This is a genomic window from Novosphingobium sp. PC22D (assembly GCF_002556635.1).
Classification (GTDB): Bacteria; Pseudomonadota; Alphaproteobacteria; order Sphingomonadales; family Sphingomonadaceae; genus Novosphingobium.
The window spans coordinates 171,696-229,366 of sequence record NZ_MWMO01000005.1; the positions used below are offsets into that span (position 1 = coordinate 171,696).

General features: G+C 67.4%; 48 protein-coding genes (2 of these 48 cut by a window edge). 23 read left to right on the plus strand and 25 right to left on the minus strand.

What is annotated here, in order from left to right:
• From B2G71_RS24085 to B2G71_RS10495, 5 genes are all read left to right on the plus strand, one after another.
• On the plus strand, positions 1 to 216 hold the 3' portion of the coding sequence (locus tag B2G71_RS24085) for an alpha/beta hydrolase (protein ID WP_168176331.1). 417 nt of this gene lie to the left of the window's left edge; the window shows 216 of its 633 coding nt (coding positions 418–633); its start codon lies off the left edge, out of view; it ends in the stop codon at positions 214 to 216.
• A complete protein-coding gene (locus tag B2G71_RS24500; protein WP_240530100.1) occupies positions 216 to 998 on the plus strand; it encodes a methyltransferase domain-containing protein in 783 nt (260 codons plus the stop codon). The genes B2G71_RS24085 and B2G71_RS24500 overlap by 1 nt, the downstream gene beginning before the upstream one ends.
• Positions 995 to 1,636, plus strand: a complete 642-nt coding sequence (gene bioD / locus B2G71_RS10485; RefSeq protein ID WP_240530101.1) for a dethiobiotin synthase — start codon at positions 995 to 997, stop codon at positions 1,634 to 1,636. The genes B2G71_RS24500 and bioD overlap by 4 nt, the downstream gene beginning before the upstream one ends.
• The gene (locus B2G71_RS10490; RefSeq protein WP_098105709.1) at positions 1,633 to 2,883 is read left to right on the plus strand and encodes an adenosylmethionine--8-amino-7-oxononanoate transaminase; all 1,251 of its coding nucleotides are present in this window, start codon (positions 1,633 to 1,635) and stop codon (positions 2,881 to 2,883) included. The genes bioD and B2G71_RS10490 overlap by 4 nt, the downstream gene beginning before the upstream one ends.
• 154 nt (positions 2,884 to 3,037) lie before the next feature.
• Positions 3,038 to 3,328, plus strand: a complete 291-nt coding sequence (locus B2G71_RS10495; RefSeq protein ID WP_098105710.1) for a GIY-YIG nuclease family protein — start codon at positions 3,038 to 3,040, stop codon at positions 3,326 to 3,328.
• Between the two features lie 241 nt (positions 3,329 to 3,569).
• Here B2G71_RS10495 and B2G71_RS10500 read toward each other — a convergent pair whose 3' ends face one another.
• A complete protein-coding gene (locus tag B2G71_RS10500) occupies positions 3,570 to 4,619 on the minus strand; it encodes a hypothetical protein (protein ID WP_098105711.1) in 1,050 nt (349 codons plus the stop codon).
• A 170-nt stretch (positions 4,620 to 4,789) separates the two neighbouring features.
• Between B2G71_RS10500 and B2G71_RS10505 the strand changes: the two genes are divergently transcribed.
• The 5 genes from B2G71_RS10505 (at position 4,790) to B2G71_RS10525 (ending at position 8,752) form a co-directional block, all read left to right on the plus strand.
• Complete coding sequence (locus B2G71_RS10505; protein ID WP_098105712.1) at positions 4,790 to 5,932, plus strand: sulfotransferase; 1,143 nt, start codon at positions 4,790 to 4,792, stop codon at positions 5,930 to 5,932.
• Positions 5,933 to 5,974: 42 nt separating this feature from the next.
• A complete protein-coding gene (locus B2G71_RS10510) occupies positions 5,975 to 6,598 on the plus strand; it encodes a carboxymuconolactone decarboxylase family protein (RefSeq protein ID WP_098105713.1) in 624 nt (207 codons plus the stop codon).
• Positions 6,599 to 6,749: 151 nt separating this feature from the next.
• Entirely contained in the window at positions 6,750 to 7,442 is a 693-nt protein-coding gene (gene gntA / locus B2G71_RS10515; protein WP_098105714.1) for a guanitoxin biosynthesis heme-dependent pre-guanitoxin N-hydroxylase GntA, read from the plus strand.
• On the plus strand, positions 7,439 to 8,023 hold the full coding sequence (locus B2G71_RS10520; protein ID WP_098105715.1) for an urea carboxylase-associated family protein: 585 nt from the start codon (positions 7,439 to 7,441) through the stop codon (positions 8,021 to 8,023). Before gntA ends, B2G71_RS10520 begins: the two co-directional genes overlap by 4 nt.
• 282 nt (positions 8,024 to 8,305) lie before the next feature.
• Positions 8,306 to 8,752 (plus strand): hypothetical protein, encoded by a 447-nt coding sequence (locus B2G71_RS10525; protein ID WP_098105716.1) that lies wholly within the window; start codon positions 8,306 to 8,308, stop codon positions 8,750 to 8,752.
• A 35-nt stretch (positions 8,753 to 8,787) separates the two neighbouring features.
• On the opposite strand, the gene B2G71_RS10530 is transcribed toward B2G71_RS10525, so the two are convergent.
• The 3 genes from B2G71_RS10530 to B2G71_RS10540 are packed head-to-tail and all read right to left on the minus strand — an operon-like array spanning position 8,788 to position 15,555.
• Positions 8,788 to 9,669: a transglutaminase family protein gene (locus tag B2G71_RS10530; RefSeq protein WP_098105717.1), complete on the minus strand. Its 882-nt coding sequence runs from the start codon at positions 9,667 to 9,669 to the stop codon at positions 8,788 to 8,790.
• Complete coding sequence (locus B2G71_RS10535) at positions 9,666 to 12,155, minus strand: circularly permuted type 2 ATP-grasp protein (RefSeq protein WP_206049368.1); 2,490 nt, start codon at positions 12,153 to 12,155, stop codon at positions 9,666 to 9,668. Before B2G71_RS10535 ends, B2G71_RS10530 begins: the two co-directional genes overlap by 4 nt.
• Complete coding sequence (locus B2G71_RS10540) at positions 12,145 to 15,555, minus strand: transglutaminase family protein (protein WP_098105719.1); 3,411 nt, start codon at positions 15,553 to 15,555, stop codon at positions 12,145 to 12,147. Before B2G71_RS10540 ends, B2G71_RS10535 begins: the two co-directional genes overlap by 11 nt.
• A 156-nt stretch (positions 15,556 to 15,711) precedes the next feature.
• On the opposite strand from B2G71_RS10540, the gene B2G71_RS10545 reads away from it, so the two are divergent.
• Both B2G71_RS10545 and B2G71_RS10550 read left to right on the plus strand, forming a co-directional pair.
• On the plus strand, positions 15,712 to 17,862 hold the full coding sequence (locus B2G71_RS10545) for an RNA degradosome polyphosphate kinase (protein ID WP_240530112.1): 2,151 nt from the start codon (positions 15,712 to 15,714) through the stop codon (positions 17,860 to 17,862).
• A gap of 39 nt (positions 17,863 to 17,901) precedes the next feature.
• Positions 17,902 to 19,389: a Ppx/GppA family phosphatase gene (locus B2G71_RS10550; protein ID WP_240530102.1), complete on the plus strand. Its 1,488-nt coding sequence runs from the start codon at positions 17,902 to 17,904 to the stop codon at positions 19,387 to 19,389.
• Positions 19,390 to 19,396: 7 nt separating this feature from the next.
• Here B2G71_RS10550 and virB11 read toward each other — a convergent pair whose 3' ends face one another.
• The 8 genes from virB11 to B2G71_RS10590 all read right to left on the minus strand — a co-directional run bounded on the left by virB11 (position 19,397) and on the right by B2G71_RS10590 (position 27,300).
• Positions 19,397 to 20,392 (minus strand): P-type DNA transfer ATPase VirB11, encoded by a 996-nt coding sequence (virB11, locus tag B2G71_RS10555; RefSeq protein WP_240530103.1) that lies wholly within the window; start codon positions 20,390 to 20,392, stop codon positions 19,397 to 19,399.
• A 49-nt stretch (positions 20,393 to 20,441) separates the two neighbouring features.
• Positions 20,442 to 21,533 (minus strand): TrbI/VirB10 family protein, encoded by a 1,092-nt coding sequence (locus B2G71_RS10560; RefSeq protein ID WP_098105722.1) that lies wholly within the window; start codon positions 21,531 to 21,533, stop codon positions 20,442 to 20,444.
• A 2-nt stretch (positions 21,534 to 21,535) separates the two neighbouring features.
• Entirely contained in the window at positions 21,536 to 22,384 is an 849-nt protein-coding gene (locus B2G71_RS10565; RefSeq protein WP_098105723.1) for a TrbG/VirB9 family P-type conjugative transfer protein, read from the minus strand.
• Positions 22,381 to 23,610 carry a type IV secretion system protein gene (locus B2G71_RS10570; protein ID WP_098105724.1) on the minus strand — a complete coding sequence of 410 codons (1,230 nt, stop codon included), beginning with the start codon at positions 23,608 to 23,610 and terminating at the stop codon, positions 22,381 to 22,383. Before B2G71_RS10570 ends, B2G71_RS10565 begins: the two co-directional genes overlap by 4 nt.
• On the minus strand, positions 23,607 to 26,024 hold the full coding sequence (locus tag B2G71_RS10575) for a VirB4 family type IV secretion/conjugal transfer ATPase (RefSeq protein WP_098105725.1): 2,418 nt from the start codon (positions 26,022 to 26,024) through the stop codon (positions 23,607 to 23,609). Before B2G71_RS10575 ends, B2G71_RS10570 begins: the two co-directional genes overlap by 4 nt.
• Positions 26,025 to 26,041: 17 nt before the next feature.
• Positions 26,042 to 26,323 carry a VirB3 family type IV secretion system protein gene (locus B2G71_RS10580; protein ID WP_098105726.1) on the minus strand — a complete coding sequence of 94 codons (282 nt, stop codon included), beginning with the start codon at positions 26,321 to 26,323 and terminating at the stop codon, positions 26,042 to 26,044.
• Complete coding sequence (locus B2G71_RS10585) at positions 26,323 to 26,655, minus strand: TrbC/VirB2 family protein (protein WP_098105727.1); 333 nt, start codon at positions 26,653 to 26,655, stop codon at positions 26,323 to 26,325. The genes B2G71_RS10580 and B2G71_RS10585 overlap by 1 nt, the downstream gene beginning before the upstream one ends.
• Positions 26,656 to 26,922: 267 nt before the next feature.
• Entirely contained in the window at positions 26,923 to 27,300 is a 378-nt protein-coding gene (locus tag B2G71_RS10590) for a tetratricopeptide repeat protein (RefSeq protein ID WP_098105728.1), read from the minus strand.
• Positions 27,301 to 27,591: 291 nt separating this feature from the next.
• Here B2G71_RS10590 and B2G71_RS10595 point away from each other — a divergent pair, with 291 nt between their 5' ends.
• Both B2G71_RS10595 and B2G71_RS10600 read left to right on the plus strand, forming a co-directional pair.
• Positions 27,592 to 29,172 carry a hypothetical protein gene (locus B2G71_RS10595; protein WP_098105729.1) on the plus strand — a complete coding sequence of 527 codons (1,581 nt, stop codon included), beginning with the start codon at positions 27,592 to 27,594 and terminating at the stop codon, positions 29,170 to 29,172.
• A gap of 117 nt (positions 29,173 to 29,289) precedes the next feature.
• Positions 29,290 to 32,037 carry a TonB-dependent receptor gene (locus B2G71_RS10600; protein ID WP_098105730.1) on the plus strand — a complete coding sequence of 916 codons (2,748 nt, stop codon included), beginning with the start codon at positions 29,290 to 29,292 and terminating at the stop codon, positions 32,035 to 32,037.
• A 131-nt stretch (positions 32,038 to 32,168) separates the two neighbouring features.
• Here the strand turns inward: B2G71_RS10600 and B2G71_RS10605 are convergent, their stop codons facing one another.
• The 3 genes from B2G71_RS10605 to B2G71_RS10615 all read right to left on the minus strand — a co-directional run bounded on the left by B2G71_RS10605 (position 32,169) and on the right by B2G71_RS10615 (position 34,177).
• Complete coding sequence (locus B2G71_RS10605) at positions 32,169 to 33,020, minus strand: sulfurtransferase (RefSeq protein ID WP_098105731.1); 852 nt, start codon at positions 33,018 to 33,020, stop codon at positions 32,169 to 32,171.
• The gene (locus tag B2G71_RS10610) at positions 33,020 to 33,430 is read right to left on the minus strand and encodes a UrcA family protein (protein WP_098105824.1); all 411 of its coding nucleotides are present in this window, start codon (positions 33,428 to 33,430) and stop codon (positions 33,020 to 33,022) included. The genes B2G71_RS10605 and B2G71_RS10610 overlap by 1 nt, the downstream gene beginning before the upstream one ends.
• Positions 33,431 to 33,502: 72 nt before the next feature.
• Complete coding sequence (locus B2G71_RS10615; protein ID WP_098105732.1) at positions 33,503 to 34,177, minus strand: response regulator transcription factor; 675 nt, start codon at positions 34,175 to 34,177, stop codon at positions 33,503 to 33,505.
• A gap of 218 nt (positions 34,178 to 34,395) precedes the next feature.
• Between B2G71_RS10615 and B2G71_RS10620 the strand changes: the two genes are divergently transcribed.
• The 4 genes from B2G71_RS10620 (at position 34,396) to B2G71_RS10635 (ending at position 39,724) form a co-directional block, all read left to right on the plus strand.
• Positions 34,396 to 35,325: a UDP-2,3-diacylglucosamine diphosphatase gene (locus B2G71_RS10620; protein WP_206049370.1), complete on the plus strand. Its 930-nt coding sequence runs from the start codon at positions 34,396 to 34,398 to the stop codon at positions 35,323 to 35,325.
• Positions 35,322 to 36,395, plus strand: coding sequence for a glycosyltransferase family 1 protein (locus tag B2G71_RS10625; RefSeq protein WP_098105733.1), 1,074 nt, complete (start codon positions 35,322 to 35,324; stop codon positions 36,393 to 36,395). Before B2G71_RS10620 ends, B2G71_RS10625 begins: the two co-directional genes overlap by 4 nt.
• Before the next feature lie 105 nt (positions 36,396 to 36,500).
• Positions 36,501 to 38,408 carry a PQQ-binding-like beta-propeller repeat protein gene (locus tag B2G71_RS10630; protein WP_240530104.1) on the plus strand — a complete coding sequence of 636 codons (1,908 nt, stop codon included), beginning with the start codon at positions 36,501 to 36,503 and terminating at the stop codon, positions 38,406 to 38,408.
• On the plus strand, positions 38,405 to 39,724 hold the full coding sequence (locus tag B2G71_RS10635; RefSeq protein WP_098105734.1) for a hypothetical protein: 1,320 nt from the start codon (positions 38,405 to 38,407) through the stop codon (positions 39,722 to 39,724). The genes B2G71_RS10630 and B2G71_RS10635 overlap by 4 nt, the downstream gene beginning before the upstream one ends.
• On the opposite strand, the gene B2G71_RS10640 is transcribed toward B2G71_RS10635, so the two are convergent.
• From B2G71_RS10640 to B2G71_RS10685, 10 genes are all read right to left on the minus strand, one after another.
• Positions 39,706 to 40,497 (minus strand): IclR family transcriptional regulator, encoded by a 792-nt coding sequence (locus B2G71_RS10640; RefSeq protein WP_098105735.1) that lies wholly within the window; start codon positions 40,495 to 40,497, stop codon positions 39,706 to 39,708. The two genes, B2G71_RS10635 and B2G71_RS10640, sit on opposite strands and share 19 nt — an antisense overlap.
• Positions 40,494 to 41,522 (minus strand): LLM class flavin-dependent oxidoreductase, encoded by a 1,029-nt coding sequence (locus tag B2G71_RS10645; protein ID WP_098105736.1) that lies wholly within the window; start codon positions 41,520 to 41,522, stop codon positions 40,494 to 40,496. The genes B2G71_RS10640 and B2G71_RS10645 overlap by 4 nt, the downstream gene beginning before the upstream one ends.
• Positions 41,523 to 41,593: 71 nt before the next feature.
• Positions 41,594 to 42,280, minus strand: coding sequence for a phosphate regulon transcriptional regulator PhoB (phoB, locus tag B2G71_RS10650; protein WP_098105737.1), 687 nt, complete (start codon positions 42,278 to 42,280; stop codon positions 41,594 to 41,596).
• A gap of 4 nt (positions 42,281 to 42,284) precedes the next feature.
• Positions 42,285 to 42,971, minus strand: a complete 687-nt coding sequence (gene phoU, locus B2G71_RS10655) for a phosphate signaling complex protein PhoU (RefSeq protein WP_098105738.1) — start codon at positions 42,969 to 42,971, stop codon at positions 42,285 to 42,287.
• A gap of 13 nt (positions 42,972 to 42,984) precedes the next feature.
• Positions 42,985 to 43,749, minus strand: a complete 765-nt coding sequence (gene pstB / locus B2G71_RS10660; protein WP_098105739.1) for a phosphate ABC transporter ATP-binding protein PstB — start codon at positions 43,747 to 43,749, stop codon at positions 42,985 to 42,987.
• Between the two features lie 5 nt (positions 43,750 to 43,754).
• A complete protein-coding gene (gene pstA, locus B2G71_RS10665) occupies positions 43,755 to 44,639 on the minus strand; it encodes a phosphate ABC transporter permease PstA (protein WP_098105740.1) in 885 nt (294 codons plus the stop codon).
• Positions 44,632 to 46,005, minus strand: a complete 1,374-nt coding sequence (gene pstC / locus B2G71_RS10670) for a phosphate ABC transporter permease subunit PstC (RefSeq protein ID WP_098105741.1) — start codon at positions 46,003 to 46,005, stop codon at positions 44,632 to 44,634. The genes pstA and pstC overlap by 8 nt, the downstream gene beginning before the upstream one ends.
• Positions 46,006 to 46,021: 16 nt before the next feature.
• Positions 46,022 to 47,065, minus strand: coding sequence for a substrate-binding domain-containing protein (locus B2G71_RS10675; protein WP_098105742.1), 1,044 nt, complete (start codon positions 47,063 to 47,065; stop codon positions 46,022 to 46,024).
• Between the two features lie 285 nt (positions 47,066 to 47,350).
• Positions 47,351 to 48,778, minus strand: coding sequence for a porin (locus B2G71_RS10680; RefSeq protein WP_098105743.1), 1,428 nt, complete (start codon positions 48,776 to 48,778; stop codon positions 47,351 to 47,353).
• Positions 48,779 to 48,914: 136 nt separating this feature from the next.
• Entirely contained in the window at positions 48,915 to 49,901 is a 987-nt protein-coding gene (locus tag B2G71_RS10685; RefSeq protein WP_098105744.1) for an ATP-binding protein, read from the minus strand.
• A 228-nt stretch (positions 49,902 to 50,129) separates the two neighbouring features.
• Here B2G71_RS10685 and zwf point away from each other — a divergent pair, with 228 nt between their 5' ends.
• The 5 genes from zwf to B2G71_RS10710 all read left to right on the plus strand — a co-directional run.
• Positions 50,130 to 51,572, plus strand: a complete 1,443-nt coding sequence (zwf, locus tag B2G71_RS10690; RefSeq protein WP_098105745.1) for a glucose-6-phosphate dehydrogenase — start codon at positions 50,130 to 50,132, stop codon at positions 51,570 to 51,572.
• 66 nt (positions 51,573 to 51,638) lie between these two features.
• Positions 51,639 to 53,468, plus strand: a complete 1,830-nt coding sequence (gene edd / locus B2G71_RS10695) for a phosphogluconate dehydratase (RefSeq protein ID WP_098105746.1) — start codon at positions 51,639 to 51,641, stop codon at positions 53,466 to 53,468.
• A 4-nt stretch (positions 53,469 to 53,472) separates the two neighbouring features.
• Positions 53,473 to 54,444: a glucokinase gene (gene glk, locus B2G71_RS10700; RefSeq protein WP_098105747.1), complete on the plus strand. Its 972-nt coding sequence runs from the start codon at positions 53,473 to 53,475 to the stop codon at positions 54,442 to 54,444.
• Positions 54,441 to 55,067: a bifunctional 4-hydroxy-2-oxoglutarate aldolase/2-dehydro-3-deoxy-phosphogluconate aldolase gene (gene eda / locus B2G71_RS10705; protein ID WP_098105748.1), complete on the plus strand. Its 627-nt coding sequence runs from the start codon at positions 54,441 to 54,443 to the stop codon at positions 55,065 to 55,067. Before glk ends, eda begins: the two co-directional genes overlap by 4 nt.
• Positions 55,064 to 57,671, plus strand: partial view of a phosphoenolpyruvate carboxylase gene (locus tag B2G71_RS10710; protein WP_098105749.1) — the 5' portion only. Its footprint extends 164 nt past the window's final position; the window shows 2,608 of its 2,772 coding nt (coding positions 1–2,608); the start codon lies at positions 55,064 to 55,066; the stop codon falls past the right edge of the window. The genes eda and B2G71_RS10710 overlap by 4 nt, the downstream gene beginning before the upstream one ends.

The window sequence follows — 57,671 nt, forward strand, 5'->3', positions numbered from 1 at the left end:
TCGGACCTGCGCTACGTCATCGCGGGACTCGACATACCGATGCTTTCGTTGCAGGCGGCAGACGATCAGATCGTGCCTGCGGCGATGCGGGCGGAGGCGTTCGCCGGGTCGGAACAACTGGAGCGACGGGTCCATCCCAGTGCGGGCCACCTGTTGCCCCTCGACGATCCAGCCTGGTGCGCCGCGGCGATCAGCGAATTTTTGGAGAATACCTGATGAGTACCGAGACCCGCCGCGAGGCCGTACGCGAGGCATTCGACGCAGCGGAGGAATACGATCAATACGCCGTCGTCCAGCACGGCGTCGCCGAGGATCTCGCGCAGAAGCTCTCGACGCTCTATCTGGTCGACAATCCCAAGATCCTCGAGATCGGCTGCGGCACCGGCTACCTCGTCGAGGCGATGATGGAGCGCGGCATCTACGGCGACTATCTCGTCACCGACGTCTCGCCCGCCATGGTCGAGCGCACCAGAGCGAAGATCGGCGAAGGGTCCGACATCAGCTATGCCGTGCTCGACGGCGAATACGGCGAGCCCGAAGGCGGCCCCTTCGACATCGTGTGCTCCAATCTCACGTTGCAGTGGTTCGACGATCCGCGCACCGCGATCGGGCGGATGCTCGAATGGGTCGCTCCGGGCGGACATCTCGTGGTGACGATCCTCACCTCCGGAACCTTCGCCGAATGGCGCAAGGCCTGCGAGGCCGAGGGCGTCGAGCCGGGCATTCCGAAGTTTCCCGAGCCCGCCGACCTCGGCGACTGGTACCCGCACTACTGGGCCATGCCGCCCAAGGGCCACCGCTATGCGCGGATCTACAAGAACGGCATCAACTTCCTTCGCTCGCTCCACGGCCTCGGCGCGAACACGCCCAAGGAAGGCTACACACCGATGAAGCCGAGCGTGCTGCGCCGGGTATTCCGGCACTACGAGACGCCCAACGCGAAATCGACCTACGACGTCGTGACGCTGCACTACACCGTGCCCTTCGACGCCGAGTGACGGGCGCCGCCCGCATCGTCGTCACCGGCACCGATACCGATGTCGGCAAGACGGTGTTCGCGGCCGCGCTGACGCACGCGCTCGGCGCGGCCTACTGGAAGCCGGTGCAGGCCGGAACGGACGAACACGGGCGCGGCGATGCCGAGACCGTCGCCACGCTGGCCGACCTGCTGCCCGGGCAAGTGCTGCCCTGCGTCCACAGGCTCGCCACCCCGTGTTCGCCGCACCGCGCGGCCGAGATCGACGGCGTCACGATCGATCCGGCCGCGATCGAGCCGCCCGCCCACGATGGTCCGCTAGTGATCGAGGGCGCGGGCGGCGCGCTGGTGCCACTGGACCGGCAGACCACTTTCGCGGATCTCTTCGCGCGCTGGCAATTGCCGGTGGTGATCGTCGCGCGCACCGCGCTCGGCACGATCAATCACAGCCTGCTGACGATCGAGGCGCTGCGTGCACGCGGCGTGCCGCTGCTCGGCGTGGCCTTCGTCGGCGACGCCGAGCCCGACAGCGAGGCCACGATCGCAACGATGGGGCGGATCAAGCCGCTAGGCCGCCTGCCGTGGCTCGAGCGTCTCAGCCCCGAAGCGCTGACCGAAGCCTTCGCGCGGAACTTTTCGAAAGCGGATTTCGCCTCATGAACTCGCCCGTCTGGCATCCGTTCACCCAACACGGTCTCGGCGAACCGATTCCCAAGGTGCTTTCCGCGAGAGGCGCGCTGCTGCAGACCGAAGACGGGCGCACGGTGATCGACGCGATCTCTTCGTGGTGGGTGACGACGCACGGCCACTGCCACCCCCGCATCGTCAATGCCATCGCCGAGCAGGCGGGCAAGCTCGACCAGGTGATCTTCGCGGGCTGGACCCACGAGCCCGCCGAGCAAGTCGCGGCCGGACTGCGCGCGATCATGCCCAAGGACCTGGCGCGGGTGTTCTTCTCGGACTCGGGATCGACCTGCGTCGAAGTCGCGCTCAAGATGGCACTCGGCTATTGGGCCGGACGCGGCGAGCCGCGGCACCGCATCCTGGTGATGGAGCATTCCTATCACGGCGATACCATCGGCACGATGTCGGTCGGCGCGCGCGGCGTGTTCAATCGCACCTACGAGCCGCTGCTGTTCGATGTCGGGCGCATCCCCTTCCCCGCCGCGGGTGCCGAACAGGCGACGCTCGACGCACTCGAAGCCGCCTGCCGCGCCGGCGACGTCGCCGCCCTGGTGCTCGAGCCGCTGGTGCTCGGCGCGGGCGGAATGCTGGTCTATTCGCCCGAGACGCTGGCGCGGATGCACGCGATCTGCGCGGCGGCGGGCGTGCTGTTCATCGCCGACGAGGTGATGACCGGCTGGGGCCGCACCGGAACACTGCTCGCCTGCGAACAGGCGAACGTTTTGCCCGACATCCTTTGTCTCTCGAAGGGCCTGACCGGCGGATCGATGCCGCTGGCGGTGACGATGGCGCGCGAGTCCGTCTACGACGCGCATCTGTCCGAGGACCGGGCGAAGATGCTGTTCCACTCCTCGAGCTACACGGCGAACCCGATCGCCTGCGCCGCCGCCGCCGCCAACCTGTCGATCTGGCGCGAGGAGCCGGTACTCGAACGCATCGCCACGCTCGCCGCGCGGCAGGCCGAGCGGCTCGAAAAGCTGGGCCGATACGCCCATTTCGACAACCCGCGCCAGCTCGGCACGATCGCCGCGCTCGACCTCAAGACCGACCAAGGCGGCTATCTCGACACGCTCGCGCCGCGCCTGATGGCCTTCTTCCGCGATCGCGACGTCTTGCTGCGCCCGCTCGGCAACACGGTCTACGTCATGCCCCCGTACTGCGTCACCGAAGAGCAACTCGCGCAAGTGTGGGACGCGATCGGCGAGGCGGTGATTTCGTTCTAATACGGTTGGGGCAGTGCGGCGCGACGGCGGCCACTGCGAACGCCGCACACTAAGAAGCGGACCTTCCGGATACGACGACATTGCGGACGCATTCCCCCACGCGTCATGCCAGCGAAAGCTGGCATCGCTCTCGGAGTTGCGCCACCGTGGCTCGATGGGCGGCTGGACCTATATCCTGACCAACAAGCCACGCGGTGTGCTGTACGTGGGCGTCACCGCGAACCTGGCCGCGCGCATGGCGCAGCATCGCACTGGGTCCGGTTCCTCTTTCTGCCGCAGATATGGACCGAAGCGACTGGTCTTGGTCGAATGCCATGAGGAAATCGCCATGGCCATCACGCGAGTGAAGGCTCTCAAGGCTTGGAAGCGCGACTGGAAAATCAAACTGATCGAGCAAGCGAACCCTGGCTGGGAGGACTTGTTCGATCACCTCGCCCAACCGTGAGCGATCCCAGCTTTCGCTGGGATGACGGATGAGGCTCAATGGCCGCTTCCCCGACATTCTCGCCGTCCGCCGTTCATGGCGCAACCAAAGAAAGCAGCCATCCGACCGAGCCACGACGAACCTTTCGTCATTCCCGCGCAAACGGGACTGCAGGCGCAGAAATCACACGGTCTCTTGGACTTCCGAAACGTTCGGCTCACTGAATTCGCGCCTTCAAGGGAATGGCGAGACCTGGATGTGCCTACAACTCCATCACGCTCGGCTTGCTCGAGCGCTCGATCATGCCGGTCGTGCGTTCGCCGTCCCAAGTGTAGAACGCGTGGCTCTGCTGGACGATGGGCCAGTCCTTGGGCCAGTCGGGCGGAAGGACGTGGCCGCCACGCGATCGGGTGTTGGTGAAGGTGAGCCCGGCGATCTCGATGCGGCGCCCGTCGACCGTTTCGAGCACACATGAAACGTCCTCGCCGCCGGTCACCAGCTTGCGCAGCCAGGGAATCCCGACCGGGCGCGCGCCGATCCGCTTGCCGTCGCCGTCGATGATCCAGCCTTCGCAATAGCTCTCCATGTCGTCGCGCGGGGGATAGACGTTGAAGCCGAAGGCGCGCCCGCTCGGGAAGATCGCCGATTGCCAGCAATGTCCCCAGAAACCCGCGAAGGCGCGAAAGCCGGTGCGGCGGATGCGCAGCCCGTTGGCGCGCACCGCATGGCGCTCGCCGTCGATGGCAAGCGTGCCGGTGCAGCGGAAGAGCTGCTCGTAGCGCGGGCTCATGTATTCGCCCTGCTTGCCGCCGAGCGCCTCGGCCGCTTCGGGCAGGATCGTGCCAGGCTCCCAGGGCTGCGCGGCCATCTCCATGTCGATGTCGAAGGTGACGTCGGCCCAGGCCTTTTCCTCGAAGTCGGGATCGTCGATGATCGCCTGAGCACTGGTGATCGCGGCCGGACCGTCGAAGCGCGCGGTCCAGCGGCGGAACGGCTCGACGCATTCGAACCGCAGCGGCCCCGTGCCGCGCACGCGCGGGCGGCCCTCGCCGTCCGAGGCCGGATGCGTCTTTCCATTGCCGCGCCGCGAATAGAGGCGGCCGTCGGAAAACGCGATGTCGAGCCACATCTCGTGATTGTCCCAGTCGTCCGACACACCCTCGACGCCGACGCGCATCGCGAACAGTCCGGTCGCGTCCTCGATCCAGACGTTGACCGCGTCGCGGAAGCCGGCTTCGGGGGGCTTGTCGCCAACCGGGTATTCGCGGCTTTCCGGCAGGCCGCCCGACAAGTCGCTCGCAATCGTCGCCATGGCGCTCTCCTCTCCCGTGTTTTGCGCAAGGTGGCACCGCGCGCGAAGGCGGTCACGCCGGGCAGCATCGTGCGAGCGATCATGGCTCGCGGCGGAGTATCCCGTAGCGACCATGCATCGCATAGTGACGCCCCGGCACGAGACCGGATCGGGAAGAGGACACGGGGCAAATGGAGAGCGCGAAGGAACTCGCCGCCGCCGCCAGAGCGCAGACGGGGCTGGACAGCTTCGGGAGCGAGAGCTTCCGCGAGGGCCTGGAAGTGCTGGTCGATGCGCTCAACCGCGAAAGCCGGCTCAACGACGCCGGCGAATACGCGATCCGCGACCGCATCCTGATGCACTTGCGCCAGCGCCTGCAGATCGAGGACTGGTACCGGCGCCATCCCGAAATCGACGACGGGGAGATTCGCGCGCCGCTGTTCGGCGTCAGCCTGCCGCGCACCGGTTCGTCCGCGCTTTCGTTCCTGCTCGCGAGCGATCCGGCAATCCGCTACTTGCGCGTGTGGGAAAGCTCGCAGCCCGCGCCGCCGCCCGCGACCGTCGAGGGCCCCGATCCGCGCCGCGGCAAACCCGCCAATGCCGCCGACGAACTCAACGGTCCGGGCCAGCACACGCCCACGGGGATCGACGGCGCGATGGAGTGCCAGGATCTGATGGCGCTCGATTTCAAGAGCCAGATGTTCCTCGCCTTCGCCAAGATGCCGAGCTACGCGCGCTGGGTGATCGACGCCGATCTCACCGAGACCTACCTCTACGAAAAGCGGGTGCTCAAGCTGCTGCAATGGCGCGAGCCCGCGCGCCCCTGGCGGCTCAAGGCGCCGAGCCACATGCTGTGGATGCCCGCGCTCGACAACGCCTTTCCCGATGCGCGCTTCGTGATGACCCACCGCGATCCGACCGACGTGATCCTTTCGGTCTGCACCGTCTACGCCGACATGCACGGCCATTTCAGCGATCATGTCGACCACGGCTACATCGGCGAACTCAACGTCGAGCAATGGTCGAAGGGCATGGAACGCACCATCGCCTTTCGCGAGGCCGGCAACGACGATCGCTTCTTCGACATCCATTTCCGCGCCATGCAGCAAGATCCGCTCGGACAAGTGCGCGCGCTCTATGCCTGGCTGGGCGAAGAGGTCTCGCCGGTGTTCGCCGGGAAAATGGCCGAGTGGTGGGCCGAGAACGACAAGCGCGAACGCAGCGCGAAGCCCGATCCCGAGTTGTTCGGCCTCGACTTCGATGTCGTGCGCGGGCGCTTTTCGGACTATCTCGCGCACATAGAGCGCTGGGCACCGCTTTCGCACGCCGCCTAGGCGCGCGGACCAGATGAGATCCGAACAGGAGAAGCAATAGACATGGGCAAACCCCGGACAGGCCGCCTTGATTTCGATGCCGAGGCCCGCATGCGGCAGGTCGTCGGCGATGGGCCGCGCTATGCGCCGCTGCGCCTCGACGAAGTCTCGCCCGAGGGGCAGGAACAGGTCGATGCGATCCGCGCGGCGTTCAATATTCCCGAGGATCGCCCCTTTCCCGACGTCAGCCTGATCTCGCTGCGCCATCCCGGCATGTTCAAGGGCCAGATGACGATGGGCATCGAACTCGCCGCGCGCGGCAGCATCCCGCCGCGCGAGCGCGAGCTGGCCATCCTCAGGCTCGCGCTTCTCGCCGGCGCACCGTTCGAGTGGTGCGAGCATGTCGACATCGGCAAGGCCTTCGGCGTCACCGCCGAGGAGATCGAGCTGGTGGTCGAAGGGTCCGAAGCGAAAGGCTGGACCGCGCACGAGGCCGCGCTGCTACGCGCCGTCGAGGAACTGATGGCCGATCAGTGCATCGCGGACGCGACCTGGGAGCAGCTCGCCCAGACTTACGACGAAAAGCAGATGCTCGAAGTGCCGATGCTCGTCGGCTCCTACCTGATGACCGCGTTCCAGCAGAACTCGCTGCGCATCAAGCCCAAGGCGGGCTTCGACTACCGCTGAGGCAGGCAAGTCGAACAGCCCGACGCCGCGCGAGGCCGACGCGGCGTAAACCGATAGGCTTGGCAGGAACTCTTTGCCGTCGGTTTGCATTGTCTCTGATGAGTGCCGGATTGATCTTGGATCAATCGAGTTGATGATTGGGGACGAACGAATGCTAGTCGAGGCAGACGACGCGGCGAAGTGGAAAGATGAGTTCGAAACATTCGTGCGGGACCCGGCTTTCCCGTGCGTCGGCGCGAAGTCGGCGCTTTCGCGCGGCACGCTCAGGATCGTGGTGTGCTGGTCCATCGAAAGCGCCTGGGACGACGTGCGCATTCACCGCGAGTTGCTCGACTGGGCGTTCCGTTATCGCGAGGAGCCGGGGCTGTTCCGCAGCCTCGCCGTAATCTTCGCCAAGCCGGAGCAGACCATGGACGAGCCCCGTTTCGAGCGCGCGATGTGGGACCGGATCCAGTCGCTCGCCGACAAGGACGCCTGGCTCGAGCAACCCTACGACCGGCGCGTGAGCGCGGACCCCGACGACCCGCACTTCTCGCTGAGCTTCGGCGGCGAAGGATTCTTCGTGGTCGGCCTGCACCCCGCGGCGAGCCGGCCGGCGCGGCGCTTCGCACGGCCGGTACTGGTGTTCAACCTCCACGACCAGTTCGAGCAGTTGCGCACCGACGGCCGCTACGAGACGATCCGCGAGACCATCCTCGATCGCGACGAGAGCCTGGCCGGAACCGTCAACCCGATGCTCGCGCGCCATGGGGAGAAGAGTGAGGCGGCGCAGTATTCTGGCCGCGTGGTCGGCCCCGACTGGAAGTGCCCGTTCAGCGACAAGCGCGACGCGAAACGGCCATGAACGAGACCGCGCGCATTCCCCCGCGTTCCGCCGTCGGCTTCGAACTCGCGGCGGGGCAGCGGCTCACCGTGATCGACGCGGAGGGCACGCAAGTGGCGGACCTGCTCGCCTATGCCCGCAACGACGTTCGCGAAGTCGTCAGCAACGGACGGACGTTCGACTACGAGGAGACGATCCGCCTCACCACGGGCAACCGGCTCTGGTCGAACCGCTCGAACGTCATGCTCGAAATCGAGGCCGACACGGTGGGCTGTCATGACTTCCTGCTGACACCGTGCAGCGCCGACACCTTTCGCCATTTCTATCCGGACAAGCCGGTCCACCGCGGCTGTTTCGGCAACCTTGCCGAGGCGCTCGCGCCCTGGGGAATCGAGGCCGACGCGATCCCGGTCGCGTTCAACTGCTTCATGAACGTGCCTGTCGGCGAGGACGGCAAGCTCAGTGTTCTGCCGCCACCGAGCGGCCCCGGCGATTCGATCACCCTGCGCGCGGAGGTCGATCTGGTGATCGGCCTCACCGCCTGTTCGGCCTACGACAGCAACGGCGGGAGCTTCAAGCCGATCGATTACCGCATCGGCTAGCCCGGCTCGCCGTCGGTCTGTCCAAATCGACACATCGTCCTCCCGAAAAGACGATCGCGGCGGTTTATCGCTGCGACGATCTCGCGCGATCGGCGCGGCGTCCGGCCTGGTGACTGGAAAAGCGGCCGGGGCGCCGGATGGAATAGCGCCCCGGCCCTAGTCAGGGAGGTGTCCGGAAAGCGCACCATGACTTGCGTTTCCGGTGGAAGGGCTTGACCGGGGGATCAAGCCGCGCAACAACAGCTATTGCGATTCATTCTCATTTGCAAGAGGAGATGTGCCTTGTACAATTTTGTCGACCGCCGCCTCGACACGCTCGACGACGGCTGCCGGTTCCTCGTCTGGTCGATGCGCGCCTGGGTCCTGACCATCGGTCAGGGCTCGTGCCCGGCGCGAATGCTGGCTCCGGCCTTTGCCCGCTGGCGCATGATCGGCGGCCTCCAGCCGTTCCATCGCCTGATGCTGCTGTTCAACCGCGATTCGCTCGAGACCATGTCGTTCTGCCCGCTGTGCTGCGAGCAGGTTTCCGAGCACGAGGCGCTGATTCTCAGCCTCATCGCGCAATTGCACCGGGAAGGCCCGACCCAGACGCGCGACACGCTCGAGTTGCTGGTCGCGGAGGACGGCATCGGCGAACTGCTCGCCGCGTTCGCGCAGCTCGACAGCGCGCTCTCGATCTCGGGCTTCTTCCCGGGTCTCAGCGTCGCCGATACGCGCGCCAGCGACTGACCGGGAGCAAACGCCGGGAATTCGCGGGCCAGGCGTCAGTCGAGCGGCGCGACGTCGACTGAAAAGTACATCGATTGCTCCGCGCTGCCCCGGAAGCGGCCGTCGATCGGCGCGACGTCCGAATAGTCGCGCCCCATGCCGATGAAGATGTGATCGACGTCGGCGAGCATGTCGTTGGTGGGATCGAAGCCGATCCAGCCGAGTTCGTCGCCGCACCACAGGCATGCCCAGGCGTGCATCGCATCGGCGCCGACCAGCCGTTCCCGCCCCGGCGGAGGCAAGGTGCGCAGATAGCCGCTGACATAGCCGGCGGGAATGCCGTGCGCCCGCGCGGCGACGATCATGACGTGCGCGAAATCCTGGCAGACGCCGCGCCGTTTCTCGAACGCCTCGAGCGGCGAAGTGTCGGGATGAGTCGCGTCGCCGTCGTAAGCGAATTCCGAATGGATCGCGCCCATCAGCCTGCTTCCCGCCTCGACCACGGGCGTCGCGTCGCTGAGGAATTGTCCCGCCCACTCCGCGATTTCGCGCTCGGGCCGGGCGATGGTCGAGGCGAAGATGTAGGAGGCCGGACTGAGCGGAGAGAGATCCGGCCGCGTCATCGCCAGTTCGCGCAGCTCCGCCAGCTTCGGGCCGGACGCACCCGTCACGTCCTCGCTCAGCGGCTGGCGATCGACATGGAAGCGGCTTTCGACCGAAAGCTGGCCGATCGGATCGCGCAGCTCGAACTTGTACTCGTTGATATAGTAGCCGCCCTCGCCCTCGACGATCGTCGCCGGCTGCGGCTCGACGCTGAAGACATAGTCGGTGACCGACTGGCCCGGCCAGTGCGCGGGGCGCAGCCGCACCGCGAACTGCGCCATGCGGATCGCTTCTGCGTACGTCACCGTCGTGAGGTGGCTGACCGCGTACCTCACCCGAGCAAACTCCGCCCGATCGCCTCGTCGCGCTCGAATTGCAGGAAGTAACGCCCCGAAATCTCTTCCGACAGCGCCAGCAGCCGCTGCTCGATCGAATGCAGGAAGGCGCCGTCGACGCTCGCCGCCCGCACCTCCTCGAGCGCGGCGCTCAGTGTCCGCGCCTGGCGCAGCGGCTCTTCGGGCAGACCATCCTCGCGGATCGTGGGCAGGGCCGCGAGTTCCTCGACCAGCGCGCAAAGCTGGAAGGCGAGCGAGCGCGGATTGGACGGGTCGAGCACGACCAGATCGATCGCCGGATTGCGCATCGGCCCGGTGAGGTAGCGCGCCCGGTAGATGATCTGGCTGTCGCACAAGTCGAGCAGCGTCCCCAAGGCGTCAAAGCCACCATCCTGCTCGATCAGTTGCGCGACGATGCGGCAGGTTCCCAGCGCGCGCTCGATCCGTTTGCCGATCCCAAGGAAGCACCAGGCGGGACCGCGCACCATGTTCTCCGACACGAGGCCGGCGAGCGCGCTGAAATGCTCGGTCAGCCGCTTGGCGCGCGAAAGCAGGTTTTGGGGCAGGTGAATCTCAACCACATCCGTCGGGCGGCTGACGATCCGCCAGAAATCGCGCGAGAAGCGCTCGCGCAGCCCGAGCCCCACGTCCATCCGGCGGCGCAGCAGCGTCGTCACGCCGCCGGGAAGCGTATCTTCCGACAGCGCCTTGCCGCACAACACAGGATAGGGCCGCTTCGCCGTGTCCGGCGTGATCGCGCCCCACATCACGAGCAGGTCGCCCAGCGCCCTTTTCGCGTCACCCTTTTGCGCGAAGCCCGAATCGACTTCCATCGAGCTGCCCAGGATCGAGCGCACGATCCGCACGGTAAGTTCGGCGCGTTCGTTGTAGCGACCGAACCAGTAGAGGTTGTCCGCCGCCTGGCTCGCCAGAATACCCGTGCCGCGGGTGATCGGCGGTTCCTGCGTCAGCAGGCCCGGCGGCGGTGAGGCGGGCGCTTCCTCATCGACGACCCAGACATCGGCGGAAACGTCGCCCTCGCCGATCAGCGAGGTCGGCAAGTCGTCGCTCATCGAAATGCGGGCAAAGCCTCCGGGCATGACCGACCAGGTTCCGTCCGCACCGCGCGCGACGAACACGCGCACGGTGAAGGGCCGCGCGACCACTCTTCCGTCGACGACGGTAGGCGTGGTGGACAAGTGCACGATTTCCTGCCCGCAATAGTCCATCGGCCGCCGTCCGATCGCTTCGACCAGCGCGGCGCGGGCCTCGCCCTCGAACGACCGGCCCGCCACCGGCGCGGCGCTGGGGAGCATTTCGACCGGCTCGTCGAAAGCTGGCAACAGTGCCAGCTCGCCCAGCCGCCGCTGCACCGTCGCGGCTTCCGCCGCCTGTCCGCACCACCAGGTCGCGACAGTGGGAAGCAGCGGCCGTTCGCCAAGCAGGAACGAGCAGAGCCGGGGGAGAAAGGCGGAAAACGCAGGCGATTCCAGCACTTCGACGCCCGGCCAGTTGACCACCTCGAGACCGCCCGCGACCCAGGCGTCGAACAGGTTCGCCACACCGAGCTGCGAGCGCGCGTCGAATGACAGCGGATCGAGCGCATTGGTGTTGACCCAACGCCAGAGCGCATCGATGCGCTTGGGACCGGCTATCGTGCCGACATAGAGCTTGTCTTCGAGCACCGAAAGGTCGCGCCCCTCGACCAGCGGCAGGCCGAGATAGCGCGCGAGGTGCGCCTGTTCGGCATAAGTCTGGTTGAAGCGCCCCGGCGTCAGCAGCGCGATGCGCGGCTGCTCGCGGGTGCAGTCGGCGGCGATGCCCTCGCGCAGACGCGCGTAGAATTCGGCCTTGCGCCGGACGTGATTGTCGGAGGGCAAGGTGTCGGTCGAACGCACCATCGCGAGGCGGTTCTCGAGCGCGTAGCCGATCCCCGTCGCCAGGCGCACGCGGTCCTTGAGCACGCGCCACCCGCCTTGCGGGCCCCGCGCGAGATCGGCGGCGTAGACATGGATGAAGTGACCGCTTTCGGGCCCTCGCCCCAGCATCTTGCGCGCGAAGTACGCGCTACCCGCGATGACCGCGGCAGGCAGATGTCCTTCGTTGACCAGCCGCTGCGGGCCGTAAATGTCGGCGGCCAGTTCCTCTAGCAGCCGCGCGCGCTGGATCAGGCCCTTCTCGATGCCTTCCCATTCGGTCGCGCCGATGGTGACGGGGATGGGCGTGAGCGGCCAGGCGCGTTCCTCGTCTTCGCCGGTGACGCGGAATGTGAGACCCAGTTCCGCGATGTGCCGCGCCGCAAGGTCCTGAAGCGCGGACGGATCGTTGTCCGATATCGCCGCGAGCCCGCTCGCGATCGCGCGCCATCGCTGCCTGACCGGCTCGGGCGCGTCACGGTAGAGGTCGCCCACTCCCGCCGGGGCGGAATAGTCGTCGAGCCAGTTGCCCAATGCCGCGGAGGCCTTCGTCCGCGGCTCAGAGACCACGCGCCGGACGCCTCAGGTCGAGCGAATAAGGGAACTCGCCCGGCGCTTCCTCGCCCGGGACCGCCACCGGGCCGGGTGTATGGCCATAGTCCTGGAAGCGCGCCTTGCGCCGCGCCTCGGCCTCGTAGCCGTTGATCGGCACGTCGTCGTAGTTGCGTCCGCCCGGATGCGCGACGTGATAGACGCAGCCGCCCAGCGAACGTCCGTTCCATGTGTCGAGGATGTCGAACGTGAGCGGCGCATGCGCGGGCATCATCGGATGGAGGCACTCGGCCGGCGCCCAGGCCTTGTAGCGTACCCCGCCCACGCCCTCGTTCGGCGAGACCATCGTGAGCGGCACGCGGCGGCCGTTGCAGGCGATCACGTGGCGGCCGGGAACCAACCCGCTCGCGCGCACCTGCAGGCGCTCGGTCGAGCTGTCGACGTAGCGCACCGTGCCGCCGATCGCGCCGGTTTCGCCGAGCACGTTCCACGGCTCGAGCGCGTGGCTGATCTCCATCTGCACGCCGCCGCCCTCGATCGTGCCGTGGACCGGAAAGCGGAACATGCGCTGCGCCTCGAACCAGGCGGGATCGAAGGTGTAGCCGGCGCGTTCGAGGTCGGACAGGACTTCGAGGAAGTCGGCCCAGACGAAGTGACCGAGCATGAACTTGTCGTGCAGCGCGGTGCCCCAGCGCACCAGCGGCCCGCCGAGCGGCTCCTTCCAGAACCAGGCGGTGAGCGCGCGCAGCAGCAGTTGCTGGGCAAGGCTCATCTTGGCATCGGGCGGCATCTCGAAACCGCGAAACTCGACGAGGCCGAGCCGCCCGGTCGGCCCATCGGGCGAGAACAGCTTGTCGATGCAGATTTCTGTGCGGTGGGTGTTGCCGGTAACGTCGACGAGCAGGTTGCGGAACAGGCGATCGACCACCCAGGGCGCGGGCTGCTCCGCGTCGGGGCCAGGCACTTGCGCCATCGCGACCTCCAGTTCGAAGATCGAATCGTGGCGCGCCTCGTCGATCCGCGGCGCCTGGCTCGTCGGCCCGATGAACAGCCCCGAGAAAAGGTAGCTGAGCGAGGGGTGGCGCTGCCAGTAGGTGACGAAGCTCCTCAGCAGGTCCGGCCGCCGGATGAAGGGCGAGTCGAGCAGCGAGGGTCCGCCGAGCACGATGTGGTTGCCGCCGCCGGTCCCGATCGAACGTCCGTCGACCATGAACTTGTCGGCGGTAAGGTGCACCTCGCGCGCGCAGTCGTAGAGCGTCTCGGTGATGTCGACCGTCTCGCGCCAGCTCGCGGCGGGGTGGATGTTGACCTCGATCACGCCGGGATCGGGCGTGACCTTCAGCACCGTGAGGCGCGGGTCGGGCGGCGGAGCGTAGCCCTCGATCCGCACCGGCACGCGCTTTTCCTCGGCGACCACCTCGACCGCGGCGACGAGTTCGAGATAGTCTTCCAGCCGCTCGGTCGGGGGGATGAACACCGCGAGATAGCCTTCGCGCGGCTCGATCGTGACCGCGGTGCGCACCGCGCCCTGGATAATGACCTGTTCGACCCGTTCCTGCGCCCGGCCCTCCGGCCCGGCGACCGCCTCGGCGCGCTGCGTCGGCGCGGGCACGGGCTTCGTGGCCTCGGTGACGCCCGCCTCGCGCTGCTGCGCGCCGCGCTCGACAACTTGCTCACGGTAGTCGGCGAGCGGCTCGCGGGGCTCGGCGGTGTCGCGTGGATGGATATAGGGATAATCCGAGGGCGGCACGTAGGGCAGCGAGCCCAGCGGCAACCGGTAGCCGAGCGCGCTGTCGCCCGGCACCGCGGTGAGCACGCCGCGCCGCACCTTCCAGCGTTCGCTCCGCCAGCGCGGCACCGACATGTCGGCCGCGTTCCAGCGCTGCACCGGCAGCACGAAGCCCACCGGCGTATCGAGCCCGCGCGAATAGGTCCGGCGGAACCGCTCGCGCTTCTCCGGGTCCTCCAGCTTGGGATCGAGCGGGGTGACGTTGACCGGCAGGTCCGCCTCCTCGACCGCCCATGCGGCCGAGTCCTCATAGACCGGCTGGACGAAATCGGGATCGACGCCGAGCCCGTTCGCGGCCGCCACGAGCATGTCGCGGGCGAGATTCGCATCGACCGGCGCGGGCGGCGGCGGTTCGGGCTCGCCCTCCTCCGCCTTGGGCGGCATCACCTCGCCGGCGATCAGCGAGGGGTCCTTCCAGATCGGCACGCCGTCCTTGCGCCAGTAGATCGAGAAGCCCCAGCGCGGCAGGCTCTCGCCCGGATACCACTTGCCCTGTCCGTGGTGGAGCAGCGAGCCCGGTGCGAACTTCTCGCGCAGCAGGCGGATCAGCCGATCGGCGTAGACCGCCTTGGTCGGGCCGACGGCGGCACCGTTCCATTCGGGTGCCTCGAAATCGTTGTCCGCGATGAAGGTCGGCTCGCCGCCCATCGTCAGGTTGACGCCGCCGGTGACGAGATCGGCGTCGACCTTGTCGCCGAGGTCGAGCAGCGCCCGCCAGCGCTCCTCGGTGAAGGGCTTGGTGATGCGCACCGCCTCGGCGATGCGGCTCACGTTCATCTCGAAATGGAAATCGACCTCGGCGGGCTCCGCCATCCCCTCGATCGGCGTCGCCGAGCGATAGTGCGGCGTCGCGCAAAGCGGAATGTGCCCCTCGCCCGCGAACATGCCCGAGGTGGCGTCGAGCGCGATCCAGCCGGCGCCCGGCACGTAGGCCTCCGCCCAGGCGTGAAGGTCCGTGACGTCCTCCAGCACGCCCTGCGGGCCTTCCTTGGGAATCACGTCGGCGACGAGCTGGATCGAATAGCCCGAGACGAAGCGCGCGGCGAAGCCCAGCCGGCGCAGCAGTTGCACCAGCAGCCACGCCGAATCGCGGCACGACCCGATCCCCGCGTTCAGCGTCTCCTCCGGAGTCATCACCCCGGGCTCCATGCGGATCACGTAGTTGATCCGCTCCTGCAGCTTGCGGTTGATCTCGACCAGGAAATCGACCGTGCGCCCCTCGTAGCCCGCGTGGCTGGCCACCAGTTCCTCGAACAGCGGCCCCTGATCCTCGGTCTCGAAGTAGGCGGCGAGATCCGCCTTCATCGCCTCGGCGTAAGTGAAGGGATATTCCTCCGCTTCGGGCTCCACGAAGAAATCGAACGGATTGATGACCGCGAGTTCGGCGAGGAGGTCGATCTCGATCGAGAAGTGATCGACCGGCTCGGGGAAAACGACCCGTGCCAGCCAGTTGCCGTGCGGGTCCTGCTGCCAGTTGATGAAGTGCTCGGCGGGACTGATCTTGAGCGAATAGTTGGGCACCGCGGTGCGGCTGTGGGGCGCCGGCCGCAGGCGAATCACCTGTGGACCGAGGCGGATGCGCCGCGAATAGCGATAGCGCGTGAAATGGTGCAAAGCGGCCTTGATCATCGCGCGGACATTGCGCCAAACAATGCTGCGCTGCAACGTTCTTGACGCTGCCGCGACCAGCCCGGCGCGGATTTTGGCCTGAGCGCCGGAATTGCCTAGGGAGGCGGCTTCGCACGCGAACCAGACGATATGAGGACCATGCTCGACAACACCGACATGCCGGAGCCTGACCAGGAGAGCGAGACCGTAGATCTCGCCGACAGCCCAGCGCGGTACACCAATCGCGAGTTGAGCTGGCTTGCCTTCAACGAACGGGTTCTCGCCGAGGCGGCCAATCCGAACTATCCCCTGCTCGAAAGGCTGCGTTTCCTCTCGATCTCGGGCAGCAACCTCGACGAGTTCCTGATGGTCCGCGTCGCCGGCCTTGCCGGACAAGTGCGGCGCAAGATCGAGGAAACCTCGATCGACGGGCTCACGCCCTCGCAGCAGGTCACCGCGATCCACGAAAAGGTGCTCGAACTCGAGGCGATCCAGCAGAAGAGCTGGCTGGAACTCAAGGCGCAGCTCGGCGAGGCGGGAATCCGCGTCATCGGCGACGAGCGGCTCAATCACGCGAGCGAGCGCTGGCTCAAGGACTATTTCCTCGAGCACATCATGCCGGTGATCACACCGCAGGCGATCGACCCCGCGCACCCCTTCCCGTTCGTCGCCAATACCGGCATCGGCGTGCTGTTCTCGCTCACCCGCACGGTCGACGAAGCGCCGGTCAAGGAGATGGTGCTGATCCCGCAGGCACTGCCGCGCTTCGTGCGCGTGCCGGGCGATGAGGCGGTCTACATCTCGATCGAGGACCTCATCTGCCGCCACGCCGACCAGCTCTTCCCGGGCTTTCGCGTCAACGGCCACGGCGTGTTCCGCGTGCTGCGCGATTCGGACATCGAGATCGAGGAGGATGCCGAGGATCTCGTCCGCTATTTCCGCACCGCGATCCAGCGGCGGCGGCGCGGCCTCGTCATCGTGCTGCAATTGCAGGGCAAGTTCGACCCGGCCGCCGAGGACCTGCTGCGCAGCCAGCTCGGACTCGACCGCTCGCTCGTCATCAAGACGGGCGGCCTGATCGGCATCACCGGCCTTTCGGCGATCTGCGAGGAGGATCGGCCCGAACTCAAGTTCGAGCCCTATTCGCCGCGCTATCCCGAACGCGTGCTCGAGCACGACGGCGACATCTTCGCCGCGGTGCGCGAGAAGGACATGGTCGTCCACCATCCCTACGAGACCTTCGAGGTCGTGATCGACTTCCTGCGCCAGGCCGCGCAGGACCCGGACGTCGTCGCGATCAAGCAGACGCTCTACCGCGCCGGCAAGCAGTCGGCGGTGATCTCGGCGCTGATCGCAGCGGCCGAGGCGGGCAAGTCGGTCACCGCGGTGGTCGAACTCAAGGCCCGTTTCGACGAGGAGCAAAACCTGCTGTGGGCGGGTCAGCTCGAACGCGCCGGCGTCCAGGTGATCTACGGCTTCGTCGACTGGAAGACGCATGCCAAGGTTTCGATGGTCGTGCGCCGCGAGGGCGAGGGCTATCGCACCTACTGCCACTTCGGCACCGGCAACTACCACCCGGTGACCGCGCGCATCTACACCGACCTCAGCTATTTCACCGCGGACCCCAAACTCGGCCGTGACGCCGGGCGGCTGTTCAACTTCATCACCGGCTACGTCGAGCCCAAGCGCACCGAGATGCTCTCAATCTCGCCGATCGGCCTGCGCTCCACGCTCTACGAGGCGATCGAGGCGGAAATCGCGCACGCGGAGAAGGGCAAGCCGGCGGCGATCTGGGCGAAGATGAACTCGCTGACCGACCCCGATCTGATCGACAAGCTCTACGAAGCCGGCCAGGCAGGCGTCGAAATCGTGCTGGTGGTGCGCGGCATCTGTTGCCTCAAGAGCGGGATTCCGGGCTTTTCCGAGAACATCATGGTCAAGTCGGTGATCGGCCGCTTTCTCGAGCACAGCCGCATCTGGGCCTTCGCCAACGGCGCCGAGATGCCCAATCGCCGCGCCAAGGTCTACATCACCTCGGCCGACGGCATGAGCCGCAACCTCGACCGCCGGGTCGAGCTGCTCGTGCCGATGCGCAACAAGACGGTGCACGACCAGGTCCTTTCGCAAGTCATGCTCGCCAACCTGCTCGACACCGAGCAGTCGTGGATTCTCGAACCGGACGGGACCTACGAACGCGTCGCCGACGAAGGCAATCCGTTCAACTGCCACCGCTATTTCATGACCAATCCGTCGCTCTCGGGACGCGGCGCCTCACTCGCCAGTGGAAGAAAGGTGCCCAAGCTCTCGCTCCGCAGGGGCAACATCTGACATAGCCGGCCCTGGGAACCGGGACGCGGCGGAAGCGCTATGAGCGACATGGACGGCACAAGCCACTTCGAGAGCCAGAGTGCCGAAAAGCGCGCGATCATCGACATCGGTTCGAACACCGTGCGCATGGTGATCTACAACGGTCCGCCGCGCGCGCCGATCGTGGTGCTCAACGAGAAGGTCAACGCGCGGCTCGGCAAGGAACTGGGCCAGACCGGCGAGCTTTCGGAAAAGGCGATGAACGCGGCGCTGGCCGCGCTGCGCCGCTTTGCGGCGATGATCGCGCTGTCTGGCGTGGCGCAGGTCGAGTGCGTGGCGACGGCGGCGACTCGCGACGCGCGCAACGGCGCCGAATTCCTCGCCGAGGTGCGTGCGCTCGGGCTCGAGCCGCGCTTGCTTTCGGGCGAGGACGAAGCCGCGGCGAGCGCGACCGGCGTGATCGCCGCCTTCCCTGGCGCCAAGGGCACCGTCGGCGATCTCGGCGGGGGCAGCCTCGAACTCGTGGCCATCGACGACCAGGGCTGCAAGGGCGGCATCACCCTGCCCTACGGCACGCTGCGCCTGCCCGACTTGCGCGCGGACGGAGCCCAGGCCTTTGCCCAGACCGTCCGCCACGGGCTGACGAAAGCCGGCTGGACCATGGGCAAGGGGCAGCCGCTCTACATCGTCGGCGGGTCGTGGCGCGCGGTCGCGCTGCAGGCGATGCGCACGATCGAGTGGCCGCTCGACGATCCCCACGACTTCGAACTGCGGGCTGGAGATATCCTGCGCATGTGCCGCCAGTTCGAGAAGGGCAAGATCACCGATCCCGATCCGCGCATCTCCTCCTCGCGGCTCGCGACGCTGCCCGATGCGGCGGCCCTGCTCGCCGAGCTGGTCGAGCGAATCGCGCCGTCCAAGGTCGTGTTCTCGTCATGGGGCCTGCGCGAAGGCCTGCTCTATGCCCAGCTCGACGCATCGACCCAGGCGCGCGATCCGATGCTCGACGGCGTTGCCGATTTCGCGCGGCGCCTGCTGGTCGCACCCGAGCAAGCGCGCAAGGTCGCCGAGTGGACCGCTCCGGTCTTCGCCATAGAGGGCGAGGAGAAGCTGCACTTCGCCTCGACGATGCTGGCGCTCGCGGCGATGCGGACCGAGCCGAACATGCGCACCGAGCAGGCAATGGGCTGGGCGCTGCGCAAGCGCTGGGTCGGGCTCGACGTGCGCGGCCGGGCGATGATGGCGATGACCGTGCTCGCGAACTCGGGCACCACCGCGATCCCGGCCGAGTTCGAGCGCCTCGCGCCGCGCGAGGACCTTCATGCCGCGATCGGCTGGGGCCTCGCCCTGCGCGTGTGCCGCCGCCTTACCGCATGCGCCGACGAGGCTCTGTCGCAAACCAGCCTGCGCCGCGAAGGCGGACGGCTGGTGGTGACGCTCGAAGAGCCGATGCAGGCGCTCTTCGCCAACTCGATGGCCAAGGACATGCGCAAGCTGGCCGAATGGCTCGGGCTCGAATGGGACCTGAAGATCGCCGCCGCAGCTTAGCAGGCGCTCACACCAGCGTCTTGCTCTCCGCGATCTGCGAGATGCCGCGCTTGCCTTCGACCCGGTCGAGCTGGACGACGATATCGATCACCGATGCCGCGTATTCGAGCGTTTCGGCGCGGGTCAGGCCGATACCCGTCTGCATGCTCATCAGCGCGATCTGCTCGAGCGCGCCGCGCGGGCTGTTCGCGTGGACGGTGGAGAACGAGCCGGGGTGACCGGTGTTGATCGCGCGCAGAAAGCTCACCGTCTCGCCGCCGCGCAGTTCGCCGAGCACGATGCGGTCGGGGCGCAGGCGCAGCGCCGCCTGGAGCAGGTCGTTCGCCGAGACCTTGGCCTCGCCGAGTTCGCCCTTCACCGCGATCAGGCCGACGCCGTTCTCGCCCGGCAGGCGCAGTTCGGCGGTGTCCTCGACAAGGACGACGCGCTCGTGCCCCGGAATCTCGCCGAGCATCGCGTTGAGGAAGGTGGTCTTGCCGGTCGAGGTGCCGCCCGAGATCAGGATCGTGCGGCGGCGGCGGATCGCCTCGCGCAAGTGCGCGATCGGCTCGGCCATCGGATCGGGCATCGGCGGTTCGTCGCGGATCACGATCGGCCCACGATCATAGGCGTCGAGCGGCAGTTCGAGCAGCCGGTGACGGCGGATCGCCATGGCCCAGTTGGCGCGCGTCGCGGGCGGCCCGATGAGCTGGATGCGCGCGCCCGAACGATCGTGCGCGTCGGGCAGCGTCGCCGCGAGCAGCGGGTGTTCGCGGTTGATGCCCTGGTGACTGATCCGCGCGACCTGCTCGGCGAGGCGCTGGAGAAGCTGGTTGTCCACTTGCGGCAGCGCCACGCGCTGCATCCCGGGATGCGACGCGTCCTCGATCCACACCTCGCCGGGACGATTGACCAGTATCTCGGTCACCGTCTCGCGCTCGAGCCAAGGCCGCAGCGGCGCGAGGTAGGCGTCGAGATAGACGCTGCGCGCGAGCGGCACGGTGCCGGGAGCATCGCTGGTCACGGACGACGCCGCGCCGGGCTGGATCGGATGGACGTCGGCTGCCACGCGATCACAGGACCTGCGAGAAATCGAGGTCCTTGGCGGTGAACACGCGGATCGGCTCGCCCTGGCGGACGCGGATCGTCGGGCCGAGCGTCGAGCCCTGCTGCACCGCCTGCGCCGCCGCCTGCCCGCCGCCACCGATGACGACGCTGGCATTACCCGCAAGCGTGGTCAGGCCACCGACCACCGAGAGCAGCATCGCCGAGCCGAAGCGTTCGAAGAAATGGCTGTCGACCTTGCCGGCAAGGCCGGTCTCGCCACCGAAACCGATCGCCGGCGAGCCGATGTTGACCGACACGCCGTCGGGACGGATCAGGCGCGTCCACACCACGTAGGCGCGCTTCTGGCCCTGCTGGTTGCTGCTCTTGTACTGGCCGATCAGCCGCGAGGAGCGCGGTATCAGCACGTTCTTGCCGTTGAAGCTGCGCACGTCGGTGCTGACGATGGCGCGCACGTAACCTGGCACGTCTGTGTCGATCGCGGTTTCCAGCACGGCGGGAATGAGCGTGCCCTGCGAAACGGTGGTCGCCGGATCGAACGAGCGCGCGGCCGAGGAAGCGGCCCCGCCGACGCCGCCGATGCGCGAGGCGAAGTCGTCGTTGGCATTGCCCTTGGCGACACCGTCCGCCCCGGGGACGGCGGGCGCGGGGGCACCGGCAGGCGCGCCGCCCGCGTCGAACACGACCGTCGGGCTGGCGTGCGGATTGGACTGCGGGCCGATCGCGGTGTTGGGCGGCGCCGAGAGAACCGGCTGCGGCGCGGGCGCGGCGAGCGGACGCTGCTGCGGCTGCTGCACATTGGCTGCGGGGCTCGGCGCGGCCGCCGGAGCGACAGGCGCAGCGGCAGCCGGCACGGGCTGTGCCTGGTTTTCGACCGGTGCGTTGCGCGCGGCATCCATGCTCCACAGCGTCACCGCGCCGAGCGCGCCGACGATCAGCACGCCCGCGGCGAGGCCCATCCCGTCCGCCTTCTTGCGCTGGGTGACCTGCGGCAGGACCGAGCGCGTCGCGAGATCGATGACTTCGGCGGATTCTGTCTCGCGCGGATCGACGTCCTGCTCGGGCTTGCGACGTTCGCGGAATGCTGCGTTGGGCGCCATGATCAGTTCCCCTTCTCGAAGTTCGTGCCCGAAGCGGCGCGGGCCAGCGCGGTCCGGCCGTCCGATCCGCCGCGTGCCGCGGTGCCGGCCCGCGCCGAGGCCGACGCATCGGGTCGTACGTTCTCGAGCGTCGCCTGCGACTTGCCCGAGCGCAGCAGGATCGTGCGCGGCACTTCGTCGATCACGATCGTCGTGCCGCGCACCGAATAGTTGACCGGGCCAAGCTCACCCTGCTCGTTCTGCACGAGGATCGCGGGCACTTCCTGCTTTTCGGCCCAGAGCAGATAGGTCGCGGTGCCGTCGTCATAGACGCGCGAGGGCTGGATACGCGCGTCGCCGGTACGCCGCCAGGCGAAGTTGAGCATCGCCGGATCTGTTTCGTCGGCCGGAACGGTCCCCGCCGCCACCGCCTGCTCCTCGCCGGTCAGCGCGGCCATCATGCTCGGCGCGACCTGGTCGGCGGGCTGGGCCTTCTGCTCGGGATACGTGAAGCGCAGCATGTAGAGCGGCTTCGCCCGGGCGCTGGCGATGAGATCGAAGAAATAGATGTGGCGGTCGGTCACGACCGTCATGTTCGTGCGCGCGCCCGCCTCGAGCGGCTTCACGAACAGCAGGTTGGCGCGCTTGTTGGGCGTGATCTGCCACTTGGCGGAATCGCCCACCGCGACGTTCTCGATCGATTCCGCGTCGTCGAAGGCGATCGTCGCCTGAACGCCGAGCTGGCCGTCGATGCGGACGACCTCGTCCTCCTTGTAGAGCCGCTCCACCAGGCGGTCGTCGGCATGGGCCTGCACGCCGAACGCTAGCGCGGCGCCCGCGAGCGCCATGGCGACAAGTCTGCCGCGATTCATCGTTTGATCTCCTTGGCCGGTCCGCGACCGGTATCGTTCGAGGCGCTGCGGAAGCGGCTGCCGATGCCGCGCGTGCGCGAGGCGCTGCGCGGCGCGAGCGGCTCGATACCGCCGCCGCTGACCTGGGTGACGACGGTGCGGCGATCGCCCGAGCGCGACGCCCCCTCACCCGAACCCCCGGATGCAACGCCGCCGGGATTGGCCGCGACCGCAGGCGCGATCGAGCGGCGCGAGCTTGCCGCGGCGCTCTGGCCGTTGGTCGTGGGCGAAATCTGGTTCGGCTGCGCCGCATAGTAGCTTGCCGCCGAGGCCGCCGCGTTGCTCTCGGAAGGCCGCTCGGAGCGCGCCAGCCCGAAGACCTGCCAGCCCGCGACCATCGTGCCGACGACCTTGAACACCATGACCATCAGCGCCAGGTGCACCGCCGCGACGAGGAACAACGCCATCGCCGCGCGCCCGTCGATCTCGGTGAGATTCGAGGACAGCGCGCGGATGATCGGCACCAGCAGCTCGATCGTGATGCCGCCGCCGAGCACAACGAACAGCGGGGTGAGCGCGGTCAGCACGACGCCGCGCAACCATCCCGCGGTCAATCCGCGCGTGCCGGAAAACAGCGCCATGACGACGAAGATCGGCCCCAGCGCGAGCAGGACAGCAAGCGCGATGCGCGCGGTGAGCAGAATGCCGACGGTGCCGAGCAGCAGCATCAGCGCGCCCAGCCACATCACGCTTTGCGGGCTGAACATGCCTTGCGCCGCGCCCGCCGCGCCGTTTGCCGCGCCGCCGCCATTGCTGGTCTCCTCGGCAACCTGCGTGATCGCGGCGAAGATGATGTCGATGCGGTCGGCGAAGATCTGCGTGGCCGACCCCCTGGTGCCCATCAGCACCGAAGCGATCCAGTCGGGCCCACCGAGCGCGAGGTTCCACATCACGCCCTGATAGGCGATCCAGCTCGTCGCGAAGACGAGAACGAAACCGAGCGTGAGCATCCGCGGGGTCAGCGCCGATATCCGCAGCGACGACCGACCGGTGAGGAGCGAGATCGCGAAGAAGGCAATGTAGAGCGTCAGCAGAATCGTCAGCACGTATCCCATCGCGCCGCCCGAGGAGAACAGGCGCCCGAAAGCCGACGCGGTCATCTCGTTGGCGACGCAGTCGACGGCGCGCAGCGCGGGCGCGACGCCGCCCGATGCGGCTTCGACGAGCTGTTCGCAGGCCGCGCTCATTCGGCGGCCTCGGTCCAGATCGCCCCGTCTTCCGCGTCACCCGGCCAGTTGGCGCCGGTGAGCACCGGATACCAGGCGGCGGGCGCGTCGCCGTAGCGCTCGCGCAGCGTATCGAGCTTACGCACGGTGCTCTCGCGGCCCGAGAGCACGGTGAGCACCTCGGGCATGCCCGAAAGATCGAGCCGCACCACCACCGAGGCGTCCGACTGGCGGATCAGGAAGCAGCGCGACTGCGCGGGCAGCGTGCGGATCACGTCTAGCTCGTGCTCGGTGAGGCCGAAGCCTTCGCAATAATCCTCGAAGCGGGCGCGGGCGTTGGGCATGAACAGCATCGTCGCGGTCTGTTCGACGAGCGCGGTGGCGATCTTCGAATCGAGCGCATCGCGCGCCGACTGTGTGGCGAAGCCCACGAGCGCGTTGCGCTTGCGCAGCGTCTTTAGCCAGTCGCGGATGCGCGCGGCGAAGACCTCGTCGTCGAGCGCCTTCCAGCCCTCGTCGATCAGGATCATCGTCGGTTCGCCGTCGAGCCGCTCCTCGATGCGGTGGAACAGGTACATCATCACCGGCGTGCGCAGGCGCGGGTTCTCGAGCAGCGCGGTCATGTCGAAGCCGAGCTTGCTGGCGGTGAGGTCGAGCTTGTCCTCGGCGTTGTCGAACAGCCAGCCGTGCTCGCCCGCGCCGATCCAGGCATCGAGCCGGCTCGCGAGATCGCCCGGCTCGGGCCGCCGTGCGCCCGCCAGCAGTTCTCGGAAGTGCGAGAGGCGGCGCAGCGCGGCGTCGTTGGCATAGGCCGCGTCGACGGCGGCGGCGATGGTCGAAAGCTCCTCGGGACCATGCGCCTTGAGCAGCACGCCCAGCCAGTCGCGCAGGAAGGCGCGATTGACCGCCGTATCGGGCAGCGCCAGCGGATTGAAGCCGGTCGGATGGCCCGCGGCGATCCGCGAATAGGTGCCGCCGATGCCGCGCAGGAACACTTCGGCGCCGCGGTCCTTGTCGAACAGGATCGTGCGCGGGCTGAACTTCTGCGCCTGCGCGGCGAGGAAGTTCATCACCACCGTCTTGCCCGAGCCCGAGGGTCCGATCACGGTGAAATTGCCGAGATCGCCCTGGTGGAAGTTGAAGAAGAACGGCGTCGAGCTGGTCGTCGCGAGCAGCGTGACCGCGTCGCCCCAGTGGTTCCCGCTCGCCTGCCCCATCGCGAAGCCGTGCAGCGAGCCGAAGCAGGCCATGTTCGCGCTCGAGATCAGCGCGCGGCGCACGATATAGCTCTCGTTGCCGGGGAACTGGCCCCAGAAGCCGGGTTCGAGGTTGACGTCCTCGCGCACCGCGATCGCGCCGGCGTCGGCGAGCGCCGCCGCGCAGGTGGCGGTGGCGTCGTCGAGCGCGGAAAGGCTCGGCGAGCGCACCAGCACCGACAAGTGATGGTCGCCGAAACCGACGGCGCCGGTGCCCAGCGCATCGCGCGCGCTCATCATCTCGCGCCGTTCGGAGACGGCCTCCTCGTCGGCCGACTTCAAGCGGCGGATCGCGAGGTCGATCCGCTCGCGCGCGATCTGGCGGTCGGACGGCGCGTAGCTTTCGGTCAGGACCAGCTCCGTCGGCAGGCGCAGGAGCGCGTCGGTAAGGCCCGGCGCGGTCGAATCGGGGTAGTCCTTGAGACTGACCAGCGAGGCGAAGGTCGAGCCCGCCGACCCGCGGATTTCCATCGCGTCGAGACCGAAGCTGACCCGCCGATAGGGCAGCATGTGGCCGATGTCGGTATCGGCGGCGGGTTGGCGCACCGGGCGCATCTCGCCGTTGTAGAGCGCCGACATCAGCTCGAGCGCTTCGGAGCAGGTCCCTGACGAGCCTTCGTAATCTCCGAGCAGGCGCGCGCCGTAAGCGCCCAGCGAAGCGACCATCGCGCTGGCGGCGGCGCGCAGCGCGCGCACGTCGGCGGGATCGGCCTCGACCGGGCCCTGCCGCTTGCGCTTGAACATGCGCGAGAGCTTGTCGGGCCAGCCCGCCTTGCCGCGCGCCGGACGGCGAACGAGGGTGACGAACTGGTCGTTGACGTAAAGCGCGCCCGAAGCAGTGCGTGCGCGCCAGCGCGCGTCGATATGCGCCGAGAGCGGATCGTCGAAGGTGCCTTCCATCTCGATCTCGACGCGGCGGCGGATCACGTGATGGTAGAGCACGAAGCGCGCATCGAGCGAGGAGCGCAGCAGCACTTCGCGAGTCGCGGCATGGGCGTTGAGTTCATCGGTGTCGGCGGTCTCGAAGGCGAGGCCGGGCACCATCAGCGAGAGCATGACCGAGCCGTCGCGCAGCAGCACCACGTTCTCGTCGATCAACGCGAGATAGGGCAGGCGATCGCCGGCCAGCGCTTCCTTCGCGCCCCAGCCGCCGATCTTGCCGAAGTTTGGCTTGGCCATGTCCTGTTTCGCTCTCCTCAGGGCGCGTAGCTGTTGCAGCCCCAGCGCTGCCAGTTGCGAATCCGGGGGCATTTGCTGACTCGCGCGATCCACAAGTCGAAGACCCGCGGCTCGCGCAGGCACGCCAGATAGCCGGCGCCGTGAATCACCAGGGCCGCCGGCACTGTCCAGAAGCTCTTGGTGATCAGGAAGATCTCGGTCGTGACTGCGGCATTGATGATAAAATAGCTGAAGGTGACACCCGCGAACATCTGCGGTCGCGTGAGCGCGCGATGGACGGGGAAACGCACCAGCGCCATCAGCCCGCGCCCGCCGCCGACTGAATGCCCGATACGATCGAGCCCGCGCCGAAGAGCACGAACACCCCGATGATCACCGTCGCGCCGAAGCGCCAGTTCAACCGGCCTGTCAGCATCATGAATCCCACCGCAGCGACCGCCATGACGGCGACCGCGGTGGCCACATTACCAAGCAAGGTGCCCTGAAGCCAGCCCAAGGCGGCGACGATCGGACCGCTGCCCGCGGGATCGGCCGCCGTCTGCGCCCGCGCGGTTGCGGGCACCAGCGCCGCGATCATCGCCGCCAGCGCCAATCCTGCACTTCTGAATTTATCCAACTGCTGTCCTGCCATACGAATCATCGGGCCCTCCTCGGAGGCGCGATGACGCCGTGTCATGACAGCAATGTGACGGCCGCCGGGCAAGGCGCATCACTTCGTCGCGTATCGTCCCGTGCCGACCGGTCGCGCGAGCACCGCGACGGGCGCGACCTTTATCGATAGTTCGCACCGGCGGTATTTGGTCGTGGCGCGACCCGGAAGGCCAAGCCGCCGCTCGCGGTATCCCTTCGCGGCGAGGTGGCGGCTTGTCGCGCCGCCATCGCTTCCAGCGACGACCGCTCAGCGGCGCGAGGCGATGACCTTCGCCTGAAGCAGCCGATCACGCGCCCGAAGCGCGGCGTCGCGCGAATCCATCCATTCCCCGTTGGCGAGTTCGAGTTCGTAGCGCTCGTCGCTGTCGATGGCGTCGGTATAGGCGCGCAGCGCCTTTTCGGTCATTCCCATGCGGGCATAGGCCGTTCCGAGATTGATCAGCGTGGCCGGGTCATCGCGATCGACGCGGCGGGACTCTTCGAGCTTGGCGATCGCTGCCGCGGCCTGACCGTCGGCGAGTTCGGAGAAGGCGACGTCGTCGGTGCGCCCCGTCTGCGGTTCGATGGCCATCGAGAAGGCGGCCTGCCCGATGAGGACGGCGGCGACTAGGGCGTTGGCAGACATTCAGGTTCTCCCCTGGGTTTGGTTTCGATGCGAGCAGTCTCACTCCGAATCCCATTTCCGCCAACAAAATGACGCAACTGTCATAAAACTGCAATGGTGGTGTGAATCGCCCGGCCCCGGGCGAGTCGGGCGTCGATCGCCACCGTGGCCCGCAGGCCCCGTCATAAAACGGTCACGCAGTTACACAAAACTGTCATCCTAGCGCCAACAAACTGTCACTCCCCCCACCTAAACGCGGCTCAACGACGGCGGAGTCGCCGCGTCGTTCGACCACACAATGGGGGATCCAACGTGAAGAATATCCATGGCTTGCTGCTCGTTGGCTGCAGCGCACTCGCGCTCGCCGGCTGCGGTCCGAACGAAATCGCCTCGCCCGGCACCGGCGGCAACATCACGGTCAACAACCCGACGCCCGCGCCGACTCCCACGCCGACACCGACTCCCACGCCGACGAGCTCGCTGGTGACGCCGGCTGCCGGCTGCCCCACCATCGCCGCGTCCGGCGGTCTCGGCAACGAAGGCACGATCTCGGGTCCGACGGGTGAATACCGCGTCTGCACGCTGCCCACGACCTTCGACGCCTCCTCGACCCTCCCCTACATCGAAGGCGTACTCTACCGCATGAACGGCCGCGTCGACGTCGGTTCGGACGGCGGCCCCACGCCGGACGACAGCGACGGCCTGAGCGATACCAACGTCACGCTGAAGATCGAGCCGGGCGTCATCATCTATTCGAGCGGCTCCTCGTTCCTCTACGTGAACCGCGGCAACAAGATCGATGCCGTCGGCACCAAGATGATGCCGATCGTGTTCACCAGCCGCGACAACGTCCAGGGCCTGAACAACAACAATTCGTCCGGCCAGTGGGGCGGCGTCGTCCTCGGCGGCCGCGCGCAGGTCACCGACTGCGACGCGCCGAACGCGGCCGAGGGCACCATCGAGTGCGAACGCCAGGTCGAAGGTTCGGCCACCCCCGCCTTCTTCGGCGGCGCCACCAACGACGACGACTCGGGCGTGATGAAGTACGTCCAGATCCGCTACTCGGGCTTCACCCTCACCGGCGGCAGCGAGCTGCAGTCGCTCACCACCGGCGGCACCGGCACGGGCACCGAGTTCGACTACATCCAGTCGTTCAACAGCTCGGACGACGGCGCCGAGTTCTTCGGCGGCTACGTCAACATGAAGCACTTCATCGTCGTCGGCGCGGAAGACGACTCGATCGACTCCGACACCGGCGTCAAGGCGAACATCCAGTACGCCATCGTCGTGCAGGACAGCGATCGTGCGCACGACGCGATCATCGAGGCCGACTCGAACGACAACCGCAATGCCGTGCCGCGTCAGGACACGAAGATCTCGAACTTCGTGTTCATCAGCCCGACCGCTCCGGCCGATGCCGGCGCCGCCGTCTACTTCCGCGGCGGCACGGACTACGCGCTGCTCAACGGCATCATTCTCAGCCCCAACGACGAATGCATCCGCGTCCGTCATGCCGAGACCGTCCAGGCCTCGGGCGACGACGAGAACGGTCCGCCGGTATTCGAATCGGTTCAGCTCTCCTGCTCCAGCGCCGGTCAGTTCGTCGGCAGCGACGGCCCGACCGCCGACGACGTCGCCGGGTTCTTCAACGCTGGTTCGAACAACAACGCCACCTACACCTCGACGCTCACCAACCTGTTCATCAACGGCAGCAACGAGGGCGGGGTGACTGCGTTCGATCCCACCACGCTTTCGAGCTTCTTCGACGCCGTCGACTACATCGGTGCGGTCAAGAACGCCGCGGACACCTGGTACACGGGTTGGACCTGTAACTCGGACATCGCCGACTTCGGCGATAACACCGGCGCCTGCACCTCGCTGCCGGTCTACTGATCTCAGTCGACGATCGGGGGGAGGCGCGGGCTGCCGGAAGGCGGCTCCCCTCCCCCTTTGGTCTTGGGGCGTCAGCCCCTGCACAGAACTATCGGACCTGAAACGAGGGGGCCTACCATGTCCAATAGCAAGCAGCTTCTGGGGCTGCTCTTGCTCACCACCGCGCTGACCTTTCCCGGTGCGGCTTTCGCGCAAGGAACCGTCGGCGATACCGGCGCGACCACCGGCGGCATCGGCAACGAGGATCCGGCGGCCGACGAGGAACTCGCGGATCAGGCAGGCGTACCCGAGGACGAGGATGAGGGCCAGCAGCCCGATATCTCGATCCCCGGCGGGGACATCGTCGTCACCGGCCGCCGCATCCGCGACGTGACGCGCAGTTCCACCCAGGTCGTCTCGGTCCTCAGCAACGAACAGATCGCACGCACCGGCGAAGGCGACATCGCAGGCGCGCTCGGCCGCGTTACCGGCCTCTCGGTCCAGGGCAACGGTTTCGTCTACGTGCGCGGCCTCGGCGACCGCTATTCGCTGGCGCTGCTCAACGGGCTTCCGCTGCCGAGCCCCGAACCGCTCAGCCGCGTCGTCCCGCTCGACATCTTTCCGACGAACATCATCGCCTCCTCGCTGGTGCAGAAGACCTACTCGGCGAACTTCCCCGGCGAATTCGGCGGCGGCGTGATCAACCTGACCACCCGCGCCATCCCAGAGGAAAGCTTCCTCACGGTCAGCGCCAGCATCAGCGGCGATTCCGAGACCACCGGCCGGCAAGGCTACTCCGTCTACGGCTCGGACTACGACTGGTTCGGCTTCGACGACGGCACGCGCGACGTTCCCGGCGCGCTGCAGTCGTTCTTCGACAGCGGCGAACGCCTCTCGGGCGTCAACCGCGAGACCCAGCGCGCGATCCAGAGGGACCTCATCGAGCCGAACCTGGTGGTTCTTCAGAAGATGAAGAACATCGTGCCCAACTGGTCGGGCTCGATCACCGGCGGCACCGCCCTGGACGTCGGCAGCGACGGCCGCCTCGGCGTGATCGCGACGCTCGCGCTGTCCAACAAGTGGCGCAACCGCGTGATCCAGAAGGATTTCGCGCCCGACCAGGATCTGGCGCTGCAGCGCACCGAGGACGCGTTCACCACCGACAACCGCATCCTGTTGAACGGATTGCTGGGCTTCGGTCTCGAGCTGGGTGACCACAAGTTCCGCTGGACCAACGTCTATATCCGCGATTCGATCAAGCAGTCGGTGCTCGCGCTCGGCCAGGACTTCGAGACCGGTTACGAGACTGCCGAGCAGAACACCGCATGGTACGAACGGCAGCTCATCGACACGCAGTTCGTGGGCGAACTCGACTTCGGCGATCTCGACGTCGACCTGCGCGCGGGCTACGCCCAGACCTCGCGCGAGGCGCCCTACGAGTACAGCTTCGACTACTTCTACAACCCGAACGATCCGATCCAGGGAGTCGACGAGAACGGCAACCCGGTCAAACTGTTCCGCAACACCCTCGACGGCCAGCGCAGCGACGCCCGCGTCGCCTTCTCGGACCTCACCGAGGATCTGTACTACGGCGGCGTCGACTTCAGCTACCGGCTGAACGACTGGGTCACGGCGACGGTCGGCTATGCCTACACCGACACCGACCGCTATTCGACCCGGCGCGAATTCCGCTTCATCTCAAGCGCGTTCCCGCGCGCCTTCAGCTATTTCAGCCCGGTCAACCTGCTGAGCGACGCGATCATCGATTTCGGCGAGAACGAGGCCAACGCCGACCCCTACCAGATCGTCCTCCAGGAACTGACCGAGGATACGCCGGCGTTCGAGGCCGCGCTCAAGATCCATGCGGCCTATGGCCAGATTCGGGTCGAGCCCGTCACCGGGCTGACGGTCGATCTCGGCGTGCGATACGAAGACGCCAAGCAGACGGTCGATGCCGCCCAGGTGTTCAACACGCCGAACACCTTCGACGCCTCCACCGCGCTCGCGAACGACTACTTCCTGCCCGCCGCCACGATCACGTACGACTTTGGCAACGGCCTCCAGCTTCGGGCAAGCGGATCGAAAACGATCGCCCGCCCGCAGTTCCGCGAGTTGATCTTCCAGCCCTATCAGGACCCGGAAACCACGCGCCTCTACAACGGCAACCCGCTGCTGCGCGACAGCGAGCTGGTCAATGCCGAGGCGCGCGCCGAATACTACTTCGGGGGCACAAACCGGCTCTCGCTCGCCGGCTTCTACAAGAAGATCGACCGTCCGATCGAAGCCTACTCGACGCTCGCGGACGGCCGCGTGCGGACCAGCTTCGCCAATGCCCCGGAAGCGACGCTCTACGGCGCCGAGTTCGAGCTGCAGTACAACTACGACCTGTTCGACCTGGGCGGCTGGTTCGAAAGCAAGCGCGCCATCCTCAATGCGAACTATACCTACACGCAGTCGGACATCTCGGTTTCGGAAGGCGACGAGACCTTCATCTTCGGCACCTCGAACACCGACGCCACCTTGTACTTCCGCGATGGCGTTCCGCTGACGGGACAGTCCGACCACCTCGTGAACCTCCAGTTCGGCCTCGAGGACACCGACCGGCTGCAGCAGATCACCTTCCTGCTGTCCTATGCCAGCAAGCGCGTGGTCAGCCGCGGGTTCAACAACCTGCCCGACATCATCGAAAAGCCGGGCTTCCAGCTCGATTTCGTCGCGCGCGAGGAAGTCAATTTCCTGAACCTGCCCGTCGAGCTGAAGTTCGAAATCCGCAACATGACCGGCACCGACCACCAGGAGTACCAGAACAACGGTGCGACCCGGATCGAGATCAACAGCTACGACATCGGCACCAGCGTTTCCGCGGGCGCTTCGATCAAGTTCTAAGAGACCTCACCCCCCGGGGGCGCCCTGCCCCAGCGGTACCTTTCGACCCGCCCGCCGCAAGGCGGTCGGGTCTTTTCTATGGTGATGCCGACCGCGAATGCGCAAGACGGGGCGGCTGCCGTGATCGCGGCCTAGTCGCCGGTGGCGATCGGCCGCGACGGATCAGCGGTCCATTCGCTCCACGAGCCGGGATAGAGCCGCGCCCCACCAAGCCCGGCATGCCGCATCGCGAGAAGGTTGTGGCACGCGGTGACACCCGATCCGCACTGGCTGACGACCGCACCCCGCTCCACGCCGGCGATCAGCGGATCGAAGGCGGCGCGCAACTGCTCGACCGACACGAGCCGCCCGTCCGGCCCCAGATTGTCGCGGTAGCAGCGGCAAACGGCGCCGGGAATATGGCCCGATACGGTATCGAGCGGTGCCGGCTCGCCGCGGAAGCGCGCGGCGTCGCGCGCATCGAGGATGCGGTGCGCGCCCTCGGCGAGGCCGGAAAGGATCTCGTCGGCGCCGATCGGCTCGGGCTCGAGCGAGGCGGACGCGGTGAAGTCTCCGGCTGGCCGAGCCGCCGCATCGCCGCTCTCGACGGCACCGCCGGCCTCGCACCAGGCCTGGAACCCGCCATCGAGAACCGCGACGGCTTCATGTCCCAGCCAGCGCAGCGACCACCACAGGCGCGCCGCGTAGAACCCGCCCGAGCGGTCATAGGCGACGACCTGCATATCGCGATCGAGCCCGAGTTCGCGCAGCCTTGCTGCCAGCGTCTCGCGGTCAGGAAGCGGATGGCGACCGTTGGTTCCGTCGGACACGGACGACAGATCCTTGCCGAGGTCGACATGGACCGCGCCGGGAATACGCGCCTCGTGCCAGGCCTTGCGGCCAGCCGCGGTGTCGAAGAGATCATAACTGCAATCCGCGATCAGGACGCTGCCCGCTGCCAGCAGATCGTTCAGTTCGTCGACTTGTACGAGCGTCGAATACATCACTGCTCTCCGCGCGCCGCGGCGATCGCCTCGCTCGCCGCCGCCTCGCCGTTGGCCTTGGCGCGGCGCACGCAATCGGAGTCTTCACTGAAAGGCAGCAGCCGGTCGAGTTCACCGCACGCGTCCTGCGCGACGCGGCCCACACGGGTCATCAGCCGCTCGGCATCTTCGTCGCGCGTCAGATCGAGATCGCCGTAGAGTACGGGGATGCGCACGGTGCTCACCGCGATCGGCGCGCCGGTGTAGGGCGAACGCTCGATGGGCACGGCGACCTGCCGCGGCGCCTCGACGGTGATCGCGGGGCCGTCGCTCGGCGGGTTTTCCGCCTCTTGCGCGAGAACCGGCGCGGCGAGCAGGCCCGATACCGCTACTGCTGCCGCCAGAATGCTTCTCGCCGATCCCGTCTTCATCGCCCGTTCTCCTTGGCTGACCGGTTGCACCGATCGCATGAAGACATCGTTGATCGGGCGCAAGCTCTCGCGTCAATTCGCGTCGAAGACGTAACCCAGCGAACGCACCGTGCGCAACGGGTTGCCCGCGCCCGCAGATTTGAGCGCACGGCGCAGCCGGCCGACCCAGACGTCGACGGTGCGCTCATCCACCGCGGGCTCCTGCTTGCCGAGTGCCTGGATGAGCTGGGCGCGGGTGAAGACCCGCCCGGGATGCTCGACGAAATAGCGCAGCAGGCGGAATTCGTTCGGCATCAGCGGGACGGGCTTGCCCTTCCAGCGCGCCTGGAAGGCGGCGACATCGATCGTGAGTTCGCCTTGCGACAACCGGCTCGCCGCGCCGATCTGCTGCGTGCGCAGGTTGGCGGAGAGTATGCGGTCGAGCAGCGCGGTTCGGGTGAGCGGGCCGAGCATGTAATCGTCAGCGCCGGTGCGCATCGCGCGCTTGCGATCCTCCTGGTCGTCATCCTCGAGCACCATGGTCACGTGGGCGTTCGCGGTCAGAGGATCGCAGCGCAGCCGGCGGCAGACCTCGAGCCCGGATATCCCGGGAAGGACCCAGTCGATGAAGGCCCACAGCGATCCTTCGATAAGCGGGATCTCGGCAAGGTCGGCCCAGTGGTGGAGCACCAAGTAAAGATCGTCGTGACGGAACGGAGCGAAGCCGCCATCCAGTTCACTTGTCAGGAGAACATCGATCCTCTGCATTGCCCCAATCCATGCCGCGGGGCCCGCTTCTGCAATCGCCGCATGACGGCGACGTGACAGATTGGCGACGCTACGGTGAAATCTGCATAAAGTTCTGACGTGATCGCGCGACTCGCGGGAAGTTGTCCACAAATGTCACGGAAACGACCCGATACCGTCACCATGTTGCAACGCACAATCCCTAGGCCCGACGTGCGAAAGCGGACGGGGATCGCAAGATGGACATGCGAACAGACGGGTCAGTCTTCCAGAATATCGCTTTGGGCGCAGACAAACTCGTCGATCATCGGCGTATTCCGGAGTGGCTGGACTTGCCCGATCCGAAGCCATTCCGCCCGAAACGGCGCTATCGCACCATCTGGATTTCCGACATCCACCTCGGCACGCGCGGCTGCAACGCGGAAATGCTGGTCGACTTCCTGCGCTCGATCGAGTGCGAGACGCTCTACCTCGTCGGCGACATCGTTGACGGGTGGCGGCTGCGCAAGGGCTGGTTCTGGCCCGACGCGCACAACGAGGTCGTGCGCCGCATCCTCAAGATGGCGCACCGCGGCACGCGGGTGGTGTTCATCGCCGGCAATCATGACGAGCTCCTGCGCGATTACGCGGGACTGACCTTCGGCGGCGTCGAACTGGCGCTGGAGGCGGTTCACGTCACCGCCGACGGCCGGCGCCTGCTCGTGACGCACGGCGACAGTTTCGACGGGGTGGTGCTCTACGCGCGCTGGCTCGCCTTCCTCGGCGACCAGGCCTACGGGCTGCTGCTGCGCGCCAACATCGTGATGAACGCGGTCCGCCGCCGGCTGCACCTGCCCTACTGGTCGCTCTCGGCTTACATGAAAAAGCGCGTGAAGAACGCGGTTGCTTTCATTTCGAGCTACGAGGAAGCGGTCGCGACCGAAGCGGTCAACCGGGGCCTCGACGGCGTGGTCTGCGGCCATATCCATTACGCCGAAATCCGCGAGTTCGGCGGCATCACCTACTACAACGACGGCGACTGGGTCGAAAGCTGCACAGCGCTGACCGAGGACGCACACGGAGCGATGGCAATCATCGACTGGGCCGAGGAAAAGGCCGCCGAGAGCGCGGCGCGCGATGCGCGCGCGGCGGCCGAGGCCGCTCCGGCGCTGACCGAGACCGCCGCATGAGGCTCGCTCTAGCGACCGATGCCTGGTTTCCGCAGGTAAACGGCGTCGTACGATCGCTTTCGACAACGATCGGCGAACTCGAGAGGCGCGGCACCGCCGTCCACCGGATCTCGCCCGACCAGTTCCTCACCGTTCCCCTGCCGGGCTATGCCTCGATCCGGCTCGCGATGGCGCCGCGCTTCGGCGTGCGCCGCAGGCTGGAGCAAGCCGCGCCCGATCTCGTCCATATCGCCACCGAGGGCCCGATCGGCTGGGCCGCGCGAAGCTGGTGCCTTGCGCGTGACGTGCCCTTCACCAGCGCGTTCCACACCCGCTTTCCCGAATATGCCTCGGTCCGCACCGGCATCAGCGCCGAACGCTTCTGGCCGATCATGCGCCGCTTCCACGCGCCGAGCCGGGCCGTGCTGGTCTCGACCGCAAGCCTTGCCGACGAACTGGCCCGGCGAGGTATTGCCCGGACCCGCCGCTGGAGCCGCGGTATCGACCACACCCTGTTCAAGCCCGAAGGTCCCAGGCATCCCGCGATGGCAGGGCTCGCCGGCCCGATCCTGCTCTACGTCGGCCGCGTGGCGCCCGAAAAGAACATCGAGGCCTTTCTCGGGGCGGACCTGCCGGGCACCAAGGTGGTCGTCGGCGACGGCCCCTCGCTCGAAGCGCTGCGGCGCAAGTATTCCCAGTGCCGCTTCCTCGGCTCGCTCTCGGGCGAGCCGCTCGCCAGCGCCTATCGCAGCGCCGACTGCTTCGTCTTCCCGAGCCTGACCGACACGTTCGGCCTCGTCGTGATCGAGGCGCTGGCAAGCGGCGTGCCGGTCGCGGCCTATCCGGTCACCGGTCCGATCGACATTCTCGGCGCCGACGGACGCGGTCCCGACGGCGCGCTCGAACGGCCCGCCGGCGCGCTCGGCGAGGATCTCGCGCGCTCGGTCACGCAGGCGCTCGCGATGGGCAGGGACGATGCCCACGCGCTCGGCCGCCAGTTTTCGTGGGAGGCGGCCACCGACCAGTTCGAAGCCGCGATCAACGAAGCCCTCCAAAGCCGGCACGCCGAGCGCAAGCGCTTCGCCGCCTGATCCCGGGCAGCGCTGTCCTTGCCTGCCAGCACATTTTTTGACGGTTGATTAGTCACGCCGGTTCGGCTCCAATCACCCGCGATACGAAAGGCGCGGGAGAGAGAGATGGTGGAAGCGCGGACGGCGAAAGCCTGGCCGGCAATGGCGCTGGGAATGGCCTTGCTCGCCGCTCTGGCGATCGTCGCCTGGCCCGCGCATGGCGAGCCCGTGGTCGATCCCGGGAAAGCGGCGACGAAGGTCGCCGGGGGGTTCGCGGCCCAGTTCCCCGAAGGCGCGGCGATCTATGAAAAGCATTGCGCCGCCTGCCACGACGGCGGCGCGTTGCGTGCTCCGGCACGGATCATCATCGGCAACATGACTCCCGCAGCGATCCATGCCTCGCTGGTCGAGGGCGTCATGCAGATGCAGGGCAACGCGCTGAGCGACAAGCAGAAGATCGAAGTCGCGCAGTACCTTTCAGGGCAAGTCTACGCCGACGAGGCGGCGCTGCCGGAACCGAAGTTTTGCGCGGCCGAGCATCGCGCCTTCGACGTCTCGCGCCCGCCCGCCTTCGCCGGTTGGGGTATCGACCAGCAGGCGACACACGCCGTTCCCGTCGCCCAGGCGGGGCTCGGCAAAGCCGATCTGCCGCGTCTCAAGGTGAAGTGGACGTTCGGGTTCCCCGGCGCGAACCGCGCCCGCTCGCAACCGGCGCTCGGTGGCGGCGCAATCTTCGTCGGCAGCCACAATGGACAAGTCTACGCGCTCGATCGCGAAACGGGCTGCGTGCGCTGGGTGTTCAAGGCGGGCACCGAGGTGCGCACCGGGATCGTCCTTTCGCCCTGGACCAAGGGCGACGTGAGGGCCGATCCGCTCGTCTACTTCGGCGACTTGCGCGGCAACGTCTATGCGCTCCACGCCTTCACCGGCGAACCCGCCTGGACGATCGACGCCGACGAACATCCCGCCGCCGTGATCACCGCCGCCCCGGCGCTCTACGACGGCACACTCTACGTCGGGGTCTCCTCGCTGGAGGAGGCGAGCGCCGCCGTGCCCGGCTATCCCTGCTGCACCTTCCGCGGCTCGATCCTCGCGCTTGACGCGGCGACGGGCCGCCAGAAATGGCGCAAGTGGATGATCGACGAGCCCAAGCCGCAAGCGGGCGGCAAGTTCATGGGTCCCGCCGGCATGCCGGTATGGGCCGGTCTCGCGGTCGATCCGAAACGCGGCCACCTGCTGATCGCCACCGGCGGCAACTACAGCGGCCCGGCGACCGACCACACCGATTCGATCATGGCGCTCGATCTCGCCACCGGCGAGATCGACTGGACCTTCCAGGCCATCGCCAAGGATGTCTGGAACGTCGACTGCATCATGCCCGACAACGACAATTGCCCCGAAAACGCGGGGCCAGACTACAACTTCGGCACGGGACCGGTGCTCGCCCGCGGCAAGGACGGGCGCGACTATGTGGTCGACGGGCAGAAGGAAGGCTCCGCCTATGCGCTCGATCCCGATACCGGCAAGCTGATCTGGACGCGCAAGATCGGCCGGGGAAGCATGATCGGCGGCACCCACTTCGGCGTGGCGGCGGTCGACGGCAAGCTGATCGTCCCGATCAGCGACGCCGCGCCGCCGATGCTGAAAACCGACGTGCCCGCCCGCCCCGGCGTCTATGCGCTCGATATCGTGACCGGCGAGTATCTGTGGCAAGCGCCCGCGCCCGACCCGTGCGAGGGCCGCCCGCTGTGCCTGCGCGGCTACAGCGGCGCGGTGACCGTGACCTCGGAACTGCTCTTCGCGGGCGGCGACGACGGCTTCGTGCGGATCTACGACATGGCCGACGGCAAGGTGCTGTGGGAAATGGACACGGTGCGCGACTTCGACACCGTCAACGATGTGCCCGCGCGCGGCGGCGCGATCAGCGGCGGCGCGGCGCCGATCGTCGATTCCGGCCAGCTCATCGTCTCGTCGGGTTACGGCTTCGCCTCCAAGCTGCCCGGCAATGCCCTGATCGTGCTCGAAGCGGAGTGAGCGAGACCCGAGACGCCGCCGGGCACGCGACAGGCGACACGACCGGGCTGGCGCTGCCCGCGGATCCGGAGGCACTGCGCCGGCAAGGCGCGGCGTTCCTGACCGATGCCTTCCGCAGCTATGGCATGCTGGCGCACGACAACCGCGTTACGCGGATCGCGCGCTTCGAGGAATTCCATGGCGGCAACTCGGGCGCGAAAGCGGTGCTCGACGTATCCTATGCGGAGCCCTCGAACGCGCTGCCGACACGTCTTTTCGCGAAGTTCTCGCGCGATTTTTCGGATGCCTTCCGCGACCGGCGCCGCTTCGAGCTCGAAGGCGAAGTGCGGCTTGCCGACCTCTCCCGGCATCCAAACTTTCCGGTGGCCGTTCCCCGCGCGATGTTCGCGGACTTCGATCGCGCGACCGGCACCGGCCTGCTGATCACCGAGCGCGTCGCCTTCGGCGAAGGCGCGATCGAGCCGCTTCACGAAAAATGCATGGATCACCTGCTCGACGATCCCTTCGATCATTACCGGGTGCTGGTGGAAGCGCAGGCCAGCCTCGCCGCCGCGCAAAAGGCGGGCCGCCTCTCCCCCGATCTGGAGCGCTTGTTTCCCTACCACAGGAGCGCCGCTGAAGCGGATCTGCCCATCGGCTATGGTCCCGGCGACCTGGAGGAAAAAGTGGCAGACTGGGCCGCGCTGGCACGCGAGGCGCCCGCCGCCTTTCCCGTTTCGCTCGGATCAGGCGACTTCGCCCGCCGTCTGCTCACCGATGCGCGTGCGTTTCTGACCCACGAATCGCGAGTACGCCGCTTCCTGCAGTCCGATCCCGACTTCATCGCGCTCTGCCACTGGAACACAAATATCGACAATGCCTGGTTCTATCGCACCGCCGACGGTGCGCTGGCTTGCGGCCTGCTCGACTGGGGCATGGCGCGCCAGATGAACGTGACGACCGGCCTGTGGGGCGGCCTCTCCGCCTGCGATACCGCCTTCCTCGAAGCGAACCTCGACCGCTTGCTGGACCACTATTGCCACTATCTGGCCCGGCGCGGCGGGCCACGGCTCGACAGGGACCGGCTTGGCCTGCACTTCGATCTCTCGCTCGCGATCACCGGCCTCGCGCTGATGATGGACATACCGGGGCTGATCCGGGAGCGGGCTCCGGCTTACCGGGATGCCACAGGCCCCGTCGATCGGGTCTTCAGCGAGGGCAAGGCCGTGCAGGGCTTTGTCCTCGTTACGGGCAATTTCCTGAACCTGTGGACGCGGCGGGACTTTGGACAGAGCCTGCGCAGGATGCTGGAGACCGATCAGGCGCGCGGCAGATAGCCCAGGCTGCGCGAGATCGCGGTCGCCGCGTTCGCGACCTGCCGCGCAAGGTCCTCGCGCTTGTCGGCCGAACGCGCGCTCGGTGCCGCGACCACGAGCGCGCCGGCGACCATGCCCGCCGCGTCGCGCACCACCGCCGCCGTGCCGGTCACGCCCTCGCTCGCCTGGTCGACCGTCTGCGCGACGCCCGTCCGCCGGATCTCGGCAATCGCGCGCGCAAGGTCCTCGCGGTCGGTCTGGGTCGAAGGGGCGAGGCGTTCGGGCTCGAGCCGCGCGAGATAGGCCTCGACGACGGCGTCGGGCCGCGCGGCGAGCAAGGCGCGGCCGCCGGCGGTGGCATAGAGCGGGCGGCGGTCGCCCACCGATACCGCGAAACGCACCGCGTTGCGGCTCTCGACCACGTCGACGTAGGTAAGCCGCATGTCGTGCTCGTCGAGCACCGCGAAAAGCACGGTTTCACCCACCACCTCGACGAGCCGGCGCATGCCTTCGCGAATGAGATCGGAGGACTGGAACCGGCGCCGCGCCTCGGTGAGCGCGCTGCCGAGGCCGAAGGCCCCCGCGCCGAGCCGCCAGACCCCGTCCGCTGCGACGACGAACTGCTCTTCGGCAAGCCCGCGCAGAAGTGCGGCAAGGCTCGACTTCGGCGTATCGAGAATGCGGCTGAGATCGGCCAGGCTGAGCGGCTCGGCGCTCGCGCACAGCGCCTCGAGGATGCGGACCACGCGCGCCACCGATTGCGGCGAAGGCGCGCGCCGGTCCTCGCCGGTCATGCCCCGCTTCCGGGCTCGGCGAACGCGGGCATGACTTCGCTTGCGAACGTGCGGGCGTAGTCGAGGAAGCGTTCGGGCGCGAGGCCGGGCGGATAGCCCATGATGAAGTGTTCCACCGGCACCGTCTCGCGCAGCTTGCGGAAATGGTCGATCGCTTCGCCGGGCGTGAGCACCTGCATGATCCCACTCGCGAGGAAGCTGTCGAGGTCCATCGGCTTCATCGCCGGATCGTCGAGCCCGATCGCACCGTCCTCGGCCAGCCAGACGCCGTAGCTGTTGTTGGCGTGGAGGAAGTGGAGCGCGAGTTCATCGATCGCCGCCTGCTTGTCGCGCGCGACGACGAGCATCAGGCCCTGCAGCCAGATCCGGGCGCGCGATGGGTCCTTGCCCGCCTTGGCCAGCGCCGCGAGATAGGCGTCGCAGACTTCCGCATTGCCGAAATAGCCATCGCCGAAGCGCGCCACCCGGTCGAGCGCGCGCGGCGCGAAACCACCGATGAACAACGGCACCTGCCCGCTCGGCCCGAGCTGGCCGAGGCGCGCGCCCTTGAGCGTGAAGTGTTCGCCAGCGTGGTCGACGCTCTCACCGTTCCAAAGACGCCGCACGATGCCGAGCCACTCGTCGAGCCGCGCGCCGCGCTTCTTGAATTCGAGCCCCATCGCCTCGTACTCGCGGCGGCGATAGCCGATCGCGATCGCCATTTCGGCGCGACCGTCCGACAAGCTGTCGAGCACGGCGCAGTCCTCTGCGAAGCGCAAGGGATCGTAGAGCGGCGCGAGCGCGATCGCCGACCCCAGCCTGATCCGGCTGGTGCGCGCCGCGACCGCGCCGAGCACGACCATCGGCGAGGTCTGGTAGCCGTCGTCGGCAAGATGGTGCTCGGGAATCCACGCGCCGCCGAACCCGAGCCGCTCGGTCTCGACGATCGCATCGAGGATGCCCGCGTAGAGCTCGGCCGGCGGACGGTGCCACGCGGGCGGATTGCGAAAATCGTAAAGGTAGCCGAACGTCAGTGGGCCGGGCACGCGCCTCTCCGCAGCAGGGTCTGTTTCGACCCTACCTAGGCGCTAATTCCCGGCCGCGAAAGCCGAGCGGATCAGTTCGCGTCCATCGAATAGCCCGCGGCGCGGACGGTACGGATCGGATCGGCATCGCCGGTACGATTGATCGCCTTGCGCAGACGGCGGATGTGCACATCGACGGTGCGTTCGTCGATGTCCGAATCCATGCCCCAGACGCCATCGAGGATCTGCTGGCGCGAGAGCACGCGGTTCGGCCGCTCCATGAAATAGCGCAGCATCTTGAATTCGGTCGGGCCGAGATGGAGCGCCTCGCCGCTGCGGCGGACGCGGTGCGAGGTGGGATCGAGCTCGATGTCGGCGAACTGGAGGTTGTCGCCCGTCAGCGCCGGACGGCTGCGGCGCAGCAGCGCCTCGATCCGCGCCATCAGCTCGCGCGGGCTGAACGGCTTGGTGACGTAGTCGTCCGCGCCGGTCTTGAGGCCGCGGATGCGATCCTCCTCCTCGCCGCGCGCGGTGAGCATCACGATCGGGATGCGCGCGGTTTCCTTGTCCTTGCGGATCTGGCGGCACACTTCGATGCCGGGAACCTGCTCGATCATCCAGTCGAGGATGATCGCGTCGGGCGCCTGTTCGCGGACCATGACGAGGGCTTCCTCGCCGTCGCCGGTGCTGCGCACTTCATAGCCCTCGGCCGAGAGGTTCCACGAAAGCAGATCACAAAGCGCGGTGTCGTCCTCGACGACCAGAACACTGGGATTCATAAGCCTATGATTCCTTCTCGTCCTTAGCGTCGCGCTCGGAGCAATACTCCCCGGTCGCGGCGTAATAGACCATTTCAGCGACATTGGTGGCGTGATCGCCGATCCGCTCGAGATTGCGGGCGATGAACAGGAGCTGCGCCGCGCTGCTGATCGTGGCGGGGCTTTCCATCATGTGCGTGAGCAGCGAGCGGAACAGGGTGTTGTAGAACTGGTCGAGCTTCTCGTCGCGGCGGATCACCTCGACCGCGAGCATCGCGTCGCGCGAGCCATAGGCGTTGAGCACGTCGTGAACCATGCCCTGCGCGATCTCGGCCATGGCCGGAATCAGCGTGATCGGCTCGATCTTGGACTTGCCCTCGACCTCGATCACGCGCTTGGCGATGTTCTTGGCATAGTCGCCGATACGCTCGATCACGCCCGAGATCTTGAGCGCGGCGATCACGTCGCGCAGGTCGTCGGCCATGGGAGCCCTGAGCGCGATCGTGCGCACCGCGAGGCGATCGACTTCGGCCTCGAGCACGTCGAGCTTGGCGTCGTTGGCCACGACCTTGCGCGCCAGTTCGTCGTCGTGACGCGAGAGCGCCTCGATGCAGTCGCGGATCGCGACTTCGGCGAGCCCGCCCATCTCGGCGATCAGCCCGCGTAGCTGGCTGATTTCGCTGTCGAAGGATTTTACCGTGTGCTCGACCATCCGCATTCCTTCCTCAGCCATACCGGCCGGTGATGTAATCCTTCGTGCGGGTCTCACGAGGATTCTGGAAGACCTGTTCGGTCTCGCCGTATTCTATCAGGTTTCCCAGGTGGAAGAAGGCGGTCCGCTGCGAGACGCGCGCGGCCTGCTGCATCGAGTGGGTAACGATGACGATCGCGTATCGGTCCTTGAGTTCCTCGATCAGTTCCTCGATGCGCGCCGTCGCGATCGGATCGAGCGCCGAGCACGGCTCGTCCATGAGGATCACTTCGGGGCTCACCGCGATGGCGCGGGCGATGCACAGCCGCTGCTGCTGGCCGCCGGACAGCGCGGTGCCCGCATCGGTCAGGCGGTCCTTGACCTCTTCCCACAGCCCGGCGCGGGTCAGCGCCTTCTCGATGATCTCGTCCATCTCGCCCTTGCCCTGCGCAAGGCCGTGAATGCGCGGTCCGTAGGCGATGTTCTCGTAGATCGACTTGGGGAAGGGATTGGGCTTCTGGAAGACCATGCCGACGCGTGCGCGCAGCGCGACAGGGTCCATGCCGCCGGCGTAGATGTCCTCTCCGTCGAGCTTGATCTCGCCCGTCACGCGCGCCGCGGCGATGGTGTCGTTCATCCGGTTGAGCGAGCGCAGGAAGGTCGACTTGCCGCAGCCCGAGGGGCCGATGAAGGCTGTGACGATGCCGTTGTCGATATCGATCGAGACGTCGTCGATCGCCTTCTTGTCGCCGTACCAGACATCGACATGGCGAGCGGTCATTTTGGTGGTCTGGGTCATCAATCCTACCAGCGGACTTCGAACTTGTTGCGCAGATATATGGCGAGCGCGTTCATCGCCAGCAGGAACACCAGCAGGACGATGATCGCCGCCGAGGTGTTGACCACGAAGCCCTTGTCGATTTCGTCCGACCACAGGAAGATCTGCATCGGCAGCACGCTCGACGGGTCGGTGAGGCCATCGGGCGGGCTGGCGACGAAGGCGCGCATGCCGATCATGAGGAGCGGCGCGGTCTCGCCCAGCGCGCGGGCCATGCCGATGATCGTGCCGGTGAGGATGCCGGGCAGCGCCAGCGGCAGGACATGGTGGAACACGGTCTGCACCTCACTCGCCCCCACGGCGAGCGCGGCGTCGCGGATCGAGGGCGGCACCGCCTTGATCGCGTTGCGGCCCGAGATGACGATCACCGGCATCGTCATCAGCGCCAGCGTCAGGCCGCCGACAAGCGGCGCCGAGCGCGGAAGCTGGAAGGTGTTGATGAAGACCGCGAGGCCAAGCAGGCCGAAGATGATCGAAGGCACCGCCGCGAGATTGTTGATCGAGACCTCGACCCACTCGATCCAGCGCGTGCGCGGCGCGAACTCCTCGAGGTAGATCGCCGCGAGCACGCCGAGCGGGAACGAAATCGCCAGCGTCACCAGCATGGTCAGCAGCGAACCCTTGGTCGCACCCCACACGCCCGCGAGCGCGGGATCGGTCGAATCCGATCCGGTCAGGAACTGCCAGCTTATGCCGGAAAGCCCATTGCGGAGCATGATGAACAAGAGCAGCGCAAGGAACGCGAGGCTGAGCACAATCGCGCCGAGGCCAAGCAGGCGGAACCGGCGCTCCGCCGCGTGGCGCCTGGCGAGGCGTTTACCGAACGCTTCGGACTGGAAAGTACTACTCATAAGCTTCGCGGAACCGCTTCACCACGCGCAGCGCGATGATGTTGAGGATCAGGGTGACGATGAAGAGCACGAGGCCGAGCGCGAAAGCCGACAGCGTCTTGGGACTGTCGAATTCCTGGTCGCCGGTGAGCATCTGCACGATCTGATAGGTCACCGTCGTCATCGAGGCGAGCGGATCGGCGGTGAGCCGCGCGGTCGCGCCGGCGGCCATGACCACGATCATCGTCTCGCCGATCGCGCGGCTGACCGCGAGCATGACCCCCGCGACGATGCCGGGCAGCGCCGCGGGCAGAACGACCTTCTTGATCGTCTCCGAGCGCGTCGCGCCCATCGCCAGCGAGCCGTCGCTCATCGCGCGCGGCACCGCCGCGATCGAATCGTCGGCCATCGAAGAAACGAACGGGATGATCATCACCCCCATCACGAGCCCGGCGGCCAGCGCGCTCTCGGTCGAGGGATTGGAGTAGCCGAGCGAGGCGGCGAGATCGCGGATCGCGGGCGCGATCGAGAGCGCCGCGAAGTAACCGTAGACCACCGTCGGAACGCCCGCGAGGATTTCGAGCGCGGGCTTGGTCCAGCGACGCACGCGCGCGTCGGCGTATTGGGTGAGGTAGATCGCGCTCATCAGGCCGAGCGGAATGGCGACGATCATCGCGATGATCGCGCCGATGTAGATCGTGCCCCAGAACAGCGGGACGGCGCCGAAGTTCTCGTCAATGTCCGCGCCCATCGCATTGCCGGGCGACCAGTGCGTGCCGGTGAGGAAGGCCCATGGGGAGACGTCGCGGAAGAACAGGCTCGTCTCGAAGACCAGCGAGGCGATGATACCGAAGGTGGTGATGATCGCGATCAGCGAGGCCGCGAGCAGAAGCAGCATCACCGCGCGCTCCACCCGGGTCCGCGCGGGAAATTCCGGCTTGATCCGCGTATAGCCGTAAGCCCCCCCGGCGAAGGCGAAAACCGCGACCACGAGCAGGCCGAGCAGCGCATAGCGGGTCTGCGCCGCGCGCATAGGCTCGGCGAGTTCCTGCGCCAGCGGGTTGAAAGCCACCATCGTCGGGTCATTCGCGATCGAGCGCGTCTCGGCAAGGATCGCGGCGCGCTCCATGTCGGAGGCGGGCAGTTGCGCGGCGGCGGGATCGGCCATGACCGCCTCGTTCACCAGCCCCGGCGAGACCGAGGACCAGATCGCGAAGCCGAGCAGCGCCGGAATCACGATCCACAACGCAAGGTGCAGCCCGTGATAGTTCGCCGTGGCCCGCATCGAGCCACGGCCGCTGTAAAGCAGGCGCGCCTTGGCCCTGGCGGTGAACCATCCGGTCACGCCCAGGGCCGCGATGGCCGCAAGAACGACGGCAAGCATCATCGGTGGCGTCGCGGCCTCACTTCAGCTCGGCGGGATCGAGCAACGTCATGTTGGCGACGACCTCGGCGTTCTTCTTGCGGACGTCCTCGGGCGCGATCACCATGCCCTTGGCCTTGAGATAGCCGTCCGGCCCCCAGGCGCTGACCCATTCCTTGACGTAGTCGCCAAGCCCCTTGATCGGCGCGAGGTGCTGCTTCTTGACGTAGATGTAGAGCGGCCGCGCACCGGGATAGCTGAAATCGGAGATAGAGGCGTACGTGGGCTCGACCCCTGACATCGGGATGCCCTTGAGCGAATCCGGATTCTCCTCGAGGAACGAGAAGCCGAACACGCCGATCGCCTTCGGATTCTGCGAGATCTTCTGGACGATCAGGTTGTCGTTCTCGCCGGCATCGACATAGGCGCCGTCCTCGCGGATCTGGTGGCAGACGGCCTCGTACTTGTCGGCATCGCTGTCCTTGAGCGCGGCGGTCGCGGCGTCGGTCTTGCAGCCGGCCTCGAGGATGAGTTCCTTGAGCGCGTCGCGCGTGCCCGAGGTCGACGGCGGGCCGTAAACGAGGATCGGCATGTCGGGCAGCGCCGGATTCACGTCCTTCCACGTCTTGGCCGTATTGGGCTCACCGAAGGGATTGGCCGCGAGCGCCTTGTAGATGTCGGCAGGCGTGAGTTCCATGCCCGGACCCGACTTCGCTTCTGCGAAGGCAATGCCGTCGATGCCGACCTGAACCTCGACGATCTCGGTCACGCCGTTCTTCTGGCAGTCCTCGTACTCGGATTTCTTCATCCGGCGCGAGGCGTCCTCGACATCGGGATGCTGCGCGCCGACGCCGGCGCAGAACAGCTTCATGCCCGCGCCCGTACCGGTCGATTCGATCACCGGGCTCTTCTGGCCGCCCTGCGCGAACTTTTCGGCGACCGCCGTGGCGAAGGGGTAGACCGTCGACGAGCCCACGGCGCGGATATAATCGCGCGCTCCGGAGGCGCCGCCCCCGGAGCCGCCGCAAGCGGCAAGGGCTAGCGCCGAGGTGGCGGCGAAAGTGAAATTACGGATGATGCGCATGGAAAACCCCTTGGCCTCATAATCTGCGGCGCTCCTATGGGCCCGTGATGACAGTTCAGTGACAGTTTGATGACTAATTCGCCGGCACCGTCCTATTACGCCTGTTTCGCGTCCGAACTGGCACGTCCTCGCTATCGATACGCCGGGACCGCGAGTGCCGCCGGCCCTTCGTCACGGTCGCGCAATTCCGGCGCGCCGTCGCGAGGGGGCCGTAGCACTGGTCTTGCCGGTTTGAAAGGCGTGTCGCGACCCCCGCGCGTCTCGTCACGCTCGGGAATCCCGTTTCTAGAAGTCGACTTGCGCGCGCACGGCCATGGTATCGACGCCGTAGGACCGGTCGTCGCCCGCCGCCGGATGGACGGCGGCGTCGTACTCGAGGTGGGCATAGCTGAGGAACAGCTTGGTATAGTCCGTCTGCGACCACGCGAGCGCCAGTTGGTAGCTCTTCTGACGGCCGCCGATGATGCCTTCGTCGCTGAGGTCGAGATAATCGTAGCGCGCGCTCACCTGGACGGCGCCGATCCCGCCTTCGCCAAAGGGCCGCGCGGGCTTCACCCGACCGAACATGCCGTGCTTGTACGCGCGGCTGTCGCCTTCCGTCAGGAAATAGCCGACCTGGACATAACCGCCGAAGAACGTCGGGTCGGCGAGGCCCGGTCGCGAGACCGACTGCCAGAACGCCTCGCCCGAGACATCGAGGCGCCCGGCGATCACCGCGGATTCGAGCCCGAGCCCAGTCTCGCCGCTGGCGGCGATGAGACCGGTATCGATGAACCGCTCGTCCGTGCCGTGCAGGAATGGGCGCTGGCGGTAGCGGACGGAAGCGCCGTCCCCATTGAGGTCGGTGCGATGGAGCGAGGCACCGAGATGAAGCTGCGCCCCGCCCAGCTTCGGCGCATAGACCACGCGCCCGTCGAAGCTGAGATTGCTGTTGGGCAGCGCGGCATAGTTGTCGGTGAAGACGCCGCCCTGCAACAGCAGGTCCCCCGCCTCATAGCTGAGCGAGGCGCCGACCCGCCGCTCGAAGCCGAAGGCGTCGGTAAAGGCGGCACGCTCGGTGAACGGGAGGTAGAGACTGCTGGTGAGTTCCTCGAGCGACTGGAACGGATTCTGGTGGCCGACGGTGACAGTCAGGCCCTTGTCCTCGTACGTGAGGAATGCGTCGGTAATCGCGAGGTCGGACCCGAAGCCCGCCTCGAACTTGTAGCCGAAGCCGCCGGGGATCGTGCCTTCAACCCCGAGACGGGCGCGGCGCACCTCGCTGGAGAAGCCGTCGTCACGGCCGGCGGAATCGGGCGCATCGAAGAATCCGGCATCGAGGTTGACCCGCCCGCGCACCTTGAAGCTCCAGCCGCCCTCGCCCGTGATCACGGGTGCCCCTTTCCAGGCGATGTCGACCGACGGCGCCATCGCCTTTGCCCGCGCCTCGGCGAGGTCGGCAGCCTGGCTGGCGACCGAGTCCGCCATCCCGGCGGCGCTATCTCTTGCCCTGTCGGCCGCCACGCTCGCGGCCTCGGCGCGCGCATTGGCTTCGGCAAGCCTGCTTTCGAGCGAATCGATACGGCTCGCCATCGCCTTCATCTGCGCCCGCAAGTCGGCGAGTTCACGCGCGACGGCGGCGGCGTCGGGCTCGGTGGCCCCCTGCGCGAGCGCCGGAACCGCGCAGCCGCTCGAAACCGACAGGGCCAACGCCGTGATCGCGTATCTGTTCATGATCGTGGCCCCTCCCGGGATTGCTGTTCCGTTGCCGTTTCGCGGCGCCCCTATGACTAAATTGTGACGAACTTATCAAGCGCCCAAACGCCGAAGGCCGAGCGAACGGCGGACAGCGCGGGAACAACCGGCGCCGTCAGTCGCGCCGCAGCGGCAGCATCATCGACGCCGTCGTGCCCGCCCCGGGGCGGCTGGTGATGTCGAACCGGCCGCGATGGCGCTCGACGATGTGCTTGACGATCGAGAGGCCGAGCCCGGTGCCGCCGGCGGCACGGCTGCGGCTGGTGTCGGCGCGGTAGAAGCGCTCGGTCAGGCGCGGCAGGTGCTCGGGCGCGATGCCGTCACCCTCGTCACGCACCGCGATCAGCAGCCAGCCGGTCTCGGTCGCCTCGAGCGAGACCGTCACCGGGCCGCCGGGCCTCCCGTACTTGAGCGCGTTGTCGATCAGGTTGCGCAGCACTTGCGCGAGCTGGCCGCGATCGCCCGCCATCTTCGCGCTCTCGCAATTGGCGACGACGCTAACTTTGGCATCGCCACGAAATTCGCCCGCCGTCTCGCGCGCGAGCTGGACCATCTCGATCGTGTCGGACGGCACCTCGTACTTGCTCGCCTCGATCCGCGAGAGGCTCATCAGGTCGGCCACGAGCGCCTGCATGCGCAGCGCCTCGTGACGGATCGTGTTGAGGAATTTCTCGCGCGTCGCTTCGTCGCCGCCCGCCTTGGGGTTCATCAGCGTCTCGACATAACCCAGCACGGTCGCCAGTGGGGTGCGCAGTTCGTGGCTGGCGTTGGCGACGAAGTCCGCGTGGGCGCGCGCGTTGCTCACCTGGACCGAGAGGTCGTAGAGGCTCACCAGCCGTTCGCCCTTGCCGACCGGCTTGCAGTCGATTTCCCAGACGCTGCCGCCGACCGACAGGCCGGTGATCTTCGCGGTTCCGCCGGCCTCGCTCAGAATGATCCGCACGGCCTCGGGATCGCGGATCGCGATGCGCACGTCCTGGCCGACGATGTGCGATCCGAGCAGGCCCTTGGCGGCGGCATTGGCAAAGCTGACCTGGCCTCGCGAGATCACGAGCGCCGGGGTTTGCAGTTGCTCCAGCAGGTTGACACCATCGACGGCCATGCGCGCTCCTTTATCCGCGCCCGGGCCTTGTGGAAAGGTCCATCCGCGCGGCGCGCGTGCGGATTGGCGAACGCCCCCGCCCCGACTCCGGCCAAGCGCCCCGCGCCGCCGAACCTTCGCGCAATCACCTACTGGCGCTTGCCTTGACCCGAGTGTTATGCTGCACTTGCGAGAGACAGAGACGATCGGGGAGTCAGGCGCTTTGCGCTCCATTGAGCACGACCACGCATGAGTGGTTTCACCGCAGACCGCCTGCTCCTGTTCGGCGCCACGGGCGACTTGTCGAAGCGGATGTTGCTGCCCTCGCTCGCCGCGCTCGACGCCGACGGCCTGCTCGACCCCGCGATCGAGATCATCTGTACCGCCCGCACAGACCTCGACGATCGCGGCTTCCGCAACTTCGCGCGCGAATCGCTCGAGCAGTTCCTGCCCGCCGACCGGCGCGGCGGCATGGCGACCTTCCTCAACCGGCTGAGCTACCAGAGCCTCGACGCTTCGAGCACCGAGGGGTTTGAGGCGCTCGCCAGGAAGGTGGGAACGCCCGAACGGGGCATCGCGATATTCCTTTCCACCGCGCCGAGCCTGTTCGAGCCCACGATCCGCGGCCTCGCGGCCAGCGGCCTTGCCGGCGAAAACGTGCGCATCGGCCTCGAAAAGCCGCTCGGCATCGATCTGGGTTCGAGCTGTGTGATCAACGATGCCGTCGCCACGGCCTTTCCCGAGGACCGGATCTTCCGGATCGACCACTACCTCGGCAAGGAGACGGTCCAGAACCTGCTCGCGCTGCGGTTCGCCAACATCATGTTCGAGCCCTTGTGGAACGCCTCGCACATCCATCACGTGCAGATCACCGTGGCCGAGACGGTCGGCCTCGAATCGCGCGTCGCCTATTACGACGATTCGGGCGCGCTGCGCGACATGGTGCAGAACCACATGCTCCAGCTCCTCGCACTCACCGCGATGGAAGTGCCGGTGCAATACGATTCCACCACGGTGCGCGACGAGAAGGTGAAGGTCCTGCGCTCGCTGCGCCCCGTGCCCACGAGCGACACCGTCACCGGCCAGTACCGCGCCGGCGCCATCGGCGGCGCGGCGGTGCCCGGCTACGACGACGAGCTGGGCAAGGATTCGACGACCGAAACCTTCGTCGCGATCAAGGCGCATATCGACAACTGGCGCTGGAAGGGCGTGCCGTTCTACCTGCGCACAGGCAAGCGCCTGCCGCGCCGCACGACGGAGATCATCGTCCAGTTCCGCGACGTGCCGCACTCGATCTTCTCGGGCCGCAGCGCGCGGCTCCAGCCTAACCGGCTGGTGATCGGCATCCAGCCGTCCGAGAACATCAGCATGTCGGTGATGGCCAAGGTACCGGGGCTCGACCGCGACGGCATCGGCCTGCGCCCCGTCCCGCTCGACATCGCCATGCCCGAAGCCTTTTCCGGGCCGCAGCGGCGCATCGCCTACGAACGCCTCCTGCTCGATCTGATCGAGGGTAACCAGACGCTGTTCGTCCGGCGCGACGAAGTGGAGGCGCAATGGGAATGGATCGACGCCATCCGCGCCGGCTGGGAGGAACAGGGGCAGGAGCCCAAGACTTATACGGCTGGAAGCTGGGGGCCCTCGGCGGCGATCGCGCTGGCCGAGCGTGACGGTGTCACGTGGCACGAGTAGACGAGACCGAATGACGACCGCCGCCTTGCTCGATCCAGTCCGGCGAGCGGTACGGGAGCAAGACCGATGACCGAACTTCATCCTGCCGTGGCGCAAGTGACCGCACGCATCGTCGAGCGTTCGCGCCCGAGCCGATCGCGCTATCTCGAGCTTGTCGCGCGCGAGGAAAGCAAGTTCGCCGACCGGGGATTCCTCTCGTGCTCCAACCTCGCGCACGGCTTCGCCGCGGCGGGCGAGGACAAGGATTCGATCGCGACGCAGCGCGGGCCGAACCTGGCGATCGTCACCGCTTACAACGACATGCTCTCGGCGCATCAGCCTTATGGCCGCTACCCCGAGCAGATGAAGCTCTTCGCGCGCGAGGCCGGCGCGACGGCCCAAGTCGCGGGCGGGGTTCCGGCGATGTGCGACGGAGTGACCCAGGGCTTCGACGGCATGGAGCTGTCGCTGTTCAGCCGCGACACCATCGCGCTGTCGACCGGCATCGCCTTGAGCCACGCGATGTTCGACGGCATGGCCCTGCTCGGCATCTGCGACAAGATCGTGCCCGGGCTCGTGATCGGCGCCTTGCGCTTCGGCCATCTGCCCGCGGTGTTCATCCCCTCCGGCCCGATGCCGAGCGGCATCGCCAACAAGGAAAAGCAGAAGACCCGCCAGCTCTATGCCGAAGGCAAGGTCGGCCGGGACGAACTGCTCGCGAGCGAGAGCGCGAGTTACCACTCGCCCGGCACCTGCACCTTCTACGGCACCGCCAACTCCAACCAGATGATGATGGAGATGATGGGCCTGCATATGCCCGGCGCCGCCTTCGTGCCGCCGAACACGCCCTTGCGCCAGGCGCTCACCCGCTCCGCCGTGCATCGGCTCGCGCGGATCGGCCGCAAGGGCAACGATTTCCGGCCGATGGCCGAAGTCGTCGACGAGAAGGCGATCGTCAACGCCTGCGTCGGCCTGCTTGCGACGGGGGGCTCGACCAACCACGCGATCCACCTGCCGGCCATGGCGCGCGCGGCGGGTATCCTGCTCGACTGGCAGGATCTGGCCGATCTTTCGGCGGCCGTGCCGCTGATCGCGCGGGTCTATCCCAACGGCTCGGGCGACGTGAACCACTTCCACGCGGCGGGCGGCATGGGCTACGTGATCCGCGAACTGCTCGGCGCCGGCCTCGCGCATGCCGACATCATGACCGTCTCCGAAGGCGGCATGGCCGACTACGCGAAGGAACCCAGGCTCGAGGGCGACGCGCTCGCCTGGCACGACCTGCCCGAACAGAGCGGCGATGACACGATGCTCCGCCCGGTCGCCAGGCCCTTCCAGCCCGAAGGCGGGATGCGCCTCGTCGAAGGCAATCTCGGCCGCGCCACCTTCAAGACCAGCGCGGTCGAAGCCGAGCGCTGGACGATCGAGGCGCCCTGCCGCGTCTTCGACACGCAAGAGCAAGTGGCGAAGGCCTTCGCCGCGGGCGAACTCGACCGCGACGTCGTGGTCGTCGTGCGCTTTCAGGGCCCGCGCGCCAACGGCATGCCCGAACTGCACAAGCTGACCCCGCCGCTGGGCGTGCTCCAGGATCGTGGCCACCGCGTGGCGCTCGTCACCGACGGGCGCATGTCGGGCGCCTCGGGCAAGGTCCCCGCCGCGATCCACGTGACGCCGGAGGCGCTGGCCACCGTGGCGGGCGAGTGGGGGCCGCTCGCCTACCTGCGCGACGGTGACGTGGTGCGCCTGTCCGCCGAGGACGGCACGCTGTCGACGAGCGCGGACCTTTCGGGACGCGAGCCCGCCACGCCGCCGCCGGAGGAGATGGGCATGGGCCGCGAGCTATTCGCGATGTTCCGCCTGAACGCGGGCGGCGCGGAACAGGGCGGCTCGGCCATGCTCGAAGTGGCGGGACTGTGATCGCGTGACCAGCCTCGTCGCCCTCGACATCGGAGGAACCCACGCCCGCTTCGCCCACGCGGAGATCGGCGCGGACGGCGCGGTCGCGCTCGACGAGCCGGTGACGCTCAAGACCTCCGACTACGTCAGCCTCAACACCGCCTGGGAGGATTTCGCCCGCAAGTCGAACCGGCCCGTGCCGCGCAACGCCGCGATCGCGATCGCCGGACCGGTGACCGGCGAGACGGTGCGCATGACCAACAACTCCTGGGTTCTGCACACCAGCCGGCTCGACCAGCAGCTCGGGCTCGACAAGGTCACCCTGATCAACGATTTCGGCGCGGTCGCCCATGCCGCCGCCAACGCACCCGCCAGCGATTTCGTCCATCTCGCCGGCCCCGACGCCCCCCTGCCCCAAACCGGCACGATCAGCGTGATCGGCCCCGGCACGGGGCTCGGCGTCGCGCATTTCCATCGCTATCCGGGCGGCTACCACGTCCAGGCGACCGAGGGCGGCCATGTCGACTTCGCGCCGGTCGACCACATCGACGACGCCATCCTCGCACGACTGCGCGCTCGCCATCGCCGCGTCTCGGTCGAACGGATCGTCGCGGGACCCGGCATCGTCGAGATCTACGCGGCGCTCGCGGCGATGGAGAGCCGCCCCGTGCCCGAACTCGGCGACAAGGCGATCTGGCAGGCGGGCATGGACGAGAGCGATCCGATCGCGGTCGCCGCGATCGACCGTTTCTGCATGGCGCTCGGCAGCGTCGCGGGCGACTTCGCGCTGGCACACGGCGCGAGCGCGGTCGTCATCGCGGGCGGCCTCGGCTACCGCATCCGCGAGACACTGGTGCGCTCCGCCTTCGCCGACCGGTTCCGCTTCAAGGGCCGTTACGAGCAGATGATGGCGGGCCTGCCCGTCAAACTGATCACCCATCCGCAACCCGGGCTGTTCGGCGCGGCCGCGGCCTTCGCCAGGGAGCACCTTGCATGAGCGATCTTTCCGCCCCGACCGAAAACATCATGCGCATGGCCCCGGTCATTCCGGTGCTGGTGATCGACGACGTCGCGCATGCCGTCCCCATCGCCCAGGCGCTCGTCGCGGGCGGGTTGCCGGTGCTCGAAGTAACGCTGCGCACCCCCTGCGCACTCGAAGCCATCAGGGAGATGAAGCAGGTGGAGGGGGCGGTCGTCGGTGCCGGCACCGTGCTCAACCCGAAGGACCTCGAGGCGGCGCTCAAGGTGGGCAGCGAGTTCATCGTCTCGCCGGGACTTACCAAGAAGCTTGGCAAGGCGGCGATCGAGGCGAAGGTTCCGCTCCTGCCCGGCACCGCCAATGCCAGCGACATCATGACCGGGCTCGACCTGGGCTTCACCCGCTTCAAGTTCTTTCCCGCGGTGGCATCGGGCGGGATCGCCGCCCTGAAAGCCATCGGCGGACCGTTCGGAGGCGTGAAATTCTGTCCGACCGGGGGCATCAGTCTCGAAACCGCGCCCGACTGGCTCGCGCTCGACGCTGTGATCTGTGTCGGCGGAAGCTGGATCGTGCCCAAGGGGCCGCCGGATACCGCCGGCATCGAAGCCGCCGCCCGCGCCGCCAGGGAGCTTGCCCGATGACCGGTATCGCCGACCTCGACGCCCGCCTCAAGGAACTTCACCAGCGCACCCACGAGACGCCGCTGTTCAACCCCGTGTTCCAGCTCGCGATCGAATTGTCCAAGAAGCTCGAGGCGGGCGAACTGGGCCTCGACGATTTCGAGGGGCTGGTCGCCGAGATGGAGTGCGAGGGCCTGCGCGCCCGGGCCGCCCGGCTCGACCGGATGCTGGCGCCGATGGGCCTCGAAGCCAACGACGAGCGGCTGTGCGAGGCGGCGAGCGAAGACGACTTCACCGCATTCGCGGTGCGCTGGCAGCGCCCCTCGGCGCACGTGGTGTTCACCGCGCACCCGACCTTCCTGCTTACCAAGGCGCAGACCGAGGCGGTGGCGACGTCCGCTTCCTCGGGCGATTTCAGCACCGCGACGGTATGTGTCGCCGATCCGACGCGAGACACTATCACCCTCGAATACGAGCATGACGCGGCGATGCAGGCGATCACGCGCGGGCAGGCGGCGCGCGCGCGCATCACCGCGCGGCTGCTCGATCTCGCCGCCTCGCGCTGGCCCAAGCAGTGGAAGAGCCTGCGCCCGATCCCCGTGCGCTTCGCCACCTGGGTCGGCTACGACATGGACGGGCGCACCGACATCTCGTGGAACACCTCGATCCGCTACCGCCTTCAGGAGAAGGCGCTGCGGCTCAAGAGCTACGCCGAGATGCTCGCCGGGGCCGTGCCCGAAATCGCCGAAAAGCTCGAACGTGCGCACGCGCACACCGCCGAGATGGCCGCGCGCTTCGGCGAGGACCTGTCCGAGCCCGAGGCGCTGTCGGCGGCCGCCAATGCGCTCACCGAAGACCACCCCGACAAGATCGTCAGTCTCGGCCCGATCATGACCGAGCTTGAGGAAGAGGCGCGCCACGCCGACCAGGCCAAGGCCCGCGACATCCTCGTCGTCGTCTCGGCGATGAAGGCCGACGGGCTCGGAATGGGCTGGATCCACTTCCGGGTGAACTCCTCGCAGCTCCAGAACGCGATCCGCCGCCGCATCGACAAGCGCGGCACGCTCAACCTCGCGAGCCAGGCCGCGCTGGTGAAGATGCGCGAAATCCTCGCCGAGGCGAAACCGCTCCGGTCGAACTTCGCCGCGCTGGCGATCGAGAATTCTACAGCGGTGCGCCAGTTCCTCGCGATGGCGCAAATCCTCCACCACATCGATGCAGACTCCCCGATCCGCATGCTCGTCGCCGAATGCGAGCAGCCGACCACGGTGCTCGCCGCGCTCTACTTCGCGCGGCTGTTCGGGATCGAGGACAAGGTCGACGTCTCGCCCTTGTTCGAAACCGAGAGCGCGCTCGAACACGGCGGCCGCTTCCTCGATGCCGTCCTCGCCGAGCCCGCCTACCGCGACTATGCGAGGAAGCGCGGTCGGATCGCGATCCAGACCGGCTTTTCCGACGCGGGGCGCTTCGTCGGCCAGATCCCGGCAAGCCTCGCGATCGAGCGGCTCCAGGGCCGGCTTGCCGAGGCGATGGTGGCGAACGGGCTTACCGACGTTTCCGCGCTGATCTTCAACACCGGCGGCGAATCGATGGGCCGCGGCGCGCATCCCAACAACCTTGCCGACCGCTTCGACTGGCAGATGTCGCCCTGGGCGCGGCGGCGCTTCCTGCGCGCGGGCATCCGGCTCGAACCCGAGGTCAGCTTCCAGGGCGGCGACGGCTACTTGTGGTACGGCTCGCCCGAACTCGCGCTGGCGACGATCACCCGCTTTTGCGAAAAGCCGCTGTGGGGCGCCGATCCCGACGCGCCGGCCGACCCGTTCTATCGCCGCACCGACATCAGCCTCGACTTCTACCGCGCGATCCGCAGCGCGCAGCACGAACATCTGGAAAGCCACACTTACAGCCGCGCGATCACCGCGTTCGGGCTAGGCCTGCTCAACGACACCGGCAGCCGCAAGTCGCGGCGCCAGTCCGATCTCGCCTCCGACCGCACGATGAGCCTGAGGCAGATCCGCGCCATCCCGCACAACGCCATCCTGCAGCAACTCGGCTATCCGGTGAACCTGATCGCGGGCATCGGCACCGCGGCGGAAGGCAACCGCGAGGAAATCGCGGCGCTGCTGCGCGACAGCCCGCGCGGACGCGAACTGATCCGGCTGGTGCGCGCGGCGAACGCGCTGGCCTCGATCAAGACCGTGGCCGCCTTCGGCGAGCTGTTCAACTCGGCCTACTGGGCAAGCCGGCCCTATCGCGGCGACGAGGCGCACATCTCCGATGCCTGCCTGAAGCTGGGCGAATATCTCACCAAGGACGACCGCACCGGCGTGTTTCGCCGCCTCGCTTCGCGCCTCAGGGTCGACGCGCTCAAGCTGCACCGCCTGCTCGAGCTGATTCCCGACGAATCGCCGATGCCCGACCGCGAGCAGACCCGCCGCAGCCTCGGCGCGCTGCAATCGATCCGGCTGGCGCTGTTCAAGTACATGTTCCTGCGCGCGGTAACGATGCCCGCCTTCAGCCGCGCCAACGACATCAGCCGCGACGACGTGCTCGAGATGTTCTTCACCCTGCGTGTAGAAGACGGCCTCGCGCAGCTTCGCCGCGCCTTCCCGATCCATTTCCCGC

Coding starts and splice junctions, on each gene's coding strand:
- B2G71_RS10495 (WP_098105710.1), top strand. CDS start 3,038: ATGGGCGGCTGGACCTATATCCTGACCAACAAGCCACGCGGTGTGCTG.
- B2G71_RS10580 (WP_098105726.1), bottom strand. CDS start 26,323: ATGGCGCTGGTGCGTTTCCCCGTCCATCGCGCGCTCACGCGACCGCAG.
- phoB (WP_098105737.1), bottom strand. CDS start 42,280: ATGAATCCCAGTGTTCTGGTCGTCGAGGACGACACCGCGCTTTGTGAT.
- B2G71_RS10545 (WP_240530112.1), top strand. CDS start 15,712: ATGCCGGAGCCTGACCAGGAGAGCGAGACCGTAGATCTCGCCGACAGC.
- pstC (WP_098105741.1), bottom strand. CDS start 46,005: ATGATGCTTGCCGTCGTTCTTGCGGCCATCGCGGCCCTGGGCGTGACC.
- B2G71_RS10620 (WP_206049370.1), top strand. CDS start 34,396: ATGGACATGCGAACAGACGGGTCAGTCTTCCAGAATATCGCTTTGGGC.
- B2G71_RS10675 (WP_098105742.1), bottom strand. CDS start 47,065: ATGCGCATCATCCGTAATTTCACTTTCGCCGCCACCTCGGCGCTAGCC.
- B2G71_RS24500 (WP_240530100.1), top strand. CDS start 216: ATGAGTACCGAGACCCGCCGCGAGGCCGTACGCGAGGCATTCGACGCA.
- pstA (WP_098105740.1), bottom strand. CDS start 44,639: ATGAGTAGTACTTTCCAGTCCGAAGCGTTCGGTAAACGCCTCGCCAGG.
- pstB (WP_098105739.1), bottom strand. CDS start 43,749: ATGACCCAGACCACCAAAATGACCGCTCGCCATGTCGATGTCTGGTAC.
- B2G71_RS10600 (WP_098105730.1), top strand. CDS start 29,290: ATGTCCAATAGCAAGCAGCTTCTGGGGCTGCTCTTGCTCACCACCGCG.
- B2G71_RS10685 (WP_098105744.1), bottom strand. CDS start 49,901: ATGGCCGTCGATGGTGTCAACCTGCTGGAGCAACTGCAAACCCCGGCG.
- edd (WP_098105746.1), top strand. CDS start 51,639: ATGACCGAACTTCATCCTGCCGTGGCGCAAGTGACCGCACGCATCGTC.
- B2G71_RS10500 (WP_098105711.1), bottom strand. CDS start 4,619: ATGGCGACGATTGCGAGCGACTTGTCGGGCGGCCTGCCGGAAAGCCGC.
- B2G71_RS10680 (WP_098105743.1), bottom strand. CDS start 48,778: ATGAACAGATACGCGATCACGGCGTTGGCCCTGTCGGTTTCGAGCGGC.
- B2G71_RS10630 (WP_240530104.1), top strand. CDS start 36,501: ATGGTGGAAGCGCGGACGGCGAAAGCCTGGCCGGCAATGGCGCTGGGA.
- B2G71_RS10565 (WP_098105723.1), bottom strand. CDS start 22,384: ATGAATCGCGGCAGACTTGTCGCCATGGCGCTCGCGGGCGCCGCGCTA.
- B2G71_RS10540 (WP_098105719.1), bottom strand. CDS start 15,555: ATGATCAAGGCCGCTTTGCACCATTTCACGCGCTATCGCTATTCGCGG.
- B2G71_RS10615 (WP_098105732.1), bottom strand. CDS start 34,177: ATGCAGAGGATCGATGTTCTCCTGACAAGTGAACTGGATGGCGGCTTC.
- B2G71_RS10490 (WP_098105709.1), top strand. CDS start 1,633: ATGAACTCGCCCGTCTGGCATCCGTTCACCCAACACGGTCTCGGCGAA.
- B2G71_RS10575 (WP_098105725.1), bottom strand. CDS start 26,024: ATGGCCAAGCCAAACTTCGGCAAGATCGGCGGCTGGGGCGCGAAGGAA.
- B2G71_RS10505 (WP_098105712.1), top strand. CDS start 4,790: ATGGAGAGCGCGAAGGAACTCGCCGCCGCCGCCAGAGCGCAGACGGGG.
- B2G71_RS10550 (WP_240530102.1), top strand. CDS start 17,902: ATGAGCGACATGGACGGCACAAGCCACTTCGAGAGCCAGAGTGCCGAA.
- phoU (WP_098105738.1), bottom strand. CDS start 42,971: ATGGTCGAGCACACGGTAAAATCCTTCGACAGCGAAATCAGCCAGCTA.
- B2G71_RS10590 (WP_098105728.1), bottom strand. CDS start 27,300: ATGTCTGCCAACGCCCTAGTCGCCGCCGTCCTCATCGGGCAGGCCGCC.
- B2G71_RS10640 (WP_098105735.1), bottom strand. CDS start 40,497: ATGACCGGCGAGGACCGGCGCGCGCCTTCGCCGCAATCGGTGGCGCGC.
- B2G71_RS10520 (WP_098105715.1), top strand. CDS start 7,439: ATGAACGAGACCGCGCGCATTCCCCCGCGTTCCGCCGTCGGCTTCGAA.
- zwf (WP_098105745.1), top strand. CDS start 50,130: ATGAGTGGTTTCACCGCAGACCGCCTGCTCCTGTTCGGCGCCACGGGC.
- B2G71_RS10570 (WP_098105724.1), bottom strand. CDS start 23,610: ATGAGCGCGGCCTGCGAACAGCTCGTCGAAGCCGCATCGGGCGGCGTC.
- B2G71_RS10610 (WP_098105824.1), bottom strand. CDS start 33,430: ATGAAGACGGGATCGGCGAGAAGCATTCTGGCGGCAGCAGTAGCGGTA.
- gntA (WP_098105714.1), top strand. CDS start 6,750: ATGCTAGTCGAGGCAGACGACGCGGCGAAGTGGAAAGATGAGTTCGAA.
- B2G71_RS10560 (WP_098105722.1), bottom strand. CDS start 21,533: ATGGCGCCCAACGCAGCATTCCGCGAACGTCGCAAGCCCGAGCAGGAC.
- B2G71_RS10585 (WP_098105727.1), bottom strand. CDS start 26,655: ATGGCAGGACAGCAGTTGGATAAATTCAGAAGTGCAGGATTGGCGCTG.
- B2G71_RS10625 (WP_098105733.1), top strand. CDS start 35,322: ATGAGGCTCGCTCTAGCGACCGATGCCTGGTTTCCGCAGGTAAACGGC.
- B2G71_RS10605 (WP_098105731.1), bottom strand. CDS start 33,020: ATGTATTCGACGCTCGTACAAGTCGACGAACTGAACGATCTGCTGGCA.
- B2G71_RS10510 (WP_098105713.1), top strand. CDS start 5,975: ATGGGCAAACCCCGGACAGGCCGCCTTGATTTCGATGCCGAGGCCCGC.
- eda (WP_098105748.1), top strand. CDS start 54,441: ATGAGCGATCTTTCCGCCCCGACCGAAAACATCATGCGCATGGCCCCG.